This is a genomic window from Kitasatospora sp. NPDC022856, from assembly GCF_055561235.1.
This window is the reverse complement of sequence record NZ_JBVHHE010000003.1, coordinates 310642-364718: the sequence shown is the minus strand read 5'-3', so window position 1 is coordinate 364718 and position 54077 is coordinate 310642. Positions and strand designations below refer to the sequence as shown.

Here is a 54077-nt window from a genome sequence, read left to right as displayed (position 1 = left end):
CCATCCGCATATCGCATGCCACACGGTCTACAGCGACAGGTGACCATCCGTCAGCAAAACGGCAGATCTACCACCCCAAAGAGCTGATGTCAGTAGCGCTGCCCTGCCCCCGATGGCGTCCCCCGGCTACGGAAAGCGTTCGGCGCCGGGCCAAAATCCCCCTCGCGCCGACGACTTCGCGCACCTTCCCACCCGTGAGGCCTACCTGGCGCGGCTGGTCGACCGGCTGCCCGAGGGCGCCGCGATGGACACCAAGACCCTCGCCCGCGAGCAGCCGCACTACGGCCAGCAGGCCGTCCGCAGCGCGCTCAACCGGCTCTCCGTCGCCGGTCACCTGCGCCGCGTCCGCGAGCGGGTCGACGGCGACCGTACGCAGTGGGTGTTCCGCACCTACTTCTCCCGGACGCCCCGGGACGACGCCTGGTGGTCCCGCTTCCTGACCGTCGGCGACACGGACGGCAGTGCCGACACCGGCCCCGCGCAGGTTCACCCGGACGAGCGGCCCCACCCCCGCGTGAACCGGTCACCCGCCTACCGGGCCCTCGCCGCCCTCGGGCTCGCCGACCCCCGGCTCGCGCTCTCGGCGCGCGACTGCGACTCCCTCGAACCGCTCGCCGCCCAGTGGCTCGCGCGCGGGGCCGGTACGGCGTACCTCACCAGCGCGCTGACCGCCGGGCTCCCGCCGGCCGTCCACAGCCCGGCGGCCTTCGTCCACCGCCGCCTGGCCGACAAGATGCCGCCCGAACGCACCGGGGAGCCGACGGCGCCGGTCACCCGCGTCCTGGAGTGCACCGGCTGCCGCACCCCGAGCCGGCCGCAGGCCCTCCTCGGCGGCCTCTGCCGGGCCTGCCGGGCGGGCGCCTCCGACGCCCCGCCACCGCGGGCCCGGCTCTCGCCCCAGGCCGTGCACCGGCACGCCGCCCGGGTGCGCGCCTCGGTCCGTCCCAACCCGTCCGCACGGCAGCCGCATTGATCTCCCCTTCACCCCCTCCCCCCTAGACTGCCGACCGGCGCACGGGCCGAGGGGGTGGGCGTTGAACACACGGGAGTGGTCCTTCTACGAGGGCGCGGACGGTTCGACGCCCCTGGTCAAGGACCTGCAGAAGGCCCGGCTGGCCAGCCACGAGCGGGCCCGGCTGTTCGTCCTGATGAACCGGGTCAAGGAGCGGCAGACCCTGCCGGGGGACGTCAAGGACCTCGGCAACGACCTCCTGGAGGTGCGGCTCACCGGCGATCACCGCACCTTCCGGCTGCTCTTCGCGGAGGAGGGCGAGGGCCTGGTCCTGCTCGCCCTGTCGTTCTTCCAGAAGAAGTCCCAGAAGACCCCGCCGAACGAGCGCGGCGCCGCGGAGCGGCGGCTCAGGGAGTGGCGGAACCGGCCGTCGGCGGGCTGAGTTCCCGGTTCTCGATATCGGCTTCGGGCGATAATGTTGAAGCACTCTGAGGGGAGGCGGCCATGGCACCCACGCTGCACGATCTACTCGACCTCGACCCGGACGATCCCCGCGTCGCCGCGAGCCTGGCCGACGCGCAGGCCTACGCCGAACTCGTGGAGACCCTGGTGGTGGCCCGCAAGAAGCGCGGTCTGACCCAGCGCGACGTGGCGGACCTGATGGGGACGTCGCAGTCGACGATCTCCGAGTTCGAGCGGGTGGGCGGCGACGCCCGCTACTCCACGCTCCAGCGGTACGCCCGCGCGGTCGACGCCCGGCTGTACAGCCTGGTCGACCACACCGCCGCGGACCTGACGCCCGCCTGGAAGCCCGCGCCCGTCGAGGTGCAGGTCCGGGTGGCCGTCCGCGAGCGCGGGGCGCGGTCCCGGCCGACCGCCTGGGGCGACGACGCGCAGCGGTCGGTGACCGTCTGATGGCCGGTTCGCCCGCCCGCCGGGGGGTCCGGCGCTTCGCCACCCTCGACGAGCTCTCCGCCGCCACCGAGCTGGAGGACGTCACCTTCCTGGAGGTCTCCGGCCGGCGCCTCTTCGACCAGCAGGAGCCGCGCAGCGGGGCGGAGAACCGGACCACGCTCGCGGTCTGGCTCCGCGAGGGCGACGACGGGACCACCCTGGAGGTTCGCTGCCGGCTGGAACTGGGGAGCGCCCAGGCCGACTTCGTGGTGGACGCGGCGGCGGCCTTCTCGCTGGGGGCGCCGTTCGAGCTTCCCGCCGAACTGCAGCAGCTGTTCGTCGACCGGATCGGCGTGACGGTGCTCTACCCGTACCTGCGGGAGGCCCTCCAGGGCAGCGCCACCAAGCTCGGCGTCGACACCCCGCTGCTCTCGCTGCGCGGCCCGGGGCAGGGCGTCCGCTAGCGCTCGGACCGCCGGCCCCGACAGGGCCTCGTCACAGAGCCTCGTCACAGGGTCTACACGGCTCGCTCATGAATAATCTCAGGCGACAGCGTTAACCTATGCAAAATCCAAAGGTGAACTAGGTTACAAACCTTGAAATCAAAGCCAGCCGGTTTGCCCACATGCTGAGATCCGTGCGATAGTCGAGATGTCCGGCGGCGGACGACGACGACCCGCCGAGGACACCGAGACTACGGCCCGCCCGACCTGGCACGGCCGTCGCCCATCGTGTCGGCACGCACCCCCTTGGCCGCGCGATGACTTGCAGGGGCCCCCACGCACCGGAACACGGTGGATCGGGGGCCCTGCGCGTTTTCCGGCCACGGCCACGGCTGCGGCGCGACCGCGGCGGGGGCCGCCGCGACGCCTCAGTGGCGCTCGCGCACCTTGAGCTCGAACCAGACGCCCTTGCCGCGCGGCAGCAGATCGGCGCCCCAGCGGTCGGCGAGGTCGTCGACGACCTTGAGCCCGCGCCCGTACTCGTTGATCGGCAGCGGCTCGGCCATGATCAGACAGGGCAGCGCCCGCGAGGAGTCCCGCACCTCGACCCGCAGCCAGCCGGGCTTGCGCGACACCTGGACGCCGATGGTCCGCCCGGCCGCGTGCCGCACCGCGTTGGCCACCAGCTCGCTGGTGAGCAGCTCGCCGACCTCCAACTGCTGGTGCAGCTCCCAGGACTCCAGCACCGAGAGCACCAGCCGGCGGGCCAGCGGCCCGGACTCCGGCCTCGACGGCAACCGCATCTCGCCCGGTGCCGACTGGTCGCACAGCCTGCCGAAGTACATCCGCTCCAGCTCCTCGGAGCTGAGCCGCTCCAGGGCCGCCAGCGCGTCCTGGAAGCACATCCACGATGCCTCAGCGACCAAGCTCGACCCAGGAAGTGATGACTGATCTGTTTCGCCCCAACCCGCCATGCGGTCCATCATTGCGGAACGCAAGCGGCCGCGTACGGACAATGAGCAAACGATCACTACCCGCTCGGCATATGCCGGGTGCAACCCGGGCCGGGTGCGCGTCAAGCCCGGGTTGCCGCAAACCGCCTCCTACCAGGCACTCCAGGCCAGGTTCCAGCCGCTGAGGCCGTTGTCCGGAGCCACCGTGCCGCGCGAGGAATTCCGCACCGTCACGATGTCGCCGATCAGCGAGCCGTCGTAGAAGGTGCCCGCCGAGGTGCCGTCGCCGCCGCCCTTGACGTCCTTGAGGCCGACGCAGCCGTGGCTGACGTTGTCCTTGCCGAAGGCGCTGCTCCAGTAGTTGCCGTGTACGTACGTGCCGGACGTGGTCAGCCGCATCGAGTGCGGCACCTGGAGGTCGTACGGGTCCCCGGTCATCCCGGGCATGCTGCTGGACTGCATCCGCACCACGCCTTCCTTGGACATCACCACCATGGTGCCGTTCCAGGTGGGGTGCTCCGAGGAACCGGAGGTGATGTCGACGACGGAGCTCCTGCCGTCGTTGACCACCGTCATCTTGTGCGTCTTCGCGTCAACCGTCGAGACCTGCGATCGCCCGATCGTGAAGGGCTCGTCCCGGTCCACGCCGCCGTACACGCCGGGGGCGAGCTCCACGTTCTTCAGCCGGTAGTGGACGGTGACCTTCGTCCCCGGCTTCCAGTACGCCTCGGGGCGGAAGTCCAGCCGGCGGTTGCCGAACCAGTGGCCCTTCACCACGGTGCCGTTGTCGGACTCGAAGGTGATGCCCTTGGCGACCGCCTCCTTGTTCTTCACGTCCTTGTCGAAGTCGACCGAGACGATCATGCCGACCCCGTAGGTGGCGTTGTCCTCGACGTTGTCGCTCGCCTTCGCCTCGCGCTCGGGCGTCAGCGTGGTGAAGCCGCTGTCCGCCGAGGCGACCACGCCGTTGGCGTCCGCCGCCATCGCGCTCACCTGGTAGGCGGTGCCGACCGCCAGGCCGGCCGTCGGCGTCCAGCTGCCGCCGTCGGCGGCGATCGTCCCGGCGACCTCCTTGCCGGTCCGGTCGCTCACCTTGACCGTGGTGAGCTTGCCGCCCGCCACCGCGACCTTGAGCGCGCCGCTCGGGGCCACGTCCACCGCGCCGTTCTTCGGCTGGATGTCCAGCACCGCCGCCGACACCTTCGGCGCCGCCGGGGTCGACGCGGGGGCATCGGCCGGCGCCGCCCCGGAGGCCGGTGCCGCTCCGGACGCCGGCGCGGAGGCGGTCGCCGCGACGCCCGCCGCGCCCCCCAGGTCCGCCTTGGCCGCGCTCCCGCCGGCCGCGCCGTCGCCCCCGCCGCACGCGCTGGTCAGCACCAGCGCGCCGCCCATCAGACCGGCGGCCACCACTGTCCGTATCGACCTCATGTCGACTCCTCCCGTTGATCCCGCTCGACCACGAGGGGACTCGACAGATACACGCGCCATCCACCGGAAAGGTTGCGCCATCCGGGCGACGATCACGCCACGAACGACGACCGGCCCGACCCCAACGAGTGAGGATCGGGCCGGTCGTCGTCGAACCGGGACTACCGGGGCTGCCGCCGGGGTAGAGCGTGTGTCGCCGGACCTACCAGTTGGCCCAGCCGATGTTCCAGCCGCCGAGCCCGTTGTCGGGCGCGACGGTCTTCTCCTTGGTGTTCACGATCTTCACCACGTCGCCGACCAGCGAGTCGTTGAAGAACTTGCCCGCCACCGAGGTGTCACTGCCGCCCTTCTCGTCGGCCATCGAGACGCAGCCGTGGCTCGCGTTGGACTTGCCGAAGGGGTTGGCCCAGTAGTTGCCGTGCACGAAGGTGCCGGAGGTGGTGAGCCGCATCGCGTGCGGGACGTCCTGGATGTCGTACTCGCCGCCGAGACCGACGGTCTGCGAGTTCATCCGGGTGACCTTCTCCTTGGACATGATCACCATGGTGCCGCCCCAGGAGGGGGTCGCGTCGGCGCCGAGGGTGACCGGCACCGTGGTGCTCTTGCCGTCCCGGACGGTCGTCATCGTGTGGGCGGCCGCGTCGGCCGTCGAGACCTGGGAGCGGCCGATGGTGAACGGCTCGTCCTTGTCCACGTCGCCGTAGATGCCGGGGGCGACCTCGACGTTCTTCAGCCGGTAGTGGATGGTGACCTTCGTCCCCGGCTTCCAGTACTCGGCCGGGCGGAAGTCCAGCCGCTTGGTGCCGAACCAGTGGCCCTTCACCTCGGTGGCGGCGCCGTCGCTGGTCTCGAAGGTGATCCCCTTCGCCACGGCCTCCTTGTTCTTCACGTCCTTGTTGAAGACCACCGAGACGATCATGCCGACGCCGTAGGTGGCGTTGTCGGCGATGTTGTCGTTCGTGGAGATCGTCTTCGCCGGGGTCAGCGTGGTGAACGAGGTCGTCGACGCCGTCACCAGGCCCTCGGCGTCCTGGGCCTGCGCGCTCACCTTGTAGACCATGCCGACGGCCAGGGGCGCGCTGGGCTTCCAGCCGGAGCCGTCCGGCGTGATCGCCCCGGCGACCGGCTTGCCCTCCTTGTCGGTGACCTCGACGGTGGTGAGCTTGCCGCTCGCGACCGAGACGGCCAGCGCGTTGGTCGGCGAGACGTCCTGGGCACCGTCCTTCGGCTCGACGGTCAGCACCGCGGCCGAGGTCTTCGGCGCCGCCGAGCTCTGGCCGGGCGCCGGAGCGCCCCCACCGTTGGCACCCGCCGTGGCGGCCGCGTCACCCCCGCCGCTGCCCCCGTCACTGCCCTTGTCGTCCCCACATGCCGCGGTGAGCAGCAGCACCCCGCCCATCGCGAGCGCCACTGCGCCTCGGCGCATCCGACGGCTGGTGGTCCCTATCGCGGCGTCGTCCGCCAAAACCGGCTTCACGGTTTCTCCCCTCCCGGTGTCCATCCAGATGGACGCGTGTTCGCCCGGACGGGTTGCACCGGACCGGCGATCTTCCGCGCCGGTCTTCGGCGCGGCAAGCAGGATAGCTGGGCCGAATGAGTGAACCCCGGGGGGAGTGCGGTGAATCACAGGTGGAACAGCGGTGAAGACCGGCGGGAGGGTCACCGCCCCGCAGCCGGGGCCAGGGGCCGGTGGCTCAGCGCTCGATCGCGCTGCCCGCGACCCACTGGGCCCAGGGCAGGTTCCAGCCGTTGAACCCGTTGCTCGGCGGGACGGCGTCCCCGGTGGCCGCCTTCACCTCGATCACGTCCCCGGGGATGGTGTGCTCGAACAGCCAGCCCGCCGGGGTGTCCTTGCTCGTCCCGCCCTTGGCGTCGGCCAGGCCGATGCAGCCGTGGCTGGTGTTGGCCGTGCCGAACACCGCCGGGTCGGCCCAGTAGTTGCCGTGGATGAAGGTGCCGGAGGTGGTCAGCCGCATCGCGTGCGGGACGTCCTTGATGTCGTACTCGTCGCCCATCCCGACGGTCTGCGAGTTCATCCTGGTCGTGCGGTACTTCTCGGAGACCACCAGCACGCCCCGGTAGGTGGTGTGCTTCGGGTCCCCGCCGGACACCTTGAGCGTGCGCACCACCTTGCCGCCCGCCCCGGCCCGCACGGTCAGGGTGTGGGCGTCCAGGTCCACCGTGGAGACCTGGGCCCGCCCGACGGTGAACCGGACGTCCCTGGTCTGGGTGCCGAACGCGCCCGGCGCCCCCTGCACGTCCTTGAGCCGCAGCGCCACCGCGACCTTGGTGCCGGCCGCCCAGTAGGCCTTCGGCCGGACGTCCAGCCGCTGGGTGCCGAACCAGTGCGCGGCCAGCTCCACCGGCGGGTCGGCCGTCACCGTCACCGCCCGCTCGACGGCCGCCCGGTCGGTGATCGGGCGGCTGAAGCGCAGCGAGACGGGCATGCCGACGCCGACCGTGGAGCCGTCCTCCGGGGTGAAGAAGGCGACGAAGGTGTGCGCCCGGGCCACCGTCGAGAAGTCCGTGTGCTGGTTCGCCTTCTGGCCCTGGTCGTCCTCGGCCACCGAGTCCAGGGTGTACGCGGTGCCGAGCGGCAGGGGGCCGTTCGGCGCCCAGCTCGCACCGTCCGGGGAGAGCGTCCCGGCCACCTCGGTGCCCTTCGCGTCGGCCAGCCGGACGGAGACCAGCCGGCCCTGGGCCACCGAGACCCGGACCGCGCCGTCCGGCGGGACGTCCTCGGCGCCGTCGGCGGGCAGCGCGGTGATCGCCGCCCGGGAGGGGGCCGGCGGGGCCGTGTGCCCCGGGGCCGCCGCGTCCTGGGCCGGGCCGGCCGCCGGACCGCCCCCGCCGGCGCACCCCGTCAGCACCGCCAGGCTCCACCCCAGCGCCGCCGCACGGCGCGCCCACACCAGTACTCGGGGCCGCATTCCGGGGCCTCCCGCCGTTTCCGTCCGATACCCCGGACAACGAGGGCAATCCCGGCAGGACACGCGGACCGCCGGGTGAACCTCACTCCGGCGGCCCACCACCGGGCGGCCGGCGGCCCGGTGGTGGCCCCGGTTCGGGCCCGGGCGGCGTGCCCGAACCGCCCCCGCGGCGCGCGGCCCCCGGCCGCCATCCGCCGGTAAGCCACCGTTCAGCGGCTTCCGATCAGCAGGATCAGGGAAAGAGAAGGTGAACGGGGTCCGGGACACCCCGCCCAGGGAGGGTAGGGCCATGGCGTCAGGGCAGGAGCTGGAAGCCGGAGTGCGGCCGCGCGGCGGTACCGGCACCGAGCCACCGTGGCCCGGCAGCTGGCAGCCGCTCGGCGCCCGCTTCCGCACCGATGCCCAGGGCCGCCAGGGCACCAACTTCGCGCTCTGGGCGGCCGGCGCCGAGGCGGTCGACCTCTGCCTCTTCGACGAGGACGGCCAGGAGAGCAGACACCGCCTCACCGAGCAGAACTTCCAGACCTGGCACGGCTTCCTGCCCGGCGTCCGCCCGGGCACCCGGTACGGCTTCCGGGTCCACGGCCGCTGGGACCCGTGGACCGGCGCCCGGTGGAACCCGGCCAAGCTGCTGCTCGACCCCTACGCCCGGGCCGTCGACGGCTGTTACACCTCCCACGACGCGGTCTGCTCCGCCGTCCGCAACTGGCCCGAGGCCGACGTCGCCGACACCGTCCGGGACAACCGCGACTCGGCCCGCTACGTGCCCAGGTCCGTCGTGGTCCACGACGACGACGACTGGTACGACGACCACCGCCCGAAGACCCCCTGGGCGGAGACCGTGCTGTACGAGCTGCACGTGCGCGGCTTCACCATGCGCCACCCCGAGGTGCCGCCGGAGCTGCGCGGCACCTACGCGGGCCTCGCCCACCCCGCCGCCATCGCCCACCTCACCGGGCTCGGCGTCACCGCCGTCGAGCTGCTGCCGGTGCACCAGTACGCCAGCGAGGACCACCTCCAGGCCCGCGGCCTGGGCAACTACTGGGGGTACAACACCGTCGGCTTCTTCGCCCCGCACGCCGGCTACTCCTCCTCCGGCAGCCGCGGCGGCCAGGTGGGCGAGTTCAAGCGGATGGTGCGCGCGCTGCACGCCGCCGGCATCGAGGTCGTCCTCGACGTGGTCTACAACCACACCGCCGAGGGCGCCGAGCTGGGCCCCGCCCTCTCGCTGCGGGGCATCGACAACGCCGGGTACTACCGGCTGCCGCTGAACCGCCCGCGCGGCTACGCCGACTACACCGGCTGCGGCAACACCCTGGACACCCGGCGGCCGCAGGTGATCCGGCTGATCACCGACTCGCTGCGGTACTGGGTGACCGAGATGGGCGTGGACGGCTTCCGCTTCGACCTCGCCGCCGCGCTCGCCCGCGGCAGCGACGGCGTCGAGATGGACCACCCCTTCCTCGCCGCCGTCTCCCAGGACCCGGTGCTGAGCCGGGTCAAGCTGATCGCCGAGCCCTGGGACGTCGGCGCGGGCGGCTACCAGGTCGGCGGCTTCCCCCCGCTGTGGGCCGAATGGAACGACAAGTACCGGGACACCGTGCGGGACTTCTGGCGCGGCGCCCGCCCGGACGTCCGCGAGCTCGGCTACCGGCTCTCCGGCTCCTCCGACCTCTACCAGCGCGGCGGCCGGCGCCCCTACGCCTCGGTCAACTTCGTCACCGCGCACGACGGCTTCACCCTGCGCGACCTGGTCTCCTACGACCGCAAGCACAACGAGGCCAACGGCGAGGCCAACCGGGACGGCACCGACGACAACCGGTCCTGGAACCACGGCGCCGAGGGGGAGACCGCCGATCCGGCCGTCCACGCCCTGCGCCTGCGCCAGTTGCGCAACCTGATGGCCACCCTGCTGCTCTCCACCGGCGTCCCGATGATCACCGCCGGGGACGAGTTCGGCCGCACCCAGCGCGGCAACAACAACGCCTACTGCCAGGACAACGAGATCAGCTGGCTGGACTGGTCCCTGCTGGCGGACCGCGACTGGGCCGGGCTGCGCGACCTCACCGCCCGCCTCGTCCGGCTGCGCCGCGCCCACCCGGTGCTGCGGCAGCGGGCGTTCTTCTCCGGCCGGGCCGCCACCCCCGGCGGCCAGCCGGACCTGGCCTGGTTCACCCCGCGCGGCAAGGAGATGACCGAGGCCGACTGGTTCGCCCCCACGGCCTGCCTCGGGATGCTGCTCTCCGGCACCGCGATGTCCGAACGCGACCAGCACGGACGCCCGTTGCGCGACGACAGCTTCCTGCTGCTGCTCAACACCGGCCCCGACCCGGTGGCCTTCACGCTGCCCGGCGAACCCTGGGCCGCGCCGGACGCGCGGTACGAGACGGTGCTGGACACCGCGAGCGAGGAGAACGGCCCGCTCCCCTCCCCGGACACCGCCCTGCTCGGCGGGCACTCGCTGCGCCTGCTGCGCGCACCCGCCCCTCGCTGACCCCCGCACCCCACGCGTCCCGGTCACCGGTGGCCGGTTCTCGACGACAGGTGCGAAAAACCTGATGAGAAATGACGCGGGCCCGACCTACGCTCACGGCGATGGCCGAGAACCAAGCCCCCGCCCCCACGCCCGCCCACCGGTCGACGGTCCGCTCGCTGCTGCGCCTGTGGCCCTACGCCCGCGCGATCCGCTGGCGGCTGACCGCCTCGGTCGCCGCCGCGCTGTTCGCCGCGCTCAGCGTGCTGCTCGTCCCGATCGTTCTCGGCCGAATCGTCGACGGACCGATCACCGACCACGACGTCGGCGCGCTCTGGCCGCTGATCGGCCTGCTCCTGGCGCTCGGGCTCTTCGAGGCGGCCCTGTTCTACGCCCGCCGGGTCATCCTCGCCAAACCCCTGGCCGGGGTGGAGACGGCGATGCGCGGCGACCTCTTCGCCCGGCTGCAGCGGCTGCCGATCTCCTTCCACGACCGCTGGGGATCCGGCCAGTTGCTCTCCCGGGCGACCTCCGACATGTACACCATGCGGCTGTTCCTGGCCTTCCCGCTGGTCTTCCTGATCGTCAACACCGCGACCTTCCTCGCGGGCACCGCCCTGATGTTCACCCAGGACTGGCGGCTGGCCCTGATCGTGCTGGCGCCCGCCGTCCCGCTGATGGTGCTGACCCGGAGGTTCGAGGCCGGCTACTCCGGCGCCGCCCGGCTCGCCCAGGACCAGAACGGCGACCTCGCCACCGTCATCGAGGAGTCCATCCTCGGCATCCGCATCCTCAAGGCCTTCGGCCGCCACCGGTCGATGGCCGACCGCTTCCGGGCCCGGACGCACGACCTGCGCCGGACCGAGCTGCGCAAGGCCGGCCTGCTCGCCAACCTCTGGGCGGTCATCGTCGGCCTGCCCGAGCTGGCCCTCGGCTGCGCCCTCGCGGTCGGCTGCTACCTGGTGGCGCACGACGAGCTGAGCACCGGCACCCTGGTCGCCTTCCTCTCCACCGCGCTCGCGCTGCGCTGGCCGGTCGAGTCGCTGGGCTGGCTGCTCGCCTACGCCAACGAGGCCGCCACCGCCGCCGACCGCTTCTTCGAGGTGCTGGACGAGCCGCTGCCGGACGACGACACCGAGCCGGCCCCGGCCGACGCCGCCGACACCACGGCCACGACGCCGGGCTCCGCCCCCGACGGCATCCGGCTCACCGGCGTCCGCTTCCGCTACCCGGACGCCCCGCCCGACACCCCCGACCTGCTCCGGGGCATCGACCTGCACATCCGCAGCGGCGAGACGATGGCCCTGGTCGGTGCCACCGGCAGCGGCAAGACCACGCTCACCGCGCTGCTCCCCCGGCTGTACGACGCCACCGCCGGCACCATCACGCTGGACGGCCGCCCGATCCGCGAGCTGCCCCGCGAGCGGCTGCGGGAGCTGGTCTCGGTCGCCTTCGAGGAGCCGACCCTGTTCTCCGCCACCGTCCGGGAGAACGTGCTGATGGGCGCGCCCGGCGCCGGCCCCGAGCAGCTCGCCGCCGCGCTGGCCACCGCCCAGGCCGGCTTCGTCGAGAAGCTGCCCGACGGCGCCGGGACGGAGGTCGGCGAGCAGGGCCTCAGCCTCTCCGGCGGCCAGCGCCAGCGCCTGGCCCTGGCCCGCGCGGTGGTCGGCGCCCCGGCCTTCCTCGTCCTGGACGACCCGCTCTCCGCGCTGGACGTGCACACCGAGGCGCTCGTCGAGCGGGCCCTGCGGCAGGTGCTCGGCTCCACCACCGCGCTGGTGGTGGCCCACCGGCCGAGCACAGTGCTGCTCGCCGACCGGGTCGCGGTGCTCTCGGACGGCCGGATCGAGGCCGTCGGCACCCACCAGGAGCTGCTGCGCAGTTCGGCGCGCTACCGCGAACTGATGTCGGGCGACGCCGCCCTGGTACCGGAGAGGGGCGCCGCCCGATGACCACCACGCTCGAACCCGCCGAGAAGTCGGCGAAGTCCACGGAGGCGGCGAAGGCCGCGCCGGAGGAGGAGTTGCCCGCGCCCCCGGCCGACGAGGAGGACATCCCCGTCCCGCCGGGCGCGCCCCGGGCGCTGCTGCGCGCGCTGCTCGGCCCGCACCGGGCCCGGATCACCGTCGCGATGGTGGTGATCCTGCTCCAGCAGGCGGCGCTGCAGTCCGGTCCGCTGCTGGTGGCGATCGCCATGGACCGGGGCATCCCGGCACTGCGCGACCACGACGCCGGCCCGCTGGTCGCGGTGATCACCGCCTACCTCTCCTGCGCGCTGATCAGCACCGTGCTGCAGTGGGCGTTCATCAAGATCAGCGCCCGGATCAACCAGGGCATCCTGCTGGAGCTGCGCGGCCGGATCTTCCGGCACGCCCAGCGGCTCAGCCTGGACTTCCACGAGCGGTACACCTCGGGCCGGATCATCTCCCGCGCCACCTCCGACGTGGACGCGCTGCGCGAGCTGCTCTCCGAGGGCCTCCAGGAGCTGCTGACCGTCTTCCTCTCGGTCTTCTACATCTCGGTGCTGCTGCTGGTGATGGACTGGCGGCTGGGCCTGGTCTCGCTGGCCTCGTTCGTCCCCCTGTTCCTGATCGCCCGCTCGTTCCGGAGCCGCTCCCGCCGGGTCTACCGCCGCTCGCGCACCTCGGCCGCCTCGCTGATCGTGCGCTTCACCGAGACCATGAACGGCATCCGCCCCGTCCAGGCCTTCCGCCGCGAGCGGGCCAACGACGCCGCGTTCTCCGTGGTCAACCGGCAGTCGGCCGCCGCCACGGCGGACGGCCTGCTGGAGATCGCCCGCTACGTCGGCCTCTCCCGCGCCACCGCGAACGTCTGGAGCGCCGGTGTGGTGCTGCTCGGGGCCTTCCTGGTCACCGACGGCGCGGTGGAGCTCGGTGTGCTCACCGGTTTCGTGCTCTACCTGCGCCGCCTGTTCGACCCGATCGACCAGCTCGCGATGTTCCTGAACAGCTACCAGTCGGCCGCCGCCGCCCTGGAGAAGATCGCCGGCCTGCTCGCCCACGAGCCGACCGTCGCGGAGCCCGCCGAGCCGAAGGAGCTCCCGGCCCAGCGGTCCACCGCCGCGGCCAAGGGGCGCGAGGTGCACTTCGAGAAGACCGCCTTCGGCTACCGCTCCGGCAAGGAGGTGCTGCCCGCCTTCGACCTGGTGCTGCCGGCCGGCCAGACCGTGGCCGTGGTCGGGGCTACCGGCGCGGGCAAGTCGACGGTCGCCAAGCTGCTGGCCCGCTTCTACGACCCGACCGGCGGCCGGATCAGCCTCGACGGGGTGGACCTGCGCGACCTCGCCACGCCGGAACTGCGGCGCGGGGTGGTCATGGTGACGCAGGAGTCGTTCCTGTTCTCCGGCACCGTCGCCGAGAACATCGCGATCGGCCGTCCCGGTGCCTCACGCGCGGAGGTCGAGCAGGCCGCCCGGGACATCGGCGCGTACGAGTTCGTCGCCGCGCTGCCGGAGGGCTTCGACACCGACGTGCGCAAGCGCGGCGGCCGGATCTCGGCCGGCCAGCGCCAGCTGGTCGCCTTCGCCCGGGCCCTGCTGGCCGACCCGGCGGTGCTGATCCTGGACGAGGCGACCAGCTCGCTGGACGTGCCCGGCGAGCAGGCCGTCCAGCGGGCGATGCGCACCGTGCTGGCCGGGCGGACGGCCGTGATCATCGCCCACCGGCTCTCCACCGTCGAGATCGCCGACCGCGTCCTGGTGATGGACCAGGGCCGGATCGTCGAGGACGGCACCCCGCAGGAGCTGATCGATGGCTCCGGCCGCTTCGCCGAGCTGCATCAGGCCTGGCGGGACAGCCTGGTCTGACCGCGCCGCTAGAGTAATAGCCTCTAGGCCCTTTCATCCATTACCGAAAGGGCCTAGAGTCGTCCCCGGGACCGACCGGGCCGCACCGGCCCGCACCGGTCCGCAGGCCGACGACCTAGGGAGCGGACGTGACCGACCGGACGCACTGGCAGGACTGGCAGCGCAGCTGGGACCGCCAGCAGGAGTGGTACCTGCCCGACCGCGAGGAGCGGTTCCGCGCCATGCTGGACGTCGTCGAGGCGGTCGCCGGCCCCGAGCCGCGCGTCCTCGACCTGGCCTGCGGCACCGGCAGCATCAGCGAACGACTGCTCGCCCGGCTGCCCGGCGCGGTCAGCGTCGGCGTCGACCAGGACCCGGCGCTGATGGCCATCGCCCGCGGCATCTTCGCCGACGAGCCCCGGTTCACCCTGGTGACCGCCGACCTCAAGGACCCGGACTGGGCCACCCGGCTCCCGCCCGGCCCGTTCGACGCCGTGGTGACCGCCACCGCCCTGCACTGGCTGCCCACCGACGACCTCGTCCGGCTGTACGGGGACCTCGCCGAGCTGGTCCGCCCCGGGGGCGTCTTCCTCAACGCCGACCACACCCCCGAGTCGACGATCCCGCTGCTCACCGCGGCCGACGAGGCCTTCCAGCAGCGGCGCCAGGAACGCGAGCGAGCCGACGGCGTGCTCGACTGGGCCGGCTGGTGGGCGGCGGCCGCGGCCGACCCGCTGCTCGCCGAGGAGGTCGCCGCCCGCAACGCGCTCTACGGCTCGCACGCCCAGGGCGCCGTGCACCCCGCCGACTGGCACACCGCCCGGCTCGTCGAGACCGGGTTCCGCGAGGCCGGGGTGGCCTGGCGCTCCGTCACCGACTCCCTGGTCGCCGCCGTCCGCTAGGCCCCGCCCGGCCGGGCGGGGTGGGGAGAGCCGGACCGACCGGCCCTCCCCACCCGTTCAGCGCAGCAGCCCCGCGTCCATCCCGGTGGATTCCGGCGGCAGCGCCACCAGGCCCAGCTCGGCCGGCGAGGCCAGCCGCGGATGGGCCGGCAGCACCCGGACGGTGTACCCGAACGGGCCCGTCCGGCAGAGCTCCAGCGAGCCCTCGTAGCGGGTGCGCCCGTCGAGGTCCGGCCCGCCGACCGGCTTGAGGGCGAGCAGGCAGGCGTCCGAGATGCCGTCCGACTCGTCCACCCGGCCGGAGACCACCTGCACCTCCACGTCACCGGGCTCCAGCGCGCCGAGCGCGACCTGCACCCGCAGCGCCAGCGAGCTGCCCAGCTCCTGCGCCTCGTCCGGGCACTCCGCCTCGACGTGCTCGACCCGGACGGCCGGCCAGGCCTCCCGGACCTTGGCCTTCCAGCCGGCCAGCTCGCGGGCCCCCGCGTACGGGCCGGTCACCGGCCCGCCGGGCACCGCCGCCGCCAGCTCCCGCTGGGCCAGCGCCGCCGGGGTGTACAGCCGCTCGACGTACTCGCGGACCATCCGCCCCGCCAGCACCTTGGGCCCGAGGGTGACCAGGGTGTGCCGGACCATGGCGATCCAGCGGTGCGGCAGCCCGTCCGCGCCCCGGTCGTAGAACCGGGCGGCCACCTGGTGCTCGATCAGGTCGTACAGTGCGGCGGCCTCGATGTCGTCCCGCCGCTCGGCCTCGCCGCTCTCCGGGTCGAGGACGCCGGCGCTCTCGTCGGCGGTGGGGATCGCCCAGCCGTTCTGGCCGTCGTACCACTCGTCCCACCAGCCGTCCAGGACGGACAGGTTGAGGCAGCCGTTCAGCGCGGCCTTCATCCCCGAGGTGCCGCAGGCCTCCAGCGGGCGGAGCGGGTTGTTCAGCCAGACGTCGCACCCCGGGTAGAGGTGGCGGGCCATCGCCATGTCGTAGTCCGGCAGGAAGACGATCCGGTGCCGGACGGCCGGGTCGTCGGCGAAGGCGACCATCTGCTGGATCAGCCGCTTGCCGCCGTCGTCGGCCGGGTGGGCCTTGCCGGCGACCACGATCTGCACCGGCCTGGTCGGGCTCAGCAGCAGGGCGCGCAGCCGCTCCTGGTCGCGCAGCATCAGGGTGAGCCGCTTGTAGGAGGGCACCCGGCGGGCGAACCCGATGGTGAGCACGTCCGGGTCGAGCACCGAGGAGACCCAGCCGAGCTCGGCCTCGCCGGCGCCGCGCTGGCGCCAGGAGGCGCGCAGCCGGTGGCGGGCCTCGTCGACGAGCTGGGCGCGCAGGCTGCGGCGCAGCTCCCAGATCTCGCTGTTGCCGATCCGCTCCAGGCCCGTCCAGCGCTTGGCGTCCCCGGTGGTCATGGCGTCCTCGGCGCGGTCGGCGCCGATCTCGGCGGCGCCGAGCCGGACGACCGCCGGGTCGATCCAGGTCGCCGCGTGGACGCCGTTGGTGACCGAGGTGATCGGGACGTCCGCGGCGTCGAATCCCGGCCAGAGTCCGTTGAACATGGAACGGCTGACCTCGCCGTGCAGGGTCGAGACGCCGTTGGCGCGCTGGGCGAGCCGCAGGCCCATCGCCGCCATGTTGAACAGCTTCGGGTCCCCGCCGCGCCAGGTCTCGGCGCCGAGCGCGAGCACCTGGTCGGCCGGGACGCCGGGCAGTGCCGCGTCGCCGCCGAAGTGGCGGGCGACCAGGTCCCGGTCGAAGCGGTCGATGCCGGCCGGGACGGGCGTGTGGGTGGTGAACAGGGTGCCGGCCCGGACGGCCTCCAGGGCGGCGGCGAAGTCCAGACCGGGCTCGGCCGGACCGTCGGTGATCAGCTCGCGGATCCGCTCGATCCCGAGGAAGCCGGCGTGGCCCTCGTTGGTGTGGAAGACCTCGGGCGCGGGGTGGCCGGTGAGCCGGCAGTAGGCGCGCACCGCACGGACGCCGCCGATGCCGAGCAGCATCTCCTGGAGCAGCCGGTGCTCGCTGCCACCGCCGTACAGGCGGTCGGTGACGTCGCGCTCGGCGGCCGAGTTCGCCTCGATGTCGGAGTCGAGCAGCAGCAGCGGCACCCGCCCGACCTGGGCCCGCCAGACGTGCGCGGCGAGGGTGCGGCCGCCGGGCAGCGCGAGGTCGATCCGGCAGGGGGCGCCGTCACTCTCCCGGAGCAGCGTGACGGCGAGTTCGTCCGGGTCGAGGAGCGGGTAGCGCTCCTGCTGCCAGCCGTCCCGGTTGAGGGACTGCCGGAAGTAGCCGTGGCGGTAGAACAGCCCGACGCCGATGATCGGCACGCCGAGGTCGCTGGCCGCCTTGAGGTGGTCGCCGGCCAGGATGCCGAGGCCGCCGGAGTACTGGGGCAGCGCCGCGGCGATGCCGTACTCGGGCGAGAAGTAGGCGACGGCGGTGGGCTGCGCGGCATCGGCGACCGGTTGGTCGAGGCCGTGCTGGGCGGCCTGGTACCAGCGCGGTCCGGCCAGGTACTCCCGCAGGTCGTCGGCGAGGTCGCCGAGTCTGCGCAGGAACCGGCGGTCGGTGGCCAGCGCGGCGAGCCGCGCGGCCGGGACCTCGCCCAGCAGGCGCACCGGGTCCTCCCCCGTGGCCGCCCAGACCTCCGGGTCCACGGACCGGAAGAGGTCCCTGGTCTCGGGATGCCAGGACCAGCGCAGGTTGAGGGCCAGCTCGTGCAACGGCTGGAGTTGTTCGGGCAGGACAGTGCGGACGGTGAATCTGCGGATTGCCTTCACGGCGTGAAGCGTAGCCCCGGCGGCTGTCATGAGGGCGCGTCAAGTGGACTATTGAGCCTCCGTTCGGCCTATTGATGAGATCGCATTCGGCGCATTGGGCTGCACAGGGGGCGCGCGCGGCGCACGTTCCGTCGGATCGCGCTACCAATGCGTGAACATTGCGGAACAGATCCATTTCCACCGGCGGAGCCGCCCCGGACAAAGCCCGAAACTACTGTCGTACCGCTGCAAAAGTCCGGTCGCCGGTGCGACTATGAACCAAGGTCGTGGATGCTGCGGGGAGTGCAGCGACGGGTGGCGCCCTCCTTGAAGCAGCACGTCCGAATCCTTTTCGCGTTGATCGGTTCCCAACCTCCTTAGCCCATTCGGCGCTCACCGCGCGCCGCCGCGTGTCCTGGGACTCGGCCTGCTCGTTCACGGGTGGGTTGGGTCGCCCAGGGGCGTGCCCCGAGAGGCGTGCGCCGGGACGCGCGCGGGCTCTCGGGCGCCCCGCCAGGGGCTCGGCGGGAGCGGGGCAGGTTGCCGGGGACGGCGGCGCGGGCAGGCTTCCGGTCGCACGTCCTCCCCACCCAGCAGTCCTCCCGGTACTCCCCCCGGCCGGCCCGGCCCGCGGGAGCTGCCGCCGATCTCGGGCAGGAGTTTGGCATGCACGGCGACACGCGGGACCAGTCCACACCGGTGGCCGAAAGCCACGACGCAGCGGTCGCGGAATCCGCCGGACGGACGGATTCTGACACTCGGACAGACGCGGCGATGCCGGGACCCCGGGGCGCCGCGGCCGACCGTCCGGAGCAGCCGTCCGAACCGGCCCGACAACCCGGGACCGAGGAGAGCCGGCCGGCGGCACCCCGCAGGCGCACCACCACGCGCCGCACCGCCGCCACCGGCGCCGAGGTCACCACCGCCGGCACCGGGACGATCGCCGGCTCCGGAACGGGCGCCGCCGCGAAGGCCGGCCCGGCACCCCGGCGGGCACCCGCCCGCACCACGGCCACCGGCGGGTCCGCGACCGGACCCGCCGCCAAGCCGGCCGCCAAGACCGCCGCCAAGACCCCAGCCCGCAAGCCAGCCGCCCGCAAGACGACAGAGAGCGACACCGTGATCGGCCGCATCCCCGTCCTGGACGTCAGCCCCCTCGTCGACGCCGGCCGTCGCCCGGCCAAGGCGGTGGTCGGCGAGACCTTCGCGGTCACCGCCACCGTGTTCCGCGAGGGCCACGACGCGGTGAACGCCAACGTCGTCCTGCGCGACCCGCGCGGCCGCAGCGGCCCGTGGACGCCGATGCGCGAACTCGCCGAGGGCACCGACCGCTGGGGCGCGCAGGTCACTCCGACCGCGCCCGGCCGCTGGTCCTACCTGGTGGAGGCGTGGAGCGACCCGCTGGCCACCTGGCGCAAGGTGGCCGCGGTGAAGCTGCCCGCCGGGATCGACACCGCGCTGGTGCTGGAGGAGGGCGCGCTGCTGCTGGAGCGGGCCGCGGGCGGCGTGCCGAAGAAGGAGGGCCGGGCGCACATCCTGGCCGCGGTGGACGCCCTGCGCGACGCCGGTCTGCCGCCGCTGTCCCGGCTGGCCGCGGCGCTCGCGCCCGAGGTGCTCGACCTGCTGGCCCGCTACCCGCTGCGCGAACTGGTGAGCGCCTCCCGCCCGCTGCCGCTCCAGGTGGACCGCGAGCGCGCGCTGTACGGCTCCTGGTACGAGTTCTTCCCCCGCTCGGAGGGCGCGGTGGTCGACCCCTCCGGCGTCGAGCCGCCGCGCTCGGGCACCCTGCGCACCGCCGCCGAGCGGCTGCCCGCCGTCGCCGCGATGGGCTTCGACGTGGTCTACCTGCCGCCGGTCCACCCGATCGGGCGAGCCTTCCGCAAGGGGCCGGACAACAGCCTGACGGCCGGTCCGCACGACGTCGGCTCACCCTGGGCGATCGGCTCGCCGGAGGGCGGCCACGACGCCGTCCACCCGGACCTCGGCACCATCGAGGATTTCGACCACTTCGTCGCCGAGGCCGCGGCGCTGCACCTGGAGGTGGCCCTGGACTTCGCGCTGCAGTGCTCGCCGGACCACCCCTGGGTCAACAAGCACCCGGAGTGGTTCAGCCACCGCGCCGACGGCACCATCGCCTATGCCGAGAACCCCCCGAAGAAGTACCAGGACATTTATCCGATCAACTTCGATCAGGACATGGACGGAATCGTCAAGGAAACCCTCCGGGTCCTGCGGTTCTGGATGAGCCACGGCGTGCGGATCTTCCGGGTCGACAACCCGCACACCAAGCCGGTGCTGTTCTGGGAGAAGGTGCTCGCCGACATCGCCCGCACCGATCCGGACGTGGTCTTCCTGGCCGAGGCCTTCACCCGGCCGGCGATGATGCACACCCTCGGGAAGATCGGCTTCCACCAGTCGTACACGTACTTCACCTGGCGCACCACCAAACAGGAGCTCACCGAATACCTCTCCGAGCTCGCCGGCGACGCCGCCTCCTACATGCGGCCCAACTTCTTCGCCAACACCCCGGACATCCTGCACGAGTACCTGCAGACCGGCGGCCGGGCGGCGTTCGCGATCCGTGCCGTACTGGCCGCCACCCTCTCCCCCAGCTACGGCGTCTACGCCGGCTTCGAGCTGTACGAGAACGAGCCGGCCCACCCGGGCTCGGAGGAGTACCTGCACTCCGAGAAGTACGAACTGCGACCCCGCGACTGGACCCGCACCGACTCCCTGGCCCCGCTGCTCACCGTGCTGAACCGGCTGCGCCGCCGGCACCCCTCGCTCCAGCAGCTGCGCGGCCTGCGCTTCCACCCGACCGACAACGACCAGGTACTCGCCTTCTCCAAGACCGCCACCACGCCCGAGGGCCTGACCGACCACGTCATCACGGTCGTCAACCTCGACCCGCACCACGCCCAGGAGGCCACCGTCACCCTCGACGGGGACGGCCCGTTCGCGGTGCACGACGAGCTCACCGGCGCCGCCTACACCTGGGGCCGGCACAACTACGTCCGGCTCGATCCCTCAGCCGAGCCGGCTCACCTCCTCACGGTTCGGAGGAACCCAGCGTGACAGTGAACGAGCCCGTCCCCGACACCTTCCCCGAGACCTCGAAGAAGAACCTGGACCCCGAGTGGTTCAAACGTGCGGTCTTCTACGAGGTGCTGGTGCGGTCCTTCCAGGACAGCAACGGCGACGGGATCGGGGACCTCAGGGGGCTCACGTCCAAGCTCGACTACCTCCAGTGGCTCGGGGTCGACTGCCTCTGGCTGCCGCCGTTCTTCGCCTCGCCGCTGCGCGACGGCGGGTACGACGTCGCGGACTACAAGTCGGTCCTGCCGGAGTTCGGCGACCTCGCCGACTTCATGGAGTTCGTCGACGCCGCGCACCTGCGCGGCATGCGCGTGGTCATCGACTTCGTGATGAACCACACCAGCGACCAGCACCCCTGGTTCCAGGCCTCCCGGGAGGACCCGGACGGCCCGTACGGCGACTTCTACATGTGGGCCGACGACGACAAGCAGTACCCGGACGCCCGGATCATCTTCGTCGACACCGAGACGTCCAACTGGACCTACGACCCGGTGCGCAAGCAGTACTTCTGGCACCGGTTCTTCTCCCACCAGCCGGACCTCAACTACGACAACCCCCGCGTCCAGGACGAGATGATCGCCGGGCTGCGGTTCTGGCTCGACCTCGGCATCGACGGCTTCCGGCTGGACGCCGTGCCGTACCTGTTCGCCCGCGAGGGCACCAACTGCGAGAACCTGCCGGAGACGCACGAGTTCCTCCAGCGGGTCCGCAAGGAGATCGACGCCGACTACCCCGACACCGTGCTGCTCGCCGAGGCCAACCAGTGGCCGGAGGACGTCGTCGACTACTTCGGCGACTTCGCCTCCGGCGGCGACGAGTGCCACATGGCGTTCCACTTCCCGGTGATGCCGCGCATCTTCATGGCGGTCCGCCGGGAGTCCCGCTACCCGGTGTCGGAGATCCTCGCCAAGACCCCGCGCATCCCGCACGGCTGCCAGTGGGGCATCTTCCTGCGCAACCACGACGAGCTGACCCTGGAGATGGTCACCGACGAGGAGCGCGACTACATGTACGCGGAGTACGCCAAGGACCCCCGGATGCGCGCCAACGTGGGCATCCGCCGCCGGCTCGCCCCGCTGCTGGAGAACGACCGCAACCAGATCGAGCTGTTCACCGCCCTGCTGCTCTCCCTGCCGGGCTCCCCGGTGCTCTACTACGGGGACGAGATCGGCATGGGCGACAACATCTGGCTGGGCGACCGGGACGGCGTGCGCACGCCGATGCAGTGGACCCCGGACCGCAACGCGGGTTTCTCGTCCGCCGACCCGGGCAGGCTCAGTCTGCCGCCCATCATGGATCCGGTGTACGGCTACCAGGTGACCAACGTCGAGGCGCAGCAGAGCAGTTCGAGTTCACTGCTGCACTGGACGCGTCGCATGATCGAGATCCGCAAGCTCAACTCGGCGTTCGGCCTCGGCACCTACACCGAGCTGCCCTCCAGCAATCCCGCGGTACTGGCCTTCGTGCGGGAGCACGAGGGCGACCTGGTCATGTGCGTGAACAACTTCTCGCGGTTCGCGCAGCCGACCGAACTCGACCTGCGGCAGTTCGGAGGGCGGTACCCGGTCGAGCTGATCGGCGGGGTGCGCTTCCCCTCGATCGGTGAGTGGCCGTACCTGCTCACGCTCGCCGGGCACGGCTTCTACTGGTTCCAGCTCCGGCAGCCCCCGCGCCTCAGCAGCGCCAGGCGATCGAAGTAACGATCCGTCAGGAGCACCCGTTCCACCAAACCCTCCGGGGGCGCGAGAGTTGAACACCCCGCGCCCCCGGAGGTCTCTGCACCACCGCGTACGGAGAACAGCCCAACGGCCACTTACACGAAGGCGTGACACCTGAGCACCGCTCGCGTGCCGTCGCCGCCGCGCCGCCGAAATCCGGAAGACTGACGGACCCGGCCAGACCCGTCGGGCAGTCCGCCCGCTTCCGGGGAAAGGGAGTCATGTCCGAAACCTCCCGTTCTCAAGCCGATCTGCACCGCGACACCCCCACCGGCCCCGCGCCGGTGGGCTCCCGCGGCGCCGCGGCCCGGAGAACCGCTCCGGGGGTCAGCGAACTCGTCCAGGCGGCCCTGCCCCTGATCGCCGAGTGGCTCCCCACCCAGCGCTGGTACGCCGGCAAGGGACGGCCCATCACCGGCCTCACCCCCGTGGTCGGCACCCCGCTCCAGGTCGGCGACCCGGCCCTGCTGCACCTGCTGCTGCGGGTCGAGCACGCCACCACCGCGGGCGCACCGCACGGGGACATCTACCAGCTGCTGCTCGGCATCCGCTCCGCGGGGACGGCCGACATCGAGCCGAGCGCCGTCCTCGGCCGGCTCAGCCAGGGCCCGTACGACGGCGCGGCGCTCTACGACGCGGTGCACGATCCCGAGCTGACCGGGCGGCTGCTGGAGCACCTGGCCACCGGCGACCGGTTCGGCTCGCTGTCGTTCCGCCGCACCCCCGGCTCCGGGCTGCCCACCAACCTGCCCGGTCGCGCCTCCACCGCGGAGCAGTCCAACAGCTCGGTCATCTACGGCACCGCGTACATCCTCAAGCTCTTCCGCCGCATCCACCCCGGCACCAACCCCGACCTGGAGCTGTCGCTGGCGCTCTCGCGGGCCGGCTCCACCCGGATCCCCCGGGTCGCGGCCTGGTTCGAGAGCCGGCTGGAGCGCGCGGAACCGGCCACTCTCGGCCTGCTCCAGCGCTACCTGCCGGAGGCCGAGGACGGCTGGGAGCTGGCCCTGGACCAGGTCGGCCGGCTCAAGGGCGACCCGTCCCCCGGCAACTTCGCGATCGAGGCGCACCGGCTCGGCCGGGCCACCGCCGAGGTCCACCGGGTCCTGGCGCGCTCGATGCCGGTCGCCCGGCTGGACCGCACCCAGACCCGGCAGCTGGCGACCGCGATGGCCGACCGGCTGGACAGCGCGGTGGCCGCCGTGCCCGGGCTGCTCCGCTACCGGTCCGCCCTGCGCGCCGCCTTCCAGCAGCTCGCCGACGCCCACCCGGACGGCATGCCGGTCCAGCGGATCCACGGCGACCTCCACCTCGGACAGGCCATGCGGACCCCGCACGGCTGGGTGCTGCTGGACTTCGAGGGCGAGCCGGCCAAGTCCGTCGCCGAGCGGCGCGAACCGCAGACCGCGCTGCGCGACGTCGCCGCGATGCTCCGCTCCTTCGACTACGCGGCCGCCCACCTGCTGGCCGGCGCACCGCCCGACCCGGAGCTGGCCCACCTCGCCGCCGCCTGGGCCCAGCGCAACCGCACCGCCTTCTGCGCCGGCTACACCGCCGGCGGCGGCACCGACCCGGCCGCCTCGCCCGAGCTGATGCGCGCCCTGGAGATCGACAAGGCGGTGTACGAGGTGGTCTACGAGGCCCGCCACCGGCCCGGCTGGCTGCCGATCCCGCTGGCCGCGATCAACCGGCTGGCCCTGACCGTCTGAGGGCCCCGCCAGACCGGCTCCGCACCCGCCCCCGCCCCCGAGAACGCCCGCCCGCCACCGACGCCCCCGGCCACCCCGATTCCGCAGGAGGACCACGCCGTGACGCCGCTCGACCCGCCCGGCCGCACCCCCCGTACCGTGCCTGCCACCTTCCTGGCGGGCCCGGACTCCGCCCAGCGCGAGCCCTCGGCGGCCCGGCGGGCCGAACCGCGCCGCCCGGCGCCCGACGGCGGCCCGGACGGCGCCGCCCGGGCGGCCACGAACGCGGCCACGGACCCGGCCAGCAACACCGCCGGCGACGCGGCCGCAGACGCCGCGGGGAGCGCCCCCGACGGAACCCCTGCCGCCGCTGCCGCCCCCGCCGCCCCCATCGCCCCCGTCGCCGCCCCGGAGGGCCTCCCCGACGGACCGGCCGCCCCGCCCGGGGCGCTGCGGCTGCCCGAGGCACCGCTGCCGCCGAGCGAGGTGGACCGGCTGGTCGGCGGCATGCACCACGACCCGCACGGCCTGCTCGGCGCCCACCCGGTGCACGGCGGCACCGCGATCCGGGTGCTGCGCCCGTTCGCCGAACGGGTCGTGGTGGAGACCGCGCACGGCCCCGCCGAGCTCACCCACCAGCAGAACGGCCTCTTCACCGGCCTGCTGGCCGGCACCGAGGTGCCCGACTACCGGCTGCTGGTCAGCTACCCCGGCAGCGAGCCGCTCAGCCAGCACGACGGCTACCGCATCGCGCCCACCCTCGGCGAGCTGGACCTGCACCTGATCTCCGAGGGCCGGCACGAGCAGCTCTGGCGGGCCCTCGGCTCGCACGTGCGCACCGTCGACGGGGTGCCCGGCACCGCCTTCGCGGTCTGGGCGCCGAACGCGGCGGGCGTCCGGCTGATCGGGGACTTCAACCACTGGGACGGCACCGCGCACCCGATGCGCTCGCTCGGCTCCTCCGGCGTCTGGGAGCTGTTCGTCCCGGGCCTGGCCGAGGGCACCCAGTACAAGTACGAGATCCACACCCGGCAGGGCTGGGTGCTCGACAAGGCCGACCCGCTGGCCCGGGCCGCGCAGTGCCCGCCGGGCACCGCCTCGGTCGTCACCTCCTCCTCCTACCGCTGGCAGGACGACGAGTGGATGGAGCGCCGGGCCCGCGCCGCGCACCACCGGGCGCCGATGTCGGTCTACGAGCTGCACCTGCCGTCCTGGCGGCCCGACCTCACCAGCTACCGGGCGATCGCCGAAGAACTGCCCGGCTACCTCAAGGAGTTGAACTTCACCCACGTGGAGTTCATGCCGGTGATGGAACACCCCTTCGGCGGCTCCTGGGGCTACCAGGTCTCCGGCTACTACGCCCCCACCGCCCGGCTCGGCAGCCCCGACGACTTCCGCCACCTGGTCGACACCCTGCACCGGCACGGCATCGGCGTGATCGTCGACTGGGTGCCCGCGCACTTCCCCAAGGACGACTTCGCCCTCGCCCGCTTCGACGGCGAGCCGCTGTACGAGCCGGCCGACCCGCTGCGCGCGGAGCACCCCGACTGGGGCACCCTGGAGTTCGACTACGGCCGCACCGAGGTGCGCAACTTCCTGGTCGCCAACGCGGTGTACTGGTGCGAGGAGTTCCACATCGACGGCCTGCGGGTGGACGCCGTCGCCTCGATGCTCTACCTCGACTACTCCCGCGAGGGCGGCGCCTGGACGCCCAACCAGTACGGCGGCCGGGAGAACCTGGACGCGGCCGCCTTCCTCCAGGAGATGAACGCCACCGTCTACCGGCGCTGCCCCGGCGTGCTCACCATCGCCGAGGAGTCGACCGCCTGGGAGGGCGTCACCCGGCCCACCGACAGCGGCGGCCTGGGCTTCGGCCTGAAGTGGAACATGGGCTGGATGCACGACTCGCTGGTCTACATGTCCAAGGAGCCGGTGCACCGCAAGTACCACCACAACGAGATCACCTTCTCGATGGTGTACGCCTACTCCGAGAACTACGTGCTGCCGATCTCGCACGACGAGGTGGTGCACGGCAAGCAGGCGCTGGTCTCCAAGATGCCCGGCGACTGGTGGCAGCAGCGCGCCAACCAGCGCGCCTACCTAGGCTTCATGTGGGCCCACCCGGGCAAGCAACTCCTGTTCATGGGGCAGGAGTTCGCCCAGGGGTCGGAGTGGGACCACGAGCAGGGCCCGCAGTGGTGGGTGCTCGACGAGCAGTCCTGGCCGGCCGCCGGGGAGCACCTCGGGATGCGCCGGCTGGTCCGCGACCTCAACCGCCGCTACCTCGACGCCCCGGCGCTCTGGGAGCAGGACACCACGCCGGACGGCTTCCGCTGGCTGGACGGCGGCGCGGCCGAGGACAACCTGCTCTCCTTCGTCCGGTACGCCGCCGACGGCTCCCCGCTCGTCGCGGTCTGCAACTTCTCCCCCGTCGTGCGGCACGGCCACCGGGTCGGCCTGCCCGCCCTCGACGGCCGCGAGCAGCTCTGGGAGGAGGTGCTGAACACCGACGCCGAGACCTACGGCGGCGCCGGCGTCGGCAACTCCCACCCGGTGAAGACCGAGTCCGTCCCCTGGAACGACCAGCCCCGCAGCGCCGAACTCGTCCTGCCGCCCCTCGCCACCGTCTGGCTCCGCCCGGCCTGAGCACGCCCGGTCGGTGCCGGGCCGTCGTGCCCGGCACCGACCGGCCCCCAGGCTCCCCGCCGGAGGCCGAGGGCTACCGCGGCTCCAACCCGTCGCGGGCTGACCCCCGGCCCGTCCCGACGTGACCTTCGTCCCTTGCCCCGGCCGGGGCACTCTGCTCGCGGACGTCCGTTCCCGGTGCGAAGGTATGGTCGATATGACCATCCTCTGAGACGACGGGACGGAGAGACCCACGTGGCGCGCAGCGTGTACGTGACCGGGATCGACCGAGGGGACGGCCGGCAGGCCGTCGAACTCGGGGTCATGGAACTGCTCACCCGCCAGGTGGACCGGGTCGGGGTGTTCCGGCCGCTGGTGCACGCGCACGCGCCCGGCGAGCGGGGCTCCGACCACGTCGTCGAGCTGCTGCGCACCCGCTACCGGGTCGACCTGCCCACCGCCGAGCTGTACGGGCTCACCTACGAGGAGGCGGCCGCCCTGCAGGCCGCCCAGGGCCAGGACGAGCTGGTCTCCACCCTCGTCGACCGGTTCCGGGCGCTGGAGCGGCGCTGCCAGGCGGTGCTGGTACTGGGCACCGACTTCGCGGACACCAACATCCCCGACGAGCTGGCCTTCAACGCCCGCCTCGCCAACGAGTTCGGCGCCGCCGTGCTGCCGGTGGTCGGCGGCCACTCCGAGGACCCGGCGGCGGTGATCGCCGAGGTCCGCAACGCCCACCGCGCCTACACCGACCTCGGCTGCGAGACCCTCGCGATGGTCGCCAACCGGGTCGCGCCCGGCGCCAAGCAGCGGATCCAGCGCACCCTCGGCGAGAAGCTGCCGATCCCCGCGTACGTCATCCCCGAGGAGCCGGCGCTGGCCGCGCCGACCGTCGCCCAGCTGGTCGAGGCCACCGGCGCCGAGGTCCTGACCGGGGACGCGGCCGGGCTGGCCCGGGACGTCCGCGGCTTCGTCTTCGGCGGCGCCATGCTGCCGACCTTCCTGGACGCGCTGACCGAGGGCGCCCTGGTGGTCACCCCCGGGGACCGCGCCGACCTGCTGATCGGCTCGCTGGCCGCGCACGCCGCCGGCGCCCCGCCGATCGCCGGCGTGCTGCTGACGCTCGGCCAGCACCCCGGCCCGAACGTGATGGCGCTGGCCGCCCGGCTGGCCCCCGGCACTCCGGTCGCCGTCGTCCCCGAGGGCAGCTGGATCACCGCCGCCGCCCTGACCCATCTGGAGGGCAAGCTCACCTCGGCCAGCCCGCGGAAGGCCGAGATCGCCCTGGGCCTCTTCGAACTCCACGTGGACACGGCCGAGTTGACCAACCGGATCGAGGTCGGCCGGTCCGAGCGGGTCACCCCGATGATGTTCGAGCACGCGCTGCTGGAGCGGGCCCGGGGCGCCCGCCGGCACGTGGTCCTCCCGGAGGGCGCCGAGGAACGGGTGCTGCGCGCCGCCGAGGTGCTGCTCCGCCGCAACATCTGCGACCTCACCCTCCTCGGCGACCCCGACACCGTCCGCCGCAAGGCCGCCGCCCTCGGCATCGACCTCCCGCAGGAGGACCCGGCGGCCGACCGCGCCCAGGTCCGGATCGTCGACCCGGCGACCAGCCCGCTGCGCCGCCAGTTCGCCGAGCTGTACGCCCGGCTGCGCGCCCACAAGGGCATGACCGTGGAGCTGGCGCTGGACGTCGTCACGGACGTCAGCTACTTCGGCACCCTGATGGTCCAGGAGGGCATCGCCGACGGCATGGTCTCCGGCGCGGTGCACTCCACCGCCGCCACCATCCGGCCCGCCTTCGAGGTGATCAAGACCGCGCCGGGCGCCGCGATCGTCTCCTCGGTCTTCTTCATGTGCCTCGCCGACAAGGTGCTGGTCTACGGCGACTGCGCGGTCAATCCCGACCCGGACGCCCAGCAACTGGCCGACATCGCCATCCAGTCCGCCGCCACCGCCGCCCAGTTCGGCGTGGAGCCCCGGGTCGCGATGCTCTCCTACTCCACCGGCACCTCCGGCTCCGGCGCCGACGTCGACAAGGTCCGCAAGGCGACCGAGCTGGTCCGCGCGCTGCGCCCGGACATCCTGGTCGAGGGCCCGATCCAGTACGACGCGGCGGTGGACGCCCATGTCGCGGCCACCAAACTGCCCGGCTCGCCGGTGGCAGGCCGGGCCACCGTGCTGATCTTCCCGGACCTCAACACCGGCAACAACACCTACAAGGCGGTCCAGCGCTCGGCCGGCGCGGTGGCGGTCGGCCCGGTCCTCCAGGGGCTGCGCAAGCCCGTCAACGACCTCTCGCGCGGCGCGCTGGTCGAGGACATCGTCAACACCGTCGCGATCACCGCCATCCAGTCGCAGGAACACGGCGGGCCGCAGGGCCCGGCCACCCCCTCGCAGGACCGCACCGAAGGAGTCCGGGCATGAGTGAAGGCACCCGCGTCCTGGTCCTGAACGCCGGCTCCTCGTCGGTCAAGTACCAGCTGATCGACATGCTGGACGGCGCCCGGCTGGCCTCCGGCCTGGTCGAGCGGATCGGCGAGGCGAACGGCCGGCTGGTGCACGCCCCGCGCTCCAGGGAGCGGCGCGAGGCGCTCCAGGTCTTCCCCGACCACTCCGCCGCCCTGAAGGCCGTCGCCGAGGAGCTGGCCGCCGACGGCACCGGGCTGGACTCCCCCGAGCTGGCCGCGATCGGCCACCGGGTGGTCCACGGCGGGCTGCGGTTCACCGAGCCGACGGTGATCACCGAGGAGGTGCTGACCGAGATCCGCCGGCTGATCCCGGTCGCGCCGCTGCACAACCCGGCCAACATCACCGGCATCGAGGTGGCCCGGGCGCTGCGCCCGGACCTGCCGCAGGTCGCCGTCTTCGACACCGCCTTCCACGCCTCGATGCCCGAGTACGCGGCCCGGTACGCGGTGGACAAGGCCGTCGCGGACGAGCACCGGGTGCGCCGCTACGGCTTCCACGGCACCTCGCACCAGTACGTCTCGCGGGCCACCGCCCGGCTGCTCGGCAAGGACCCGGCCGAGGTGAACGTGATCGTCCTGCACCTGGGCAACGGCGCCTCCGCCTCGGCCGTCTCCGGGGGCCGCTGCGTGGACACCTCGATGGGGCTGACCCCCCTGGAGGGCCTGGTGATGGGCACTCGTTCGGGTGATATCGACGCGGGCGTGGTGTTCCACCTGCACCGGGTCGGCGGTCTCTCGATCGACGAGATCGACGACCTGCTGAACCGCCGCAGCGGCCTGCTGGGACTGTGCGGCGACAACGACATGCGCGAGATCATGCGGCGGGCCGAGGGCGGGGACGCCGACGCCGAGCTGGCGTTCCGGGCCTACGTCCACCGGCTGCGCAAGTACATCGGCGGCTACTACGCGGTGCTCGGCCGGGTGGACGCGATCGCGTTCACGGCCGGGGTCGGCGAGAATGCGGCTCCGGTGCGGGCCGCGGCCACCGCCGGCCTGGAGGAGCTGGGCATCGTGGTGGACCCCGAGCTGAACTCGGTCCGCTCCGGCGAGGCCCGGATCATCTCGCCCGCGTACGGCCGGGTCGCGGTCGCCGTGGTCCCCACCGACGAGGAACTGGAGATCGCGCGTCAGGCCTTCGCCCTGGTGCACCGGCGGTCCGGGGGCTGAGCCGTCGTCGTCTCGCCCCTCGGGATCCTTCGTCGACGATTCCTCACGTTTCGTGCCGAATGCACCTATAACACGAACGGATAGACTGATCCATATGCGCCGAGCGAAAATTGTCTGCACCCTGGGTCCGGCGACGGACTCCTACGAACAGCTGAAGGCCATCGTCGAGGCGGGCATGAACGTCGCCCGACTGAACATGAGCCACGGCACCCACGCGGACCACGAGGAGCGGTACCACAAGGTCCGCCAGGTCTCGGAGGACACCGGCAAGGCCATCGGCGTCCTTGCCGACCTCCAGGGCCCCAAGATCCGTCTGGCCACCTTCGCCAACGGTCCGGTGACCGTCGACAACGGTGACGAGTTCATCATCACCACCGAGGACGTCCCCGGTGACCAGCACATCTGCGGGACCACCTACAAGGGCCTGCCGGGCGACGTGAAGCCCGGCGACCCGATCCTGATCAACGACGGCGTCATCGCCCTGGAGGTCGTCAGCGTCGACGGCCCGCAGGTGAAGACCGTGGTCGTCGAGGGCGGTGTGCTCTCGAACAACAAGGGCATCAACCTGCCCGGCACGGCCGTGAACGTGCCCGCGCTGTCCGAGAAGGACAAGGACGACCTGCGCTTCGCCCTGGAGCTGGGCGTCGACATGGTCGCCCTCTCCTTCGTCCGCAACGCGGACGACATCAAGGACGTCCACGAGGTCATGGACGCGGTCGGCATCCGGGTGCCGGTCATCGCCAAGATCGAGAAGCCGCAGGCCGTCGAGGCCATGGAGGAGATCGTCCTCGCCTTCGACGCCATCATGGTCGCCCGTGGCGACCTGGCCGTCGAGTACCCGCTGGAGCGGGTGCCGCTGGTCCAGAAGCGGCTCATCACGCTGGCCCGCCGCAACGCCAAGCCGGTGATCGTCGCGACCCAGATGATGGAGTCGATGATCCACGCCTCGCGGCCGACCCGCGCGGAGGTCTCCGACGTCGCCAACGCGATCCTGGACGGCACCGACGCGGTCATGCTCTCCGCCGAGTCCAGCGTCGGCAAGTACCCGGTCGAGACGGTCCGCACCATGAGCCGGATCGCCGAGAAGGCCGAGGAGGAGCTGCTCTCGCAGGGCCTCCAGCCGCTGAACCCGGGCCGCAAGCCGCGCACCCAGGGCGGTTCGATCGCCCGCGCCGCGTGCGAGCTGGGCGACTTCCTCAACGGCAAGGCGCTGGTCGCGTTCACCAAGTCCGGTGACACCGCGCGCCGGCTCTCCCGCTACCGCTCGCCGATCCCGGTGATCGCGTTCACCCCGGACAACGCCACCCGCAACCAGCTCTCGCTGAGCTGGGGCGTCGAGGCGCACGTCACCGAGCAGGTCGGCTCCACCGACGAGATGGTGGCCCAGGTCGACCGCGAGATGCTCAAGATCGGCCAGCTGGACGAGGGCGACACCGTCATCGTCACCGCCGGCTCGCCCCCCGGCGTCCCCGGCAACACCAACATGGTCCAGGTGCACCACCTGGGCACCCGGAGCGCGTAGCACCCGCCCGCGAACACGCCCGTGGGGCGGCCCCTCCTCGTCGGAGGGGCCGCCCCACGGGCGTTCTCGCCGCCGCTACTGGTTGCCGACGTACGGCTTGTCGTCGTTGTAGAGCTGCATGCCGGGGATCTTCAGCGTGCCGCCGAACTGGCCGGACTGGACCGCGGTGACACCGGTCATCTCCAGCCAGAGCGGCAGTTCGAGCTTGCCGATCAGGTCGTACAGCCACTGCGGAAGCGGCCCGTCCGGGGTCAGCGTGAGCTCGCCCAGGTCGATCGGGATCGGCAGGCCGAGCACCTTGGACAGGTGACCGGAGAGCTTCTCCACGTACATGGTGACCGGGCCCTTGCGCATCGTGGAGACCGAGCCGGGGGCGCCCTTGACGTGGAAGGTCTTGCCGTTGCCCTCAAGGGTCGACATGTCGAGGTTCTCGATGTCCACGCTGTCGACCACGAACTTCAGCACCCGCTTGGTGCCGGTCGGCGTCTGGACCTTGACCACGCCCATCAGGACGGCGTGGTTGAGGGTCAGCCGGCTGGTCTGCAGGGTCCAGTTCTGGTCCGGGACGAGGATCGCGTTGTCCGTCTTCTCCCCGGCGGCCAGGCCCTTCATCGGGACCAGGCAGTTCGGGTCCTTGCTCGGCGTGCCCGAGGCGGACGGCGTGCCCGAGGCGGACGGCGTGGCCGGGCCCGACGGCGTGGCCGACCCGGTGGCCTTCGCACCCGCGGACGGCTTGCCGCTCGCCTTGGCACCCGGCGTGCTCGCCTTGGCGCCCGGCGTGGTGGCCGCCGGGCTCGGCGTCCCCGACCCGGCGGCCGGGGGCGTGGTGGCGGCGGACGGCGCGGGCGCGACGGGCGCCTGGGTGGCGGCGGCCGGGGCCACCGCGCGGCTTCCCGCGGCGGGCGCGGTCACCGGGGCCTGGGTCGGCGCCGGAGCGGCCGTGGTGGCGGAGGCGGACGGGCTCGCCGACGCGCTCGGGTGGATCAGGTTGGTGATCCCACCGACGATGTCGTCGATCAGCCCGGCCTGGACGACGCCGCCGCCGGACCCGCCGGTGGTCGCGGACCGGACCGGGACCGAGGCCGGCGAGGACGAGGGGGCCGGGGTGCCGGGCACCGTGGTGGGCGTGCTCGTCGGAGCACCGGTCGGCGCGCTGGTCGGCGCACCGGTCGGCGTGCCCGCCGGGGTGGTCGCCGGGCTCTCCGGGAGCGGCACCGACGGACCGGGCAGCGGCGGGGGCAGCTCGCTCTTGGGCACCGGGGTCTCCGCCACCACCGGCGGCGCGGTGTCCGGCGCGGTGGCGCAGGGCTTGCCCGCCGAGGTCTCGGCGATCGCGGCGTTCGGCGTGTAGGCGGCGGCCATCAGCAGCGCGGTCGGCACCGCGGCCATCGCCAGCGCGCGGCCTCTGAGCCGGACCCGGACGGGCGTGCGGGGCGCCGCGTGCCGCCCGGAGCGCTGCTCCGCCCGCGGCTCCTGGGACCCGCTCACCGTGCCTCCTTCTGGTCACCGGTGTGCTGCGACGGGACGCCGGACCCGGCGGTACCGCCGTCGGCCGGGGCGGCCTGCGCGGGGACGGCCGGCAGCGGCGCGGTGGCGGGCTCCTCGGCGGCGAACTCCGCGGTGCCGGGCTCCTCGGACGCCGTCGACGGCAGGGTCTTGGCGCCGCCGGCGCCGGCCGCGACCGCCTCGGTCGTCGGCGCGGCCGGGTTCGGCGCCCAGGAGAGCATCAGCCCGCCGCCGATCAGACCGGGCAGCAGCGCCATGCCGAAACCGGAGAGATTGGAGACCGGGATCGAGATCAGGGTCAGCAGCGTGGTGGCGATGCCGGCGAAGAACCGGACGGCCGGCTGGAACCAGGCGGTCAGGCCCAGCACGATCAGCAGGACCCCGATGATCAATGACCCGGCACCGGCCGTGGTCGCCATGGTGACGGTCATGCCGTTCAACGCCAGCTTGGCGTACGGGAAGTACATGATCGGGACGCCGGCGATCATGGCCAGCAAGCCGCCGTAGAACGGCCGGGACCGGCGGAAGTTACGGAACACCCGACGCACCCACTGGGCGGGGTTCTCGTGCTCGGCGGGCCGGAACTCGGCAAGGGCGCTGGACACGATGCAGCTCCTCGATGGTGTGAACGAGGCGAAAAACGGGAGGGGGAGGGCCCGGGACGGCGCACGCACCGCCCCCGACCCCCCGGGTACCGCGGTCGGCGGCGGGCCGGGACCCGCCGCCGGTCAACGGCCTAGTAGCACTCGTGCCCGCCGTCGGTGTGCAGGTTGAGCTTCAGGCCCTGGAGCTTGAAGGTGCCGGCCGAGGTGGCCCAGGCGGTCTGCTGCACGTTGGACAGGTCGGCCTTGTCGGCGGCCTGGGCGAAGCCCGTGGCGCCGGAGGGCAGGCCGGTACCGAGCTTGGACTTCCAGCCCTGGGTGGCGGTGCCCTTCAGGGTGGACGCGTCCTGGCCGATGTTGATGTTGGTGAACTCGGCGTCCGCGTTCAGCTGCTCCAGGTCGATCAGCAGGTTCTTGGCAGTGACCTGCTTCGCCGGGTCGTCACTCTGGCCGGCCTCCAGGCGCAGGGTGATCTTCGGCAGCTTCCACGGCAGGCCGGGGATGACGTTGGGGTCGGTCACCACGGACTGGCAGAGGCTCTTGATGGTGGCCGAGTCGAACGCCGAGATGGCCACCGGGTGCGGCGTGCCGTTGGTCTCCGCGTCGATCGAGCCGAACTGCGCGAAGTTGGAGCCGTGCAGCTCGGCCGTGGTGACCTTGAAGCTCTGGCCGGAGACGCTGAACGAAGCCGCCAGCGCGTTGTTCGCCAGCGCGACGCCCACCGCGGCGGTGGCCGCGAGGCTGGGCACCATCACCAGGGCGAAGCGCTTCCAGCGGGTCTTGCCGTAGGTCTGGGACATGCGAGTCCTCCTTCTAGGACGTACATCTCCGGCTCCCCGGCGGTGCGTCGCGCACCGGTGGGGGCCTGGGATGGGAGAGAGCTACGTCCTCGGTAGCGGAGAGCGCCGTTGGCGTCGTCGGACGCGGGAGCGGCCGGCACACAGCGGCACTCCCGTCCCTTCACCGACCGCCCTTGCGGGGCGGCGGGCAGGACCGACGACATCGGCGATCACCCCCGAGCGACAACCAGCGACCGCGCGGGCCGCGCGGCCGGTTCGAAGGACAGGAACCGCCGTGGGACCGCGGATACCCCCCTGCCCTCCCACCGCCGGCCTCGGCCGGCGGCTCACCCGGTGGGGATCCCTGGCTCCGCCCGCCGACCGGCTGTCGGGGGGCTGAACGCTGGGACCGGGCGTCGCCGATGCTGCTTGAATCCCGGGCGAAGCACAAGGGGTTCATTACTGACGGGTAATCCAACATCGGACGGCGGCGATCATGGAAATGGCCGCCCGCACACCCAGAGTGATGAATTGAAGGAACGGTGAGGACGAAATCCGCCGGAAACACCAGCGAAACACCCGTGGGCGGTCACCTGAAGTGACCACCCACGGGTGTTGTCAAGATTTGGTAAACCTCTGGACCGATGACCGGATTGTCGCCAAATCGTCAGCGACACCGCAGGTCATCCGCCGTGCCAGAACCGGCCGTTGGACGGTCCTCAGAACAGCACGCGGGCCAGCGCGCCGCGCGCCGCCGTCACTCTCGGGTCGTCGGTGCCGATCACCTCGAACAGCTCCAGCAGCCGGAGCCGGACGGTGTCCCGGTCCTCGCCGAAGGTCCGCCCGACGGTGGCCACCAGGCGCCCGAAGGCGTCCTCGACGTGACCGCCCACCAGGTCCAGGTCGGCCGCGTCCAGCTGGGCCGCGACGTCCTTCGGGTCGGCCGCGGCCGCCGCGCGGACGCCCGCCAGGTCCAGACCCTCCACCCGTTGCAGCAGCTCCGCCTGGGCCAGGCCGAGCCGGGCCTCGGTGTTGCCCGGCTCGTCGGCCAGTACGTTCCGGTACGCCTGGACGGCGCCGCCGAGGTCCCCCCGGTCCAGCGCCTCGTGCGCGGCCGCCAGGGCCGGGTCCTCCGGCAGGTACGTCTCGGCCTCGCCCGTCGCCTCGGCCGGTGCCCCGGCCCCGCCGACCACGCCGAAGCGCTGCTCGGCCACCAGGATCAGCTGGTCCAGCACCTTGCGGACGTTGGCCTCGCTCTCGGCGCCCTGGAACAGCGGCACCAGCTGGCCGGCCACCACGGCCATCACGGCCGGGACGCCCTGGATGCCGAACTGCTGGGTGAGCAGCTGGTTGGCCTCGACGTCGATCTTGGCGAGCACGATCCGGCCGGCGTACTCCTCCGCCAGCCGCTCCAGCATCGGGCTGAGCTGCTTGCACGGACCGCACCACTCGGCCCAGAAGTCGATGACCACCGGCACTTCGGTGGAGCGCTGGACGACCTCGGTCTCGAAGGTGTCCTCGGTGACATCGATGACGAGCGGGTACGCGGGCTGGGCCGGGGCGACTCCGGCCGCCTCGGCGGCCGCCGCCTGGCGGGCCCGCTCGGCCCTGGCCTGCTCGGCCTTCTGGGCGGCCTCGCCGGCTGCCTTCACTGCGGCGAGGTCGACCGCACCGCGCAGGGCGGAGCTGTTGAGACGCGAATTCCGTGGCTGCATGGCACTATCCTCCCCCGTCCGCGCCGCTGACGGGCACCAACCTCCGGAAAGTCGCACCGCGCGGGCTGCGCGGCGGCGATTCCCCAGGTGGACGGCCCGTCCCCCGGTAACCTGAACCGTTCGGCGCGGATCCCCATCCGCGCCCGCGCCGTCCCCGCCCCACGGGGTCACGGCGCCTGGTCGTCACTGCTTTCGCTACGAGTCGTAGCGTAACTGGACCGAGGCCCCCCGCCGCAACCCCGTCCCGGCGTCCCGGGACGTGAGCTGCCCCACTTTCCCGCCCGCATCCGCTGACCCCGACGGGGAACAGTCGCTACCGTTACCTGCCCCACCCATGTTACTTACCAGTACATCGCAAGGAGGCCCGGTGCCGGCCCCCCAGCCCCCCGCGACCCCGGCGTGCCCGGCGGGCCGTGAAGACCCCCCACAGGCCCCGGACGGCGCCGAGAGCACCGCCACCCGGGCCAAGGGCCGCCCGCGCAGCGCGGCCGCCGACACCGCCATCCTCGACGCCACCCGCGAGGCACTGGCCGAACTCGGCTGGGGCGGGCTGACCATGGGCCACGTGGCCACCCGCGCCAAGGTCGCCAAGACCACCCTGTACCGCCGCTGGCCCTCCAAGAACGAGCTGGTGGTGGACGCCGTCGCGAGCCTCTTCGACGAGCTGGTGATGCACGACCTCGGCAGCCTCCGGGCCGACATCGAGGCCGTGGTGGCCCAGTTCGCCGGTCTGCTGGTCCGCCCGGAGACGCAGGCCGCGCTGCTCGCGCTGTTCGCCGAGGGCACCCGGGACCGGCAGCTGCGGCGGCGGATCCGGGAGGCGATCGTGGACCCGCAGAAGCACCTGGTCCGCCAGGGCCGGGCCGCCGCCCAGGCGCGCGGCGAACTCGCCCCGGACGGCGACCCGGCGGCGGCCGCCGAGGAGATCGACATCATCTTCGACATCATCGCCGGGACGGTCGAGCACCGGGTGCTGGTCAGCGGCGAGCCGATCACCGCCGAGTGGATCCGCCGCTTCACCGAGCTGCTGCTCGGACCGTTCCCGCGGCTCCTCGCCGGCTGAGCAGGACGCCGAGAACCGCCCCGCGCGACTGCGCGGGGCGGTTCTCGGCGTCCAGGGGGCTGCCCCGTTCGTCAGAAGGAGGCGGTCTCCCGGTAGATGCCCCACTCGTCGCGCAGCGCGTTGCAGATCTCGCCCAGGGTCGCCTCCGCCCGGACGGCGTCCAGCATCGGCGGGATCATCGACGCGCCCGAGCGGGCCGCCGCCAGCATCGCGTCCAGCCCGGCCCGCACCGCCGCCTCGTCCCGGCCGGCCTTGCGCGCGGCCAGCACGCGCACCTGCTCGCGCTCGACCTCGTGGCTGACCCGGAGGATCTCCAGCTCGGGGGTGACGCTGCGCGGGTGGCAGTTGACGCCGACGACCCGCTTCTCGCCCTTCTCGACGCCCTGCTGGTACTGGAAGGCCGCCTCGGCGATCTCGCCGGTGAAGAAGCCGTCCTCGATCCCGCGCAGGATGCCGGAGGTGATCGGGCCGATCTCGTGGTCCTCGCGGCCCTTGTCCAGGATCCGCTGGAAGATCGCCTCGGCCTGCTCCTCGATCCGGTCGGTGAGCGCCTCGACGTACCAGGAACCGCCCAGCGGGTCGGCCACGTTGGTGATGCCGGTCTCCTCCATCAGCACCTGCTGGGTGCGCAGGGCGATCTCGGCGGCCTGCTCCGAGGGCAGCGCCAGGGTCTCGTCCAGCGCGTTGGTGTGCAGCGAGTTGGTGCCGCCGAGCACCGCCGAGAGGGCCTCGACCGCGGTGCGGACCACGTTGTTGTACGGCTGCTGGGCGGTCAGCGAGACCCCGGCGGTCTGGGTGTGGAAGCGCAGCCACTGCGCCTTGTCCGTCCGGGCGCCGAAGCGGTCGCGCATCCAGCGGGCCCAGATCCGGCGCGCGGCGCGGAACTTGGCGATCTCCTCGAAGAAGTCGAGGTGCGCGTCGAAGAAGAAGGAGAGGCCGGGCGCGAAGACGTCCACGTCCAGGCCCCGGGAGAGGCCGAGTTCGACGTAGGCGAAGCCGTCCGCCAGCGTGTACGCCAGCTCCTGCGCGGCCGTCGAGCCGGCCTCGCGGATGTGGTAGCCGGAGACCGAGAGCGGCTTGTACGCCGGGATGCCCTCGGCGCAGTAGGCCATCAGGTCGCCGATCAGGCGCAGGTGCGGCTCGGGCGCGAAGAGCCACTCCTTCTGCGCGATGTACTCCTTGAAGATGTCCGTCTGCAGGGTGCCGTTGAGCACCGCCGGGTCGACGCCCTGGCGCTCGGCGGCGACCAGGTACATGCAGAAGACCGGGATGGCCGGGCCGCTGATGGTCATCGAGGTGGTGACGTCGCCGAGCGGGATCCCCTTGAAGAGGACCTCCATGTCGGCGGCCGAGTCGATCGCCACGCCGCAGTGGCCGACCTCGCCGAGCGACTTGGGGTCGTCGGAGTCGTACCCCATCAGGGTGGGCATGTCGAAGGCGACCGAGAGGCCGCCGCCGCCCGAGTCCAGGATCATCCGGTAGCGCTCGTTGGTCTGCTCGGCGTTGCCGAAGCCGGCGAACTGGCGGATGGTCCACGTCCGCCCCCGGTAGCCGGTGGCGTGCAGCCCCCGGGTGTACGGGTACTCGCCGGGCCAGCCGATCCGCTCGAAGCCCTCGACCGGCTGGCCCGCGGGCGGGCCGTAGACCGGCTCGACCTCGTCACCGGAGAGGGTGGTGAAGTCCGCGTCCCGCTTGCGGGAGCTGTCGTACCGCTGCTGCCAGCGCTGCCGTCCGCGCTCGATCTCCTCGGCGTCCATGACCCCGAACTCCGCTCCGTACGGCCGCCACGGCACGTGGACGGCACAACTGTTAGGACGTCCTACCAATTTACTCGGACGTCCTAGTAATTGTCGATGGAGCCGGGGCCCAGCCGGGGGCGAACGCGCCGGAAAACGCCGAAAAGGGCCGGTTCGGGCACGAGAAGGGCCGGTTCGCGGCCCCGGAAAGCGAAGGGCGCCCCTCCCCGGTGCGGGGAGGGGCGCCCTCGAAGGCGCGGTGGACGGCGCGTGGCTCAGACGCCGGCGGCCTGCCGGGCGGCACCGGCGGCGGGGAGCCGCTCGCCGGCCTCGCGGACCACCCGGCGCTCGGCGACGAAGGAGGCGAACGGGATGCAGCCGGCGGCCAGGGTGAGGAGCATCCGGCCCAGCGGCCACTTGAGCTTCTGGCCGAGCAGGAAGGTCACCACGAAGTACCCGACGTAGAGGTAGCCGTGCAGCATCGCGACGTAGGTGGTCAGGTCCTCGGCCGTGTCGAAGCCGTACTTCGCGACCATGAAGCCGCAGAACACGAGCAGGGCCACACCGGTCGCAATGGCCAGGGCCCGGTACCAGCCCAGCAGGGGGTTCGCCTTCATACTCTTCATCGCCTCGCTCGCCGGAATGGGCCGGTACGCCCGGATCCGCGCACCGCTCCCCACGAGGGTAGCCGCCGCTTACGGGTGGGCCGTGCAGCGCCCTACTCCGCGGGCTCCGCGCCCGGCTCGGTGAAGTCCCCGGCGGCCACCCGCAGCGGCCTCAGCAGGTCGAACACCTGACGGCACTGGTCGGGGCCGTACTCCTCCAGGCCGAACTCCATCGCCATCAGCTCCCGGGTGGCCTCCTCCACGACCTCGCGGCCGCGGGCGGTGATCGCCGCGAGCACCCCGCGGCCGTCCAGCGGGTTGGGCCGGCGGCCGACCAGACCGGCCCGCTCCAGGCGGTCGACGGTGTTGGTCACGCTGGTCGGGTGGACCATCAGCCGCTCGCCGATCTTGGACAGCGAGAGCTCGCCGGTCCGGCTGAAGGTGAGCAGCACCAGCGCCTCGTACCGGGCGAACGTCAGCCCGTACGGCTTGAGCACGGCGTCCACCCGCGCGAGCAGGATCTGGTGGGCGCGCATGATCGAGGTGATCGCCGCCATCGAGGGGACTGCGCCCCAGCGGCGGGTCCAGAGCTCGTCGGCGCGGGCGATCGGGTCGAAGTCGAGTGCGAGGGGCTTGGCCACGCCCCTTACCGTACCGGCGGGCCGCCGGGGTGTTACCAGGCGTCCTGATGGTGGACAAGCGCGACACGTGGCGGGATCACGCCAGTGGGACGCACAGGTCCGTACCAGCACATTGCGGGGGTGTGAACCACCGCCAATCGCCCGCCGTCGGCCGCCCGTTGGCCGCCGATCCGGCGTTCGGCCCGTAGTCAGGCCTCGGTTCGGGCGGTAACCCGCTGCAAGGCGGGGTGGTTCGACCGGATTTGTCGCCCCGTTTACCTTCCGCCGGGCTGGCGAGACCTGGCCAATCGATGAACAAGACCTGTCATTTCACTTGTTGGATTGTCATGCTTTCGCCCAGCCCCGTTCGGCAGCCACCGCCCCACTCACCGGTGGCACCGCCGCTCGACCGCACGGAGCAGTAGCACGTCAGCGCCCGTCCCGCCCCTCAGGTGCCAACCCCGGCACCCCGGGACGCGGCGCAACCGCACATCCGCGGTTTCCCTGGAAGGACCTGTACGTGAAGCGAAAGCTCGCAGCCGGCGCCGTACTCTCCGCCACCGCCCTCCTCACCGGCGTCATCCAGGTGGGCACCACCGCCGCCCAGGCCGCCCCGACCCCCGCCGCGCAGGCGCAGGCCGCGCAGCAGCGCGAGGCGGCGATCGCCCTGGCGAGCGGTCAGGCCGGCCCGCTGGCGCAGGCCCTGGCCCTGGGCGGCCAGGAGCAACTGGTCGCCAAGGACGCCGTGGTGGACGCCGACGGCACCCGCCACCTCCGCTTCGAGCGCACCTTCGCCGGCCTGCCCGTCCTCGGCGGCGACCTGGTCGTGCACGAGGCCGCGAACGGCTCGGTCGAGGCCGTGGACAAGGCCGTCGCCGCGACCATCGAGCTGCCGAGCCTCACCCCGCAGATCCCGGCCGACAAGGCCGCCGCGCAGGCCTCCGGCGCGGTCCAGTCGACCGTCGGCATCGCCGCCGACAAGGACGAGTCGCCGCTGCGGGAGGTGCGCCAGGCCGGCGCCGCCAAGCTCGTGGTCTGGGCCGCCGACGGCAACCCGCGACTGGCGTACCAGACGGTCGTCCAGGGCCTGCGCGCCGACTCCACCCCGAGCAGCCAGCTGCTGGTCACCGACGCGGCCACCGGCGAGGTGCTCTCCACCCACGAGCAGGTGCAGACCGCGACCGGCACCGGCAAGGGCGTCTTCGTCGGCAGCGTCCCGCTGACCACCACCCAGAGCGGCTCGACCTACCAGCTCAAGGACGCCTCCCGCGGCAACCAGTCCACCAGCGACCTCAAGGGCCGCACCTCCGGCTCGGGCACGCTGTACACCGACGCGGACAACGCCTGGGGCACCGGCCTCGCCTCCAACACCCAGTCCGCCGCGGTGGACGCGCAGTTCGGCGCGGCGGCCACCTGGGACTTCTACAAGAACGCGTTCGGCCGCAACGGCATCAAGAACAACGGCGTCGGCGCCACCAGCCGGGTCCACTACGGCAAGAACTACGTCAACGCGTTCTGGGACGACTCCTGCTTCTGCATGACGTACGGCGACGGTGACGCCAACACCCACCCGCTGACCGAGATCGACGTGGCCGGCCACGAGATGACGCACGGCGTCACCTCCGCCACCGCGGGGCTCAACTACTCGGGCGAGTCCGGCGGCCTCAACGAGGCCACCTCGGACATCTTCGGCACCATGGTCGAGTTCTCCGCCAACCTCGCGACCGACAAGCCGGACTACCTGATCGGCGAGGAGATCGACATCAACGGCGACGGGACGCCGCTGCGCTACATGGACAAGCCCTCCAAGGACGGCGGCTCGGCCGACTCCTGGTCCTCCGGCGTCGGCAACCTGGACGTCCACTACTCCTCCGGCGTGGCCAACCACTTCTTCTACCTGCTGGCCGAGGGCAGCGGCGCCAAGACCATCAACGGCGTCAGCTACAACAGCCCCACCTCCAACGGCTCCACCGTCACCGGCATCGGCCGGGACAAGGCCGCCGCGATCTGGTACCGCGCGCTGACCGTCTACTTCACCTCCACCACCAACTACAAGGCCGCCCGCACGGCGACCCTGAAGGCGGCCGGTGACCTCTACGGCACCACCAGCACCCAGTACGCGGCGGTGGCCGCGGCCTGGAGCGGCGTCAACGTCAGCTGACGTCCGCTCGACAGCGCCCGGGGCCTCACTGGGAGGGGAGGCCCCGGGCGTTCGCGCGTCCGCGCCGGGCCGGGGAGGGCCGGAGCGGCGCCCGGCCCGGCGCCGTAGCAAGGGCCGCGGCGAGCGACAAGGGCGGCCGCTGGCGGGATCCCGCCAGCGGGACGAAGCACCCCGAACCGGTCACTCGGCACACCGGAACCACCCGTACCCGACGACTGGCGAGACCTGGCCAATCGCCGGCGGCGCCCTGTCCTTTCACGACCTGCGCTTGTCATGCTTCTGACCAACGCCCCGTCGACGGCTGTCGCCCCACCCACCGACCGGCCGTCGGAACCGCACGGGAGCAGCACGTCAGCGCCCTACCGCCCCACGGCGCCAACCCCGGCGCCCCGGTACGCGGCGTGACCGCGCACACGCGGTTTCGTGGAAGGAACCCCGTACGTGAAGCGAAAGCTGACAGCCGGAGCCGTACTCTCCGCCACCGCCCTGCTCGCCGGCGCCATCCAGGTCGCCGCCGCCCCCGCCCAGGCCGCCGCGCCCTCGGTGGTGCAGCAGCACGACGCGCTGATCTCGCTGGCCGGCAGCGAGGCCGCGCCGGTGGCGCAGGCGCTCGCCCTCGGCGGCCAGGAGCGGCTGGTCGCCAAGGACGCCGTGGTGGACGCCAACGGCACCCGTCACCTGCGCTACGAGCGGACCCTGGGCGGCCTGCCGGTCCTCGGCGGCGACCTGGTGGTGCACCAGAAGGCCAACGGCGCGATCACCTCAGTGGACCGGGCGTTCGGCGGGCAGCTCTCACTGCCGAGCCTCACCCCGGCGCTCTCCGCCGACAAGGCCGGCGCCCAGGCGCTCGGCGCCGTCCGGGCCACCGTCGGCATCGCCGCGGACAAGGACGAGTCGGCGATCAGCCGGGTCGACGGCGCGGGCACGGCCACCCTGGTGGTCTGGGCCGCCGACGGCAACCCGCGACTGGCGTACCAGACCGTCGTCAAGGGCGAGCGGGCCGACGGCACGCCGAGCAGCCAGCGGCTGGTCACCGACGCGGCCACCGGCGAGGTGCTCTCCACGCACGAGGAGTTCCAGACCGCGAACGGCAGCGGCAAGGGCGTCTTCGTCGGCAGCGTCCCGCTGACCACCACCCAGAGCGGCTCGACCTACCAGCTCAAGGACGCCTCCCGCGGCAACCAGTGGACGGGCAACGCCGCCAGCGGGAACGCGCTGTACACCGACGCGGACAACGTCTGGGGCGACGGGCTCGCCTCCAACACCCAGTCCGCCGCGGTGGACGCCCAGTACGGCGCCGGCGCGACCTGGGACTACTACAAGAACACCTTCGGCCGCAGCGGCATCAAGAACAACGGCGTCGGCGCGAGCAGCCGGGTGCACTACGGCTCCAACTACGTCAACGCGTTCTGGAACGACTCCTGCTTCTGCATGACGTACGGCGACGGCTCGGGCAACACCCACCCGCTGACCGCCATCGACGTGGCCGGCCACGAGATGACCCACGGCGTCACCTCCGCCACCGCCGGGCTGGTCTACTCCGGCGAGTCCGGCGGCCTCAACGAGGCCACCTCGGACATCTTCGGCACCATGGTCGAGTGGTACGCCAACCTGCCCTCGGACGTGCCGGACTACCTGATCGGCGAGCGGCTCAACCTGAACGGCAACGGCACCCCGCTGCGCTACATGGACAAGCCCTCGAAGGACGGCGCGTCCAAGGACTCCTGGTACTCCGGGGTCGGCAACGTGGACGTCCACTACTCCTCCGGCGTGGCCAACCACTTCTTCTACCTGCTGGCCGAGGGCAGCGGCGCCAAGACCATCAACGGCGTCAGCTACAACAGCCCCACCTCCAACGGCTCCACCGTCACCGGCATCGGCCGGGACAAGGCCGCCGCGATCTGGTACCGCGCGCTGACCGTCTACTTCACCTCCACCACCAACTACAAGGCCGCCCGCACGGCGACCCTGAAGGCGGCCGGTGACCTCTACGGCACCACCAGCACCCAGTACGCGGCGGTGGCCGCGGCCTGGAGCGCGGTGAACGTCAACTAGTCACCACCGGAACCACACCTGGAAACGGCGACAGGCTGCCGGGGCCCACTGGGAGAGGAGGCCCCGGCAGCCTGCCGGCCTGCCCGCGGTCGTTCGGGCGGCGATCAGGCGGTGGCGGGCTCGCGGGCGGGTGCGAGCTCGCCGCGCTCCTCCTTGGCGAGGGTCCGCTCGGCGAAGAAGCCGCCGGTGGGCAGCACCGAGAGGACGAACAGCAGGATGCCGCGCTTGGCGTCCCACTTCTGCGCCTGCCAGGCCATGATCCAGAACACCACGTACAGGACGAACAGGATCCCGTGGATCATGCCCATCACCGGCACCGCGTCGAAGCTGGTGGTGCGCTTGAGCACCGAGCAGACCAGCAGCAGGAGGAACGAGAGGCCCTCGGGGCCGGAGACCAGACGCAGGCGGTGGACGGCACTGCTGTTCACGATGGGCACCTCAGTCAGGAGTCGAAGATCACTTGTGAACCGGCTCACAAGCATCCCCGCCATTATCACCGAGCACATGTCCGACCCCGCTCCCGGGGTGCGGCGCCGGCGGGCCCGGGGTCCGGCGGCGGACACGCAGGGGATACGGAGCCGGTACAGCCGGTGTCCGACGGGCCGGTTTTGTCGCAGACAGGTACCAGAACGACCCCGCCCCCTCCCCCCGAGCTGCCGGATCCCGCTACATTGCGGCGGTGGCACAGTTTCGACTCCAAGGGTCCAAGACGCTCGCCGTCGACATGACGGGCGATGGCGTGAAAGCCAGAAACGGCTCGATGGTCGCGTACACCGGCCAGATGAACTTCAAGAAGCTCAGCGGCGGCGGTGACGGGCTGCGCGGCGTCGTGACCCGACGGCTGACCGGTGAGCAGATGACGGTCATGGAGGTGAAGGGGCAGGGCACCTGCTACTTCGCCGACCGAGCCACCGAAATCAACCTGGTCCGGCTGAACGGCGAGACGCTCTACGTCGAGTCGGACAACCTCCTCTGCACCGAGGGCACGCTGAAGACCGGCACCAGCTTCACCGGGCTCAACGGCATCTCCTCCGGGAACGGCCTGTTCACCACCAAGGTGGAGGGCCACGGCTGGGCCGCGCTCACCTCCAAGGGGCCGGCCATCATCCTGCGGGTCTCCCAGGGCATGCCGCTGCGGGTGGACCCGGGGGCGTACGTCGCGCACACCGGCAACCTCAGCCGCAGCCTCAAGTCGGGCGCCGGCTGGTCGACCTTCATCGGCGAGGGCGGCGGCGAGGCGGTCCAGGTGGAGTTCTCCGGCGAGGGCCTGGTCTACGTTCAGCCGTCCGAGAAGATCACCATCGGGGGCGACGTCTGATGCCGTTCACCAGGATCAACAACAAGATGATCGAGGCCCGGGTCGTCCCCGGGCAGCGGATGTTCAGCCAGCGCGGCGCGATGCTCGCGTACACCGGCGAGGTCCGGTTCACGCCGAACCTCACCGGCGGCCAGGGCGGCGTCATGTCGATGATCGGCCGCCGGGTGGCCAACGAGGACACCCCGCTGATGACCGTCGAGGGCCAGGGCACCGTGATGTTCGGCCACGGCGGCCACCACGTGCACGTGATCGACCTGGCCGGCGACACCCTGTACGTCGAGGCGGACCGGCTGCTGGCCTTCGAGGGCTCGCTGCAGCAGTCCACGATGTTCATGGGGTCGCAGGGCGGCGTGATGGGCATGGTCCGAGGCCAGGTGACCGGGCAGGGCCTGTTCACCACCAAGCTGGACGGCCACGGCGCGGTGGCGGTGATGGCGCACGGCGGCGTCTTCGAACTGCCGATCACCCCGCACCAGCCGGTCCACGTCGACCCCCAGGCCTACGTCGCGCACCGCGGCCAGGTCCAGAACAAGCTGTCCACCGCGCTGGGGTGGCGCGACATGATCGGACGCGGCTCCGGCGAGGCCTTCCAGCTGGAGCTGTCCGGGAACGGCACGGTGTTCGTGCAGGCGAGCGAGGAGAAGCTCTGATGTCCTACCCGCCGCAGCCCCCCTACGGGCAGCCGCACGACCCGTACGGCCAGCCGCAGCCGTACGGCCAGCCGTCGCCGTACAACCAGCCCACCCAGCCCGGCTATCCGGCCGCCCCGCCGCCGCCCGGCTACGGCCCGCCGCCCGGGCAGGGCTACCCGCAGCAGGGCTACCCGCCGCCTCCGCAGCAGCAGGGTTACCCGCAGCAGCAGCCGCAGCAGTACGCCCAGGAGCAGTACGGCGGCGCCCAGGCTCCGCTGCCGAAGGCGCCGGACGGCTCCGGCCCGGTGGTGCACGACGTGCACAGCCTGCCGGCGAACGACAACGTCAACCCGTACGCCTTCTCGGTCGACCTGAACGGGTCGTACTTCCTGCAGAAGGGCAAGATGATCGCCTACTACGGCGACATCTCCTTCAAGGGCGTCGGCGCCGGGGCGATCGACCGGATGCTCGGCCAGCACTTCAACTCGCCGATGCACGCGGCGGACTGGGTGGTCGCCGAGGGCCGGGGCAAGCTGCTGCTGGCCGACCGCGCCTTCGACCTCAACTCCTACGACCTGGAGGAGGGGAACCTGACCGTCCGCTCGGGCAACCTCCTGGCGTACGAGCCCACGCTGCGGCTCAAGCAGTCGATCATCCCCGGGTTCCTCACGCTGATCGGCAGCGGCAAGTTCGTGGCCGCGTCCAACGGGCCGGTGCACTTCGTCGAGCCGCCGATCCGGGTGGACCCGCAGGCGCTGGTCGGCTGGGCGGACTGCCCGGCGCCGTGCCACCACTACGACCACGACTACATGCACGGGGTGATCGGCGGGATCCGCCGGCTGACCGGCCTGGGCGGGGCGTCCGGCGAGGAGCACCAGTTCGAGTTCATCGGCGCCGGCCAGGTGCTGCTGCAGTCGACCGAGGTGCTGATGGCCGACCGCAACGTCGGCCAGGTGCACGCCGAGGCGGGCGTGCCGATGGGCGGGGTGCCGTCGCAGCCCGCGGCCGCGGGCCACGGCGGGGGCAACCTCAACGTGCCCGGGCTCGGTAACCTGGGCGACCTCGGGCGGCGTTTCGGCCTGTAAAGTCGTACAAGATTGAACTAAATGCGGTATGCTCGCACCATGGATACGCGCACGATCGACGCCGCCGACGTCCCCCCCTCGCAGCCGGAGGAGGGGACTCCGTGGCTCAGCGCCCGGGAGCAGCGGCTGTGGCGCGCCCACCTGGAGGTCTCCAAGCTGCTGGACTACCAGCTCAGCCGCGAACTCCAGCCGCACAACCTCGCGATCAACGACTACGAGATCCTGGTCGTGCTCTCCGAGGCACCCGAGCGGCGGATGCGGATGACCGACCTGGCCACCGCGACCCTGCAGTCCAAGAGCCGGCTCTCGCACCAGATCACGCGGATGGAGACGGCCGGGCTGGTCCTGCGGCAGGAGTGTCCGGGCGACCGGCGCGGCCTCTACGCCCACCTCACCGAGCAGGGCTGGGAGACCATGCAGAAGGTCGCCCCGGACCACGTGCGCAGCGTCCGGACGCACTTCATCGACCGCTTCAGCCCCGAGCAGCTGGACGCGATGTACCAGGCCCTGGCCCCCGTCGCCGAACACCTGCGGGACCTCCGCGGCCGGGCTTGATTTTCAAGGGGCCCGGTCGGCCGTCGGTGCGGCGGGTGACCGGGCCCCTCGTCGTGTTCAGCCCTGGGTGAGTCCGGCGACCAGTTCGTCGGCGGCGCCGTAGGGGTCCAGCTCGCCGGCCACCACCCGCTCGGCCAGGGTGGCCAGGTGGCGGTCGCCGTGCAGGTCGCCGATCCGGGAGCGCAGCGCGGCCAGCGCGATCGCCTCGATCTCGTCGCCGGCCCGGCGGCGGCGGCGCACGGCCAGCTCGCCGTGCTCCTCCAGCCAGGCGCGGTGCTTCTCCAGCGCCTCGACCACCTCGTCGACGCCCTCGCCGCGGGCCGCCACGGTCTTCACGATCGGGGGCCGCCAGTCCCCCGCCTCGCGGGTCTCGCCGAGGCCGAGCATGTGGTTCAGCTCCCGGGCGGTCGCGTCGGCGCCGTCCCGGTCCGCCTTGTTCACCACGAAGACGTCGCCGATCTCCAGGATCCCGGCCTTGGCGGCCTGGATCCCGTCGCCCATCCCGGGGGCGAGCAGCACCACGGTGGTGTCCGCCTGGGCGGCGATCTCCACCTCGGACTGGCCGACGCCGACGGTCTCCACCAGGATCACGTCGCAGCCGGCCCCGTCCAGCACCCGCAGCGCCTGCGGGGCCGACCAGGAGAGGCCGCCGAGGTGGCCGCGGGTGGCCATCGAGCGGATGAACACCTCGGGGTCGGTGGCGTGGTCCTGCATCCGGACCCGGTCGCCGAGCAGCGCGCCGCCGGAGAACGGCGAGGACGGGTCCACCGCCAGCACCCCGACCCGCTTGCCGAGCCGCCGGTAGGCGGTGACCAGGGCGGAGGTCGAGGTGGACTTGCCCACGCCGGGCGAGCCGGTCAGCCCGACGGTGTAGGCCCGGCCGGTGTAGGGGGCCAGCGCCGCCATCGCCTCGCGCAGCTGCGGGGCGGCGTTCTCGACCAGCGAGATCAGCCGGGCCACCGCACGCGGCCGACCCGCGCGGGCCTGCTCGACCAGGGTCGCGACATCGATCATCAGGAGCTCCTAGCGCCGAAGGGCCGCGGACCGCTGGTGGCGGTCCGCAGCCCCTGAGGTAAGTCGGATGATCAGGCCTTCGCGGCCTGCTCCTTCGGGACGCGGACGATCAGCGCGTCGCCCTGGCCGCCGCCGCCGCAGAGCGCGGCCGCGCCGATGCCGCCGCCGCGCCGCTGGAGTTCCAGCGCCAGGTGCAGCACCACGCGGGCACCGGACATGCCGATCGGGTGGCCGAGCGCGATCGCGCCGCCGTTGACGTTGACGATGTCGGAGGAGACGCCCAGGTCCTTGGTCGACTGGTGGGCGACGGCCGCGAACGCCTCGTTGATCTCGATCAGGTCGAGGTCGCCGACCTCCAGGCCCTCCTTGGCCAGCGCGTGCTTGATCGCGTTGGACGGCTGCGACTGCAGCGAGTTGTCCGGGCCCGCGACGTTGCCGTGCGCGCCGATCTCGGCGATCCAACTCAGGCCCAGCTCCTCGGCCTTGGCCTTGCTCATCACGACCACCGCGGCGGCGCCGTCGGAGATCTGCGAGGAGGTGCCGGCGGTGATCGTGCCGTCCTTGGTGAAGGCCGGGCGCAGCTTGGCCAGGCCCTCGACGGTGGTGTCCGCCCGGATGCCCTCGTCCTGGCTGAAGACCAGCGGCTCGCCCCTGCGCTGCGGGATCTCCACCGGGGCGATCTCGGCCTCGAAGACGCCGTTCTGCTGGGCCTTGGCGGCCCGCTGGTGGGACGCGGCGGCGATCTCGTCCTGGACGTCGCGCGGGATGCCCAGGCGGGTGTTGTGCTTCTCGGTGGACTCGCCCATCGGGATGTTCTCGTAGGCGTCCGTGAGGCCGTCGTGCGCCATCGCGTCCAGCAGCTCGATCGCGCCGTACTTGTAGCCCTCGCGGGACTTCGGCAGCAGGTGCGGGGCGTTGGTCATGGACTCCTGGCCGCCGGCCACCACGATGTCGAACTCGCCGGCCCGGATCAGCTGGTCGGCCAGCGCGATGGCGTCCAGGCCGGAGAGGCAGACCTTGTTGATGGTGAGCGCCGGGACGTTCATCGGGATGCCCGCCTTGACGGCGGCCTGGCGGGCCGGGATCTGGCCGGCGCCGGCCTGCAGCACCTGGCCCATGATCACGTACTGGACCTGGTCCCCCGCGACGCCGGCCCGCTCCAGGGCGGCCTTGATCGCGACGGCCCCGAGGTCGGCGCCGGAGAAGCCCTTGAGCGAACCGAGCAGGCGACCCATCGGGGTCCGCGCACCGGCAACGATCACAGAGGTGGTGTTGGTCATGGGACGAGCCCCTTCGCACGTCGTGGCCAGGTGAGGATTCCGCTCAATGTACTGACCTGCTACCCGTCCGTCACCGGACCGACGGTGTGATCGAGCGCACTGGCACGATCCAGTCAACACCGTGTCAACCCGGTCCGGGTGAACCCCGCCCGTGTGAGCAGGCTCGCACCCGGATCGCTGGCGCACCCCGGCCGCATGCGCTGCACTGTTGCCGTCCCGTAGCCCGCCCAGACCCGGAGGCCACCGTGCTCACCCGCATCGACCACATCGGCATCGCCTGCCGAGACCTCGACAAGACGGTCGAGTTCTACCGCGCCACCTACGGCTTCGAGGTGTTCCACAGCGAGGTCAACGAGGAGCAGGGGGTGCGCGAGGCCATGCTCAAGATCAACGACACCGGTGACGGCGGCGCCTCCTACCTCCAGCTGCTGGAGCCCACCCGGCCCGACTCCGCCGTCGGCAAGTGGATGGAGAAGAACGGCGAGGGCGTCCACCACATCGCGTTCGGCACCGCCGACGTCGACGGCGACTCCGAGTCCATCCGCGCCAAGGGCATCCGGGTCCTCTACGAGCAGCCCCGGATCGGCTCGATGGGCTCCCGGATCACCTTCCTCCACCCCAAGGACTGCGGCGGTGTGCTGACCGAGCTGGTCACCGCCGCAGAGCCCGGCGAGCACGACGAGCACGACGAGCACTGACCCGCACCCGGGTGCCGTCGGGTTCCGACGGCACCCGCCGGGGGTCCGCCCAGGGCCCGCCGAGGGGCCCGCGGCCCTCATGACCCGTCAGTAATGTCGCCCGATGCCCGGAAAACCCCTACGCGGCCATTCCCCCGTGGGACGCTCCCACTACAATGCCCAGGTGCGCGAAGACTCCGGGGGACGGAGGCGACGGGCACGGCCGATGACAGGCCTGTCCGCCCAGCGGTGGACCGGCCCGTCGCAGGGGAGTCCATTACGCGGGCACGGCTGAACAGTCGCAGTTCGGATCTGTCACCATTCTCCACAAGGCAAGAGTTCGCCCAGGAGTCCACCCGGACGGGGGAACGCGGCACGACCGCGCTCCGACGCCCAGGACTTCGACAACCGTGGCGGACGCCCCCGACCAGAACAGGGGCCGTCCACCGGCTGCGGATGCAAGGACCAGTCGGACCGGGGCCCCGGACACGGGAGCCGGGGTGCGGCCGGGTCGAGGACGCGACCAGGAGATGGATGGGACCGCGGAGTGCGGGGCTACGACCGCTACGAGGTTGACGATCACCTCTCCCAGTTCGAGGCCGAGATGGATCGGACTCGCAAGGAGCGGGACAAGACCGTCGAGCATGCCGAGGACCTCGCCTACCAGGTGGAGGTGCTCCGGGCCAAGCTGCACGAGTCCCGTCGCATGCTCGCCCAGCCGCGTGCTTTCGACGCCGTCTCCGGCCAGGCCGAGCAGCTGCTCCGCACCGCCGAGATGCAGGCCCAGCAGCTGCGTGCCGACGCCGAGCGGCAGCTGCGCGACTCCCAGCAGGCCACCCAGCGCCTGATGGCCGAGGCCGCCGAGCGCACCGCCCGGCTGGAGGCCGAGCTGGCCGCCCGCCGCCGCCAGCTGGAGGACGAGCTCACCGAGCTGCGGCGCAGCGCCGAACAGCACGTCAACGAGAACGTCAACTGGGCCGAGCAGACCCGGGCCGGCACCGAGCAGGAGGCCCAGCGCCTGCTCCAGGAGGCCCGCGCCGAGGCCGAGCGGATGATGGCCGCGGCCCGCGCCGAGGCCGCCGCGCTGTCCGACCACGCCCGCGCCCAGACCGCCGCCGACGTCGACGCCGCCCGCGGTGAGGCCCAGGCCGCCGCCGAGGCCGCCCTCCACCGCGCCCAGACCGACGCCGAGCGCCTGCTGCGCGCCGCCTCCGAGCAGGCCCAGCAGGCCGGCGCCCAGGCCGCCGCCGACGTGAACGCCGCCCGCGGCGAGGCCCAGCAGCAGCTGGCCGCCGCGCACGCCGCCGCCGAACAGCAGCTCGCCGCCGCGCAGGCCGAGATCGGCCGGCTCAAGGAGCACGCCAGCGCCGAGCAGGCCCGCGCCGAGGAGGCTCTCGCCCACGCCCAGGCCGAGATCGAGCGGCTGCGCGCCGAGGCGATCGCCGAGGCCGAGCGCACCCGTCGGGAGTCCGCCGAGCTGCGCGCCCAGGCCGAGGCCGCCGCCGAGCAGCTCCAGGCCGATGCCGAGGCCGCCGCCGTCCGCAAGGTCGCCGACGGCGAGGCCGCCAGCGAGCAGCGCTCGCAGACCGCCCGCGCCGAGGTCGCCAGGATGGTCGCCCAGGCGACCAAGCAGGCCGAGGCCATCCGGGCCGAGGCTGCCACCAAGCAGGCCGAGGCGGAGGCCGCCAAGGCGGCCGCCGCCGAGGAGAGCGAACGGCTGCGCGCCACCGCCGAGTCGGTCGCCGGCCAGCTGCGGTCCGAGGCCGAGGCCGCCATCGCGGAGCTGCGCTCGCAGGCCGAGCGCGACGTCGCCGAGCTGCGGGCCCAGGCCGAGGCCGCCGCCGAGCAGCTGCGCAGCGAGGCCGAGGAGGCCGGCCGGGCGGCCGGCGCCAAGGACGCCACCGTCCACCTCGCCAAGGCCGCCAAGACGGCCGAGGAGATGCTGGGCCGGGCCAACCAGGACGCCGAGACCGCCAGGGCCGAGGCCACCACGGAGGCCGAGCGGATCCGCGCCGAGGCCGCCGCCGAGGCGGAGCGGCTGCGCGAGCAGGCGCAGGCCGCCGTCGAGCAGGCCCAGAACGCCGCCCTGGACGACGCGGCCGGCATCCGCGAGCGGGTCCGGCAGATGCAGGACGAGGCCGCCCGGCTGCGGGCCGAGGCCGAGGACCTGCGCGCCCAGGCCGCCGCCGAGGCCGACCGGGTCCGCGGCGAGGCCCGCCGGCAGGCCGTCGTGCAGATCGAGGAGTCGGCGAAGAACGCCGAGGAGCTGCTGACCAGGGCCAAGACGGACGCGGACGAGCTGCGCGCCGGCGCGGCCGCCGAGATCGAGCGGCTGCGCGAGCAGACCAAGCAGCAGGCCGCCGAGACCCAGGGCCGCGCCGAGCAGACCCTCGACCGGGCCCGCGCCGAGGCCGAGAAGATCGTCGCCGGTGCCGAGCAGCAGGGCCAGGACGCGCTCGCCGCGGCCAAGGCCGCGGCCGCCGAGAACCGCTCCGCCGCCGAGCGTGAGACCGCCGAACTGCGCCGCGAGGCAACCGAGTTCGATCAGCGGGTGCGGGCCGGGGCGAACGCCGACGCGCAGGCCGTCCGGGCCGACGCGCAGGCCGAGGCCACCGCCGTGCTGGACGCCGCGGTCGCCGACGCCGAACGGCTGCGCGCCGAGGCCGACGCCGAGCTGGCCCGGACCCGGGCCGAGGCCGACGCCGCCGCCGAGGCGCTGCGCGAGGAGAGCCGGCGCGAGCGCGAGGAGGCCGCCGCCGGTCTGCTCCGCGAGCGCGAGGAGACCGCCGAGCAGCTGGCCGCCGCCCGAACCGCCCGCGAGCAGGCCGAGACGGCCGCCGCCGAACTCACCGAGCGCAC

General features: G+C 72.7%; 38 protein-coding genes and 1 pseudogene. 24 read left to right on the top strand and 15 right to left on the bottom strand.

Annotated elements, in window-relative coordinates:
• The first annotated feature begins 112 nt into the window (after window positions 1-112).
• The 4 genes from ACZ34W_RS06480 to ACZ34W_RS06465 all read left to right on the top strand — a co-directional run bounded on the left by ACZ34W_RS06480 (window position 113) and on the right by ACZ34W_RS06465 (window position 2310).
• A complete protein-coding gene (locus ACZ34W_RS06480; protein ID WP_465602176.1) occupies window positions 113-973 on the top strand; it encodes a hypothetical protein in 861 nt (286 codons plus the stop codon).
• A 61-nt stretch (window positions 974-1034) separates the two neighbouring features.
• The gene (locus ACZ34W_RS06475) at window positions 1035-1394 is read left to right on the top strand and encodes a type II toxin-antitoxin system RelE/ParE family toxin (protein ID WP_329489671.1); all 360 of its coding nucleotides are present in this window, start codon (window positions 1035-1037) and stop codon (window positions 1392-1394) included.
• A gap of 62 nt (window positions 1395-1456) precedes the next feature.
• Window positions 1457-1867: a helix-turn-helix domain-containing protein gene (locus ACZ34W_RS06470; protein WP_329489670.1), complete on the top strand. Its 411-nt coding sequence runs from the start codon at window positions 1457-1459 to the stop codon at window positions 1865-1867.
• Window positions 1867-2310 carry a hypothetical protein gene (locus ACZ34W_RS06465; protein WP_329489669.1) on the top strand — a complete coding sequence of 148 codons (444 nt, stop codon included), beginning with the start codon at window positions 1867-1869 and terminating at the stop codon, window positions 2308-2310. The genes ACZ34W_RS06470 and ACZ34W_RS06465 overlap by 1 nt, the downstream gene beginning before the upstream one ends.
• 407 nt (window positions 2311-2717) lie before the next feature.
• Here ACZ34W_RS06465 and ACZ34W_RS06460 read toward each other — a convergent pair whose 3' ends face one another.
• The 4 genes from ACZ34W_RS06460 to ACZ34W_RS06445 all read right to left on the bottom strand — a co-directional run bounded on the left by ACZ34W_RS06460 (window position 2718) and on the right by ACZ34W_RS06445 (window position 7600).
• On the bottom strand, window positions 2718-3194 hold the full coding sequence (locus ACZ34W_RS06460; RefSeq protein ID WP_329489668.1) for an ATP-binding protein: 477 nt from the start codon (window positions 3192-3194) through the stop codon (window positions 2718-2720).
• Window positions 3195-3392: 198 nt separating this feature from the next.
• Window positions 3393-4670 carry a L,D-transpeptidase gene (locus tag ACZ34W_RS06455; protein ID WP_465602172.1) on the bottom strand — a complete coding sequence of 426 codons (1278 nt, stop codon included), beginning with the start codon at window positions 4668-4670 and terminating at the stop codon, window positions 3393-3395.
• Between the two features lie 202 nt (window positions 4671-4872).
• Window positions 4873-6096, bottom strand: a complete 1224-nt coding sequence (locus ACZ34W_RS06450; protein WP_380387422.1) for a L,D-transpeptidase — start codon at window positions 6094-6096, stop codon at window positions 4873-4875.
• A 268-nt stretch (window positions 6097-6364) separates the two neighbouring features.
• The gene (locus tag ACZ34W_RS06445) at window positions 6365-7600 is read right to left on the bottom strand and encodes a L,D-transpeptidase (protein WP_329489665.1); all 1236 of its coding nucleotides are present in this window, start codon (window positions 7598-7600) and stop codon (window positions 6365-6367) included.
• 289 nt (window positions 7601-7889) lie between these two features.
• Between ACZ34W_RS06445 and glgX the strand changes: the two genes are divergently transcribed.
• The 4 genes from glgX to ACZ34W_RS06425 all read left to right on the top strand — a co-directional run bounded on the left by glgX (window position 7890) and on the right by ACZ34W_RS06425 (window position 14780).
• Window positions 7890-10094, top strand: coding sequence for a glycogen debranching protein GlgX (gene glgX / locus ACZ34W_RS06440; RefSeq protein WP_352289456.1), 2205 nt, complete (start codon window positions 7890-7892; stop codon window positions 10092-10094).
• A 101-nt stretch (window positions 10095-10195) separates the two neighbouring features.
• Complete coding sequence (locus ACZ34W_RS06435; RefSeq protein WP_465602169.1) at window positions 10196-12025, top strand: ABC transporter ATP-binding protein; 1830 nt, start codon at window positions 10196-10198, stop codon at window positions 12023-12025.
• Complete coding sequence (locus ACZ34W_RS06430; protein WP_465602167.1) at window positions 12022-13899, top strand: ABC transporter ATP-binding protein; 1878 nt, start codon at window positions 12022-12024, stop codon at window positions 13897-13899. The genes ACZ34W_RS06435 and ACZ34W_RS06430 overlap by 4 nt, the downstream gene beginning before the upstream one ends.
• 128 nt (window positions 13900-14027) lie before the next feature.
• Window positions 14028-14780, top strand: coding sequence for a class I SAM-dependent methyltransferase (locus ACZ34W_RS06425; RefSeq protein ID WP_329489661.1), 753 nt, complete (start codon window positions 14028-14030; stop codon window positions 14778-14780).
• A 57-nt stretch (window positions 14781-14837) separates the two neighbouring features.
• On the opposite strand, the gene glgP is transcribed toward ACZ34W_RS06425, so the two are convergent.
• Window positions 14838-17549: an alpha-glucan family phosphorylase gene (gene glgP / locus ACZ34W_RS06420; protein ID WP_465602164.1), complete on the bottom strand. Its 2712-nt coding sequence runs from the start codon at window positions 17547-17549 to the stop codon at window positions 14838-14840.
• Window positions 17550-18647: 1098 nt separating this feature from the next.
• Here glgP and ACZ34W_RS06415 point away from each other — a divergent pair.
• From ACZ34W_RS06415 to pyk, 7 genes are all read left to right on the top strand, one after another.
• Window positions 18648-20603, top strand: coding sequence for an alpha-1,4-glucan--maltose-1-phosphate maltosyltransferase (locus ACZ34W_RS06415; protein ID WP_465602192.1), 1956 nt, complete (start codon window positions 18648-18650; stop codon window positions 20601-20603).
• Complete coding sequence (treS, locus tag ACZ34W_RS06410) at window positions 20600-22324, top strand: maltose alpha-D-glucosyltransferase (protein WP_329489659.1); 1725 nt, start codon at window positions 20600-20602, stop codon at window positions 22322-22324. The genes ACZ34W_RS06415 and treS overlap by 4 nt, the downstream gene beginning before the upstream one ends.
• A 239-nt stretch (window positions 22325-22563) precedes the next feature.
• A complete protein-coding gene (locus tag ACZ34W_RS06405; RefSeq protein ID WP_465602162.1) occupies window positions 22564-24051 on the top strand; it encodes a maltokinase N-terminal cap-like domain-containing protein in 1488 nt (495 codons plus the stop codon).
• A 99-nt stretch (window positions 24052-24150) separates the two neighbouring features.
• Window positions 24151-26676, top strand: a complete 2526-nt coding sequence (gene glgB, locus ACZ34W_RS06400; RefSeq protein ID WP_465602159.1) for a 1,4-alpha-glucan branching protein GlgB — start codon at window positions 24151-24153, stop codon at window positions 26674-26676.
• A 234-nt stretch (window positions 26677-26910) separates the two neighbouring features.
• A complete protein-coding gene (gene pta / locus ACZ34W_RS06395) occupies window positions 26911-29082 on the top strand; it encodes a phosphate acetyltransferase (protein ID WP_359803098.1) in 2172 nt (723 codons plus the stop codon).
• Entirely contained in the window at window positions 29079-30293 is a 1215-nt protein-coding gene (locus ACZ34W_RS06390; protein WP_465602157.1) for an acetate kinase, read from the top strand. Before pta ends, ACZ34W_RS06390 begins: the two co-directional genes overlap by 4 nt.
• A 94-nt stretch (window positions 30294-30387) precedes the next feature.
• A complete protein-coding gene (pyk, locus tag ACZ34W_RS06385) occupies window positions 30388-31815 on the top strand; it encodes a pyruvate kinase (RefSeq protein ID WP_329489654.1) in 1428 nt (475 codons plus the stop codon).
• Window positions 31816-31890: 75 nt separating this feature from the next.
• On the opposite strand, the gene ACZ34W_RS06380 is transcribed toward pyk, so the two are convergent.
• The 4 genes from ACZ34W_RS06380 to ACZ34W_RS06365 all read right to left on the bottom strand — a co-directional run bounded on the left by ACZ34W_RS06380 (window position 31891) and on the right by ACZ34W_RS06365 (window position 36417).
• Window positions 31891-33303 carry a hypothetical protein gene (locus ACZ34W_RS06380; RefSeq protein ID WP_465602154.1) on the bottom strand — a complete coding sequence of 471 codons (1413 nt, stop codon included), beginning with the start codon at window positions 33301-33303 and terminating at the stop codon, window positions 31891-31893.
• Window positions 33300-33926, bottom strand: coding sequence for a DUF6114 domain-containing protein (locus tag ACZ34W_RS06375; protein ID WP_465602152.1), 627 nt, complete (start codon window positions 33924-33926; stop codon window positions 33300-33302). The genes ACZ34W_RS06380 and ACZ34W_RS06375 overlap by 4 nt, the downstream gene beginning before the upstream one ends.
• A 131-nt stretch (window positions 33927-34057) precedes the next feature.
• Entirely contained in the window at window positions 34058-34723 is a 666-nt protein-coding gene (locus ACZ34W_RS06370; RefSeq protein ID WP_329489651.1) for a DUF6230 family protein, read from the bottom strand.
• 698 nt (window positions 34724-35421) lie between these two features.
• A complete protein-coding gene (locus ACZ34W_RS06365; protein ID WP_465602150.1) occupies window positions 35422-36417 on the bottom strand; it encodes a tetratricopeptide repeat protein in 996 nt (331 codons plus the stop codon).
• Window positions 36418-36784: 367 nt separating this feature from the next.
• Between ACZ34W_RS06365 and ACZ34W_RS06360 the strand changes: the two genes are divergently transcribed.
• Window positions 36785-37480 carry a TetR/AcrR family transcriptional regulator gene (locus ACZ34W_RS06360; RefSeq protein ID WP_329489649.1) on the top strand — a complete coding sequence of 232 codons (696 nt, stop codon included), beginning with the start codon at window positions 36785-36787 and terminating at the stop codon, window positions 37478-37480.
• A 71-nt stretch (window positions 37481-37551) separates the two neighbouring features.
• On the opposite strand, the gene ACZ34W_RS06355 is transcribed toward ACZ34W_RS06360, so the two are convergent.
• From ACZ34W_RS06355 to ACZ34W_RS06345, 3 genes are all read right to left on the bottom strand, one after another.
• A complete protein-coding gene (locus tag ACZ34W_RS06355) occupies window positions 37552-39237 on the bottom strand; it encodes an acyl-CoA mutase large subunit family protein (protein ID WP_465602147.1) in 1686 nt (561 codons plus the stop codon).
• A 254-nt stretch (window positions 39238-39491) separates the two neighbouring features.
• On the bottom strand, window positions 39492-39833 hold the full coding sequence (locus tag ACZ34W_RS06350; protein WP_329489647.1) for a DUF3817 domain-containing protein: 342 nt from the start codon (window positions 39831-39833) through the stop codon (window positions 39492-39494).
• A gap of 101 nt (window positions 39834-39934) precedes the next feature.
• Window positions 39935-40462 carry a MarR family winged helix-turn-helix transcriptional regulator gene (locus ACZ34W_RS06345; RefSeq protein ID WP_465602145.1) on the bottom strand — a complete coding sequence of 176 codons (528 nt, stop codon included), beginning with the start codon at window positions 40460-40462 and terminating at the stop codon, window positions 39935-39937.
• A gap of 499 nt (window positions 40463-40961) precedes the next feature.
• Between ACZ34W_RS06345 and ACZ34W_RS06340 the strand changes: the two genes are divergently transcribed.
• The gene (locus tag ACZ34W_RS06340) at window positions 40962-42602 is read left to right on the top strand and encodes a M4 family metallopeptidase (protein WP_329489645.1); all 1641 of its coding nucleotides are present in this window, start codon (window positions 40962-40964) and stop codon (window positions 42600-42602) included.
• A 441-nt stretch (window positions 42603-43043) separates the two neighbouring features.
• Window positions 43044-44657 (top strand): M4 family metallopeptidase, encoded by a 1614-nt coding sequence (locus ACZ34W_RS06335; protein WP_465602142.1) that lies wholly within the window; start codon window positions 43044-43046, stop codon window positions 44655-44657.
• A 104-nt stretch (window positions 44658-44761) separates the two neighbouring features.
• Here ACZ34W_RS06335 and ACZ34W_RS06330 read toward each other — a convergent pair whose 3' ends face one another.
• Window positions 44762-45094 carry a DUF3817 domain-containing protein gene (locus tag ACZ34W_RS06330; RefSeq protein ID WP_329489643.1) on the bottom strand — a complete coding sequence of 111 codons (333 nt, stop codon included), beginning with the start codon at window positions 45092-45094 and terminating at the stop codon, window positions 44762-44764.
• A gap of 242 nt (window positions 45095-45336) precedes the next feature.
• On the opposite strand from ACZ34W_RS06330, the gene ACZ34W_RS06325 reads away from it, so the two are divergent.
• The 4 genes from ACZ34W_RS06325 to ACZ34W_RS06310 all read left to right on the top strand — a co-directional run bounded on the left by ACZ34W_RS06325 (window position 45337) and on the right by ACZ34W_RS06310 (window position 48247).
• The gene (locus ACZ34W_RS06325) at window positions 45337-45975 is read left to right on the top strand and encodes an AIM24 family protein (protein ID WP_329489642.1); all 639 of its coding nucleotides are present in this window, start codon (window positions 45337-45339) and stop codon (window positions 45973-45975) included.
• On the top strand, window positions 45975-46625 hold the full coding sequence (locus ACZ34W_RS06320) for an AIM24 family protein (protein ID WP_329489641.1): 651 nt from the start codon (window positions 45975-45977) through the stop codon (window positions 46623-46625). Before ACZ34W_RS06325 ends, ACZ34W_RS06320 begins: the two co-directional genes overlap by 1 nt.
• Window positions 46626-46882: 257 nt before the next feature.
• On the top strand, window positions 46883-47692 hold the full coding sequence (locus ACZ34W_RS06315; protein ID WP_329492249.1) for an AIM24 family protein: 810 nt from the start codon (window positions 46883-46885) through the stop codon (window positions 47690-47692).
• 39 nt (window positions 47693-47731) lie between these two features.
• Entirely contained in the window at window positions 47732-48247 is a 516-nt protein-coding gene (locus ACZ34W_RS06310; protein WP_329489640.1) for a MarR family winged helix-turn-helix transcriptional regulator, read from the top strand.
• Window positions 48248-48304: 57 nt separating this feature from the next.
• On the opposite strand, the gene meaB is transcribed toward ACZ34W_RS06310, so the two are convergent.
• On the bottom strand, window positions 48305-49261 hold the full coding sequence (gene meaB, locus ACZ34W_RS06305) for a methylmalonyl Co-A mutase-associated GTPase MeaB (protein ID WP_329489639.1): 957 nt from the start codon (window positions 49259-49261) through the stop codon (window positions 48305-48307).
• Between the two features lie 71 nt (window positions 49262-49332).
• Window positions 49333-50541, bottom strand: a complete 1209-nt coding sequence (locus ACZ34W_RS06300) for an acetyl-CoA C-acetyltransferase (RefSeq protein WP_359835717.1) — start codon at window positions 50539-50541, stop codon at window positions 49333-49335.
• A gap of 245 nt (window positions 50542-50786) precedes the next feature.
• Between ACZ34W_RS06300 and mce the strand changes: the two genes are divergently transcribed.
• Both mce and ACZ34W_RS06290 read left to right on the top strand, forming a co-directional pair.
• Window positions 50787-51239 (top strand): methylmalonyl-CoA epimerase, encoded by a 453-nt coding sequence (gene mce, locus ACZ34W_RS06295; RefSeq protein ID WP_465602138.1) that lies wholly within the window; start codon window positions 50787-50789, stop codon window positions 51237-51239.
• Window positions 51240-51822: 583 nt separating this feature from the next.
• Window positions 51823-54077: pseudogene (locus ACZ34W_RS06290) on the top strand (hypothetical protein); the annotation flags it as partial.

Coding starts and splice junctions, on each gene's coding strand:
- ACZ34W_RS06355 (WP_465602147.1), bottom strand. CDS start 39,237: ATGGACGCCGAGGAGATCGAGCGCGGACGGCAGCGCTGGCAGCAGCGG.
- ACZ34W_RS06390 (WP_465602157.1), top strand. CDS start 29,079: ATGAGTGAAGGCACCCGCGTCCTGGTCCTGAACGCCGGCTCCTCGTCG.
- meaB (WP_329489639.1), bottom strand. CDS start 49,261: ATGATCGATGTCGCGACCCTGGTCGAGCAGGCCCGCGCGGGTCGGCCG.
- ACZ34W_RS06455 (WP_465602172.1), bottom strand. CDS start 4,670: ATGAGGTCGATACGGACAGTGGTGGCCGCCGGTCTGATGGGCGGCGCG.
- glgX (WP_352289456.1), top strand. CDS start 7,890: ATGGCGTCAGGGCAGGAGCTGGAAGCCGGAGTGCGGCCGCGCGGCGGT.
- ACZ34W_RS06450 (WP_380387422.1), bottom strand. CDS start 6,096: ATGCGCCGAGGCGCAGTGGCGCTCGCGATGGGCGGGGTGCTGCTGCTC.
- ACZ34W_RS06435 (WP_465602169.1), top strand. CDS start 10,196: ATGGCCGAGAACCAAGCCCCCGCCCCCACGCCCGCCCACCGGTCGACG.
- ACZ34W_RS06320 (WP_329489641.1), top strand. CDS start 45,975: ATGCCGTTCACCAGGATCAACAACAAGATGATCGAGGCCCGGGTCGTC.
- ACZ34W_RS06365 (WP_465602150.1), bottom strand. CDS start 36,417: ATGCAGCCACGGAATTCGCGTCTCAACAGCTCCGCCCTGCGCGGTGCG.
- ACZ34W_RS06480 (WP_465602176.1), top strand. CDS start 113: ATGGCGTCCCCCGGCTACGGAAAGCGTTCGGCGCCGGGCCAAAATCCC.
- ACZ34W_RS06300 (WP_359835717.1), bottom strand. CDS start 50,541: ATGACCAACACCACCTCTGTGATCGTTGCCGGTGCGCGGACCCCGATG.
- ACZ34W_RS06310 (WP_329489640.1), top strand. CDS start 47,732: ATGGATACGCGCACGATCGACGCCGCCGACGTCCCCCCCTCGCAGCCG.
- pyk (WP_329489654.1), top strand. CDS start 30,388: ATGCGCCGAGCGAAAATTGTCTGCACCCTGGGTCCGGCGACGGACTCC.
- ACZ34W_RS06430 (WP_465602167.1), top strand. CDS start 12,022: ATGACCACCACGCTCGAACCCGCCGAGAAGTCGGCGAAGTCCACGGAG.
- ACZ34W_RS06370 (WP_329489651.1), bottom strand. CDS start 34,723: ATGTCCCAGACCTACGGCAAGACCCGCTGGAAGCGCTTCGCCCTGGTG.
- ACZ34W_RS06470 (WP_329489670.1), top strand. CDS start 1,457: ATGGCACCCACGCTGCACGATCTACTCGACCTCGACCCGGACGATCCC.
- ACZ34W_RS06350 (WP_329489647.1), bottom strand. CDS start 39,833: ATGAAGGCGAACCCCCTGCTGGGCTGGTACCGGGCCCTGGCCATTGCG.
- ACZ34W_RS06465 (WP_329489669.1), top strand. CDS start 1,867: ATGGCCGGTTCGCCCGCCCGCCGGGGGGTCCGGCGCTTCGCCACCCTC.
- ACZ34W_RS06445 (WP_329489665.1), bottom strand. CDS start 7,600: ATGCGGCCCCGAGTACTGGTGTGGGCGCGCCGTGCGGCGGCGCTGGGG.
- ACZ34W_RS06405 (WP_465602162.1), top strand. CDS start 22,564: ATGTCCGAAACCTCCCGTTCTCAAGCCGATCTGCACCGCGACACCCCC.
- ACZ34W_RS06460 (WP_329489668.1), bottom strand. CDS start 3,194: ATGTGCTTCCAGGACGCGCTGGCGGCCCTGGAGCGGCTCAGCTCCGAG.